Annotated in this window: 31 protein-coding genes, 1 tRNA gene and 1 CRISPR repeat array (1 of these 33 running past the window's edge); of the genes, 19 read left to right on the forward strand and 13 right to left on the reverse strand. The window is 53.3% G+C overall.

Features of this window, described 5'->3' with window-relative positions; translation table 11 throughout:
* Positions 1–706, reverse strand: partial view of a beta-galactosidase, LacZ type gene (lacZ, locus tag ACAW75_RS24545; protein ID WP_370731430.1) — the start only. 2,564 nt of this gene lie to the left of the window's left edge; 706 of the gene's 3,270 nt are visible here — the first part of the coding sequence; it begins with the start codon at positions 704–706; its stop codon lies off the left edge, out of view.
* A 234-nt stretch (positions 707–940) separates the two neighbouring features.
* On the opposite strand from lacZ, the gene dnaG reads away from it, so the two are divergent.
* From dnaG to ACAW75_RS24560, 3 genes are all read left to right on the forward strand, one after another.
* Positions 941–3,097, forward strand: a complete 2,157-nt coding sequence (gene dnaG, locus ACAW75_RS24550; RefSeq protein WP_370731431.1) for a DNA primase — start codon at positions 941–943, stop codon at positions 3,095–3,097.
* Between the two features lie 347 nt (positions 3,098–3,444).
* Positions 3,445–3,567, forward strand: a complete 123-nt coding sequence (locus tag ACAW75_RS24555; RefSeq protein WP_370731432.1) for a hypothetical protein — start codon at positions 3,445–3,447, stop codon at positions 3,565–3,567.
* A 16-nt stretch (positions 3,568–3,583) separates the two neighbouring features.
* Positions 3,584–5,722, forward strand: a complete 2,139-nt coding sequence (locus ACAW75_RS24560; protein ID WP_370731433.1) for a molybdopterin-dependent oxidoreductase — start codon at positions 3,584–3,586, stop codon at positions 5,720–5,722.
* Between the two features lie 97 nt (positions 5,723–5,819).
* Here ACAW75_RS24560 and ACAW75_RS24565 read toward each other — a convergent pair whose 3' ends face one another.
* Complete coding sequence (locus ACAW75_RS24565; protein WP_370731434.1) at positions 5,820–6,110, reverse strand: chaperone modulator CbpM; 291 nt, start codon at positions 6,108–6,110, stop codon at positions 5,820–5,822.
* Between the two features lie 11 nt (positions 6,111–6,121).
* Positions 6,122–7,045, reverse strand: a complete 924-nt coding sequence (locus tag ACAW75_RS24570; protein ID WP_370731435.1) for a DnaJ C-terminal domain-containing protein — start codon at positions 7,043–7,045, stop codon at positions 6,122–6,124.
* Positions 7,046–7,193: 148 nt separating this feature from the next.
* Here ACAW75_RS24570 and ACAW75_RS24575 point away from each other — a divergent pair, with 148 nt between their 5' ends.
* Together ACAW75_RS24575 and ACAW75_RS24580 are read left to right on the forward strand one after the other, a co-directional pair.
* On the forward strand, positions 7,194–7,694 hold the full coding sequence (locus ACAW75_RS24575; protein WP_370731436.1) for a VOC family protein: 501 nt from the start codon (positions 7,194–7,196) through the stop codon (positions 7,692–7,694).
* A gap of 137 nt (positions 7,695–7,831) precedes the next feature.
* Positions 7,832–8,959, forward strand: coding sequence for an SMP-30/gluconolactonase/LRE family protein (locus ACAW75_RS24580; protein WP_370731437.1), 1,128 nt, complete (start codon positions 7,832–7,834; stop codon positions 8,957–8,959).
* Positions 8,960–8,967: 8 nt separating this feature from the next.
* Here ACAW75_RS24580 and ACAW75_RS24585 read toward each other — a convergent pair whose 3' ends face one another.
* Positions 8,968–9,546 (reverse strand): RNA polymerase sigma factor, encoded by a 579-nt coding sequence (locus ACAW75_RS24585; protein WP_370731438.1) that lies wholly within the window; start codon positions 9,544–9,546, stop codon positions 8,968–8,970.
* A gap of 233 nt (positions 9,547–9,779) precedes the next feature.
* Between ACAW75_RS24585 and ACAW75_RS24590 the strand changes: the two genes are divergently transcribed.
* Positions 9,780–14,069, forward strand: a complete 4,290-nt coding sequence (locus tag ACAW75_RS24590; protein WP_370731439.1) for a response regulator — start codon at positions 9,780–9,782, stop codon at positions 14,067–14,069.
* 14 nt (positions 14,070–14,083) lie between these two features.
* Here ACAW75_RS24590 and ACAW75_RS24595 read toward each other — a convergent pair whose 3' ends face one another.
* The 4 genes from ACAW75_RS24595 to ACAW75_RS24610 form a co-directional block, all read right to left on the reverse strand.
* On the reverse strand, positions 14,084–14,680 hold the full coding sequence (locus tag ACAW75_RS24595) for a 3-keto-disaccharide hydrolase (protein WP_370731440.1): 597 nt from the start codon (positions 14,678–14,680) through the stop codon (positions 14,084–14,086).
* Between the two features lie 195 nt (positions 14,681–14,875).
* Positions 14,876–20,062 (reverse strand): hypothetical protein, encoded by a 5,187-nt coding sequence (locus tag ACAW75_RS24600; protein WP_370731441.1) that lies wholly within the window; start codon positions 20,060–20,062, stop codon positions 14,876–14,878.
* 45 nt (positions 20,063–20,107) lie between these two features.
* Positions 20,108–20,944, reverse strand: a complete 837-nt coding sequence (prmA, locus tag ACAW75_RS24605) for a 50S ribosomal protein L11 methyltransferase (protein WP_370731442.1) — start codon at positions 20,942–20,944, stop codon at positions 20,108–20,110.
* A 69-nt stretch (positions 20,945–21,013) separates the two neighbouring features.
* Positions 21,014–21,607: a YdeI/OmpD-associated family protein gene (locus ACAW75_RS24610; RefSeq protein WP_370731443.1), complete on the reverse strand. Its 594-nt coding sequence runs from the start codon at positions 21,605–21,607 to the stop codon at positions 21,014–21,016.
* Between the two features lie 277 nt (positions 21,608–21,884).
* On the opposite strand from ACAW75_RS24610, the gene ACAW75_RS24615 reads away from it, so the two are divergent.
* Positions 21,885–23,387, forward strand: a complete 1,503-nt coding sequence (locus ACAW75_RS24615) for a lipopolysaccharide biosynthesis protein (protein ID WP_370731444.1) — start codon at positions 21,885–21,887, stop codon at positions 23,385–23,387.
* On the opposite strand, the gene ACAW75_RS24620 is transcribed toward ACAW75_RS24615, so the two are convergent.
* The 3 genes from ACAW75_RS24620 to ACAW75_RS24630 form a co-directional block, all read right to left on the reverse strand.
* Positions 23,340–24,533, reverse strand: coding sequence for a putative sugar nucleotidyl transferase (locus ACAW75_RS24620; RefSeq protein WP_370731445.1), 1,194 nt, complete (start codon positions 24,531–24,533; stop codon positions 23,340–23,342). The two genes, ACAW75_RS24615 and ACAW75_RS24620, sit on opposite strands and share 48 nt — an antisense overlap.
* Before the next feature lie 131 nt (positions 24,534–24,664).
* Entirely contained in the window at positions 24,665–25,264 is a 600-nt protein-coding gene (locus ACAW75_RS24625; protein ID WP_370731446.1) for a cytochrome c oxidase subunit 3, read from the reverse strand.
* A 109-nt stretch (positions 25,265–25,373) separates the two neighbouring features.
* The gene (locus ACAW75_RS24630) at positions 25,374–26,201 is read right to left on the reverse strand and encodes a 4-(cytidine 5'-diphospho)-2-C-methyl-D-erythritol kinase (RefSeq protein ID WP_370731447.1); all 828 of its coding nucleotides are present in this window, start codon (positions 26,199–26,201) and stop codon (positions 25,374–25,376) included.
* Between the two features lie 77 nt (positions 26,202–26,278).
* Here ACAW75_RS24630 and ACAW75_RS24635 point away from each other — a divergent pair, with 77 nt between their 5' ends.
* Together ACAW75_RS24635 and ACAW75_RS24640 are read left to right on the forward strand one after the other, a co-directional pair.
* Entirely contained in the window at positions 26,279–26,887 is a 609-nt protein-coding gene (locus ACAW75_RS24635; protein ID WP_370731448.1) for a HupE/UreJ family protein, read from the forward strand.
* Positions 26,888–27,062: 175 nt separating this feature from the next.
* Positions 27,063–29,480: a M1 family aminopeptidase gene (locus tag ACAW75_RS24640; protein WP_370731449.1), complete on the forward strand. Its 2,418-nt coding sequence runs from the start codon at positions 27,063–27,065 to the stop codon at positions 29,478–29,480.
* A 212-nt stretch (positions 29,481–29,692) separates the two neighbouring features.
* Here ACAW75_RS24640 and ACAW75_RS24645 read toward each other — a convergent pair whose 3' ends face one another.
* Both ACAW75_RS24645 and ACAW75_RS24650 read right to left on the reverse strand, forming a co-directional pair.
* Positions 29,693–30,118 carry a hypothetical protein gene (locus ACAW75_RS24645; protein WP_370731450.1) on the reverse strand — a complete coding sequence of 142 codons (426 nt, stop codon included), beginning with the start codon at positions 30,116–30,118 and terminating at the stop codon, positions 29,693–29,695.
* Positions 30,119–30,149: 31 nt separating this feature from the next.
* Positions 30,150–30,275, reverse strand: coding sequence for a hypothetical protein (locus tag ACAW75_RS24650; RefSeq protein ID WP_370731451.1), 126 nt, complete (start codon positions 30,273–30,275; stop codon positions 30,150–30,152).
* 57 nt (positions 30,276–30,332) lie between these two features.
* On the opposite strand from ACAW75_RS24650, the gene ACAW75_RS24655 reads away from it, so the two are divergent.
* The 10 genes from ACAW75_RS24655 (at position 30,333) to ACAW75_RS24700 (ending at position 43,664) form a co-directional block, all read left to right on the forward strand.
* Positions 30,333–32,945, forward strand: coding sequence for a zinc-dependent metalloprotease (locus ACAW75_RS24655; protein WP_370731452.1), 2,613 nt, complete (start codon positions 30,333–30,335; stop codon positions 32,943–32,945).
* A gap of 104 nt (positions 32,946–33,049) precedes the next feature.
* Positions 33,050–33,126 (forward strand) — tRNA-Pro (locus tag ACAW75_RS24660).
* 451 nt (positions 33,127–33,577) lie between these two features.
* Positions 33,578–34,205: a CRISPR direct-repeat array (repeat unit 37 nt; unit sequence CTCAGAGTCTCACTTCCAGCAGAATAAGGATTAAGAC).
* Between the two features lie 208 nt (positions 34,206–34,413).
* On the forward strand, positions 34,414–35,169 hold the full coding sequence (locus ACAW75_RS24665; RefSeq protein WP_370731453.1) for a CRISPR-associated endonuclease Cas6: 756 nt from the start codon (positions 34,414–34,416) through the stop codon (positions 35,167–35,169).
* Positions 35,153–37,438 carry a type III-A CRISPR-associated protein Cas10/Csm1 gene (cas10, locus tag ACAW75_RS24670; RefSeq protein ID WP_370731454.1) on the forward strand — a complete coding sequence of 762 codons (2,286 nt, stop codon included), beginning with the start codon at positions 35,153–35,155 and terminating at the stop codon, positions 37,436–37,438. Before ACAW75_RS24665 ends, cas10 begins: the two co-directional genes overlap by 17 nt.
* Before the next feature lie 2 nt (positions 37,439–37,440).
* Positions 37,441–37,812, forward strand: a complete 372-nt coding sequence (gene csm2 / locus ACAW75_RS24675; protein WP_370731455.1) for a type III-A CRISPR-associated protein Csm2 — start codon at positions 37,441–37,443, stop codon at positions 37,810–37,812.
* Positions 37,813–37,836: 24 nt separating this feature from the next.
* Positions 37,837–38,550 (forward strand): type III-A CRISPR-associated RAMP protein Csm3, encoded by a 714-nt coding sequence (gene csm3, locus ACAW75_RS24680; RefSeq protein ID WP_370731456.1) that lies wholly within the window; start codon positions 37,837–37,839, stop codon positions 38,548–38,550.
* A gap of 4 nt (positions 38,551–38,554) precedes the next feature.
* The gene (gene csm4, locus ACAW75_RS24685) at positions 38,555–39,574 is read left to right on the forward strand and encodes a type III-A CRISPR-associated RAMP protein Csm4 (protein ID WP_370731457.1); all 1,020 of its coding nucleotides are present in this window, start codon (positions 38,555–38,557) and stop codon (positions 39,572–39,574) included.
* Positions 39,575–39,576: 2 nt separating this feature from the next.
* Positions 39,577–41,085, forward strand: coding sequence for a type III-A CRISPR-associated RAMP protein Csm5 (gene csm5 / locus ACAW75_RS24690; protein WP_370731458.1), 1,509 nt, complete (start codon positions 39,577–39,579; stop codon positions 41,083–41,085).
* A gap of 92 nt (positions 41,086–41,177) precedes the next feature.
* The gene (locus ACAW75_RS24695) at positions 41,178–42,296 is read left to right on the forward strand and encodes an ATP-binding protein (RefSeq protein ID WP_370731459.1); all 1,119 of its coding nucleotides are present in this window, start codon (positions 41,178–41,180) and stop codon (positions 42,294–42,296) included.
* 9 nt (positions 42,297–42,305) lie between these two features.
* Positions 42,306–43,664: a hypothetical protein gene (locus ACAW75_RS24700; protein ID WP_370731460.1), complete on the forward strand. Its 1,359-nt coding sequence runs from the start codon at positions 42,306–42,308 to the stop codon at positions 43,662–43,664.
* The last annotated feature ends 107 nt before the right edge of the window (positions 43,665–43,771 follow it).

Below are 43,771 nucleotides of genomic sequence, written 5' to 3' on the forward strand. Positions count from 1 at the left end.
AAATGCCCGACAGCCGCCAGAAGTCCTGATCTTCCAGATAACTCCCGTCCGACCAATTGATGACCTCTACCGCCAGCGTGTTCTCGCCAGCCTGAAGGGCATCGGTAATCCTGAATTCGGCGGGCGTCATGCTGTCTTCATGGTAGCCAACGTACCTACCGTTCAGAAAGACCCGGCAGGTAGACTGCACGCCCGCAAAGTGTAAAAACGTTTCGCGATCGGCCCAATCAGCAGGCATGGTAAAGCGTTTCCGGTAGAGGCCCACGGCGTTTGTGTCGGCCTGAATGAGCGGCGGTTTGGCCGGAAAGGGATGAATGATGTTGGTGAAAATGGGACGGTCGTAAGCGCGTCCCTCGCGGGCGCCCACCACCTGCCAGTTCGACGGCACCGGCAGGTTATCCCAATCCTGGTCGCGGGTAGTGGGCGCGCTGAAATCGGCCGTAACGAGCTTCGGATGCTTGACCCATTTGAATTTCCAAACCCCGTTCAGCGACTGAATACGCGGCGATGTCCCCCGATCGTTGGCGATGGCCTGCTGTTCCGTCGCGAACGGCCAGATTGTGGTATGGGGCGTTTCTGTGTGCTGACTAAAGACTTTCGGGTCTTCGTAAAACGGAACGCCTGCCGGTTGGGCCAGGAGTACGCCTGTTTGTAACGTTAGCCAAATTAGAGCAACACGAGTTATACGGAGAGAGATAGTACACATGAATAACTGTATAGGTTAGGCAATACGGTAACAAGGTGGGAAGATAATTGGATTCACCTCACCCCCAACCCCTCGCCTTGAAATAAGGTGGTCCGGCATTCCGGGAGGGGAGCTACTCTACAATAGCTTCGCCAATTAGCAGAGCTATGCTCAAGCGGCACCCCTCCCGGAATGCCGGACCACCTTATTTCAAGGAGAGGGGCAGGGGTGAGGTGAATCCAATTATCTTCGTCTATGCGTATTCCTGAAGAGACCGTCGAGCGAATTCGGCAGGCTGCCGATATATTGGAAGTGGTGGGCGATTTTGTGTCATTGAAGCGGCGTGGGAGTAACTACATTGCCTGTTGCCCGTTTCACAACGAGAAATCACCCTCGTTCAACGTCAATCCGGCGCGGCAGATTTACAAGTGTTTCGGCTGCGGAAAAGCGGGCGACTCCGTCCGGTTTGTGATGGACGTGGAGAACCTGGGCTATGGCGAGGCGCTGCGGTATCTGGCCAAGAAGTACAATATCGAGATAGAAGAACAGGAGGTCACGCCCGAAGAGCAACTCAAGCATACCGAGCGCGAAAGCCTGTATATCGTGCTCAACTACGCCAAGACGTTCTTTCAGGAGCACCTGCTGAAATCGGAAGAAGGGCGTGGCATCGGCCTGAGCTATTTCCGCGAACGGGGCTTTTCTGACCCCACCATTGCGGCCTTCGACCTCGGCTACAGCCCCGACCAGTGGGACGCCCTGCTCAACGATGCGCAGACCAAGGGCTACAATCCTGAACTACTGGGCAAAGCCGGTCTGACCGTGACGCGGGAAGAATCAGGAAAAGTGTTCGACCGGTTTCGGGGGCGGGTCATGTTCCCGATCCATAACGTATCGGGGCGGGTCATTGCGTTTGGTGCCCGAATTCTGAAGCCTGATCCGAAAGCGCCGAAATACCTCAACTCACCCGAAACGGAGGCCTACCACAAAAGTCAGGTGCTGTATGGCATCTTTCAGGCCAAGCAAACGATCCGGCAGGAAGACGTCTGTTACCTGACGGAAGGGTACACCGACGTGATTTCGCTGTATCAGGCGGGGATTAAAAACGTGGTGGCCTCGTCAGGTACGTCGCTGACCATCGAGCAGATCCGGCTCATCAGCCGGTTCACGCAGAACGTGACCATTCTCTACGACGGTGATGCGGCGGGCGTGAAAGCAGCTCTGCGCGGATTGGACATGGTGCTGGAAGAGGGCCTGAACGTCAGCGTGGCTACCTTTCCCAATGGCGATGATCCCGACAGCTACGTTCGGAAAGTGGGCGCCGAGGCGTTCAGAACGTACCTGAGCCAGCACACGCAGGACTTTATTGCGTTTAAAACGGCGGCCCTGCTGAAAGACGCGGGCGATAACCCGTTCAAACGGGCCGAGGTGATCACCGAAATTGTCGGAAGCATCACCCGTATTCCTGACCCGATCAAACGGCAGGTCTTTTTCCAAAGTACCGCCCGCCAGTTGAACGTCGATGAGCAGACGTTGATTTCGGAAAGTAACCGGCTGCTCCGCAAACAGCACGACACGCAGGTTAAAGACTACGAACGCCAGCAGGAACGTGATGCCCGCAACGCCGCCCGCGATGGTGGCAACGCAACCCAGCGCAGCCCTGCACCAGTTCCCAACCGCCCCGGCCCCAACGACCTCCCACCGGACGATTTCTTCAACGATTTCCTCGACGAAGCCGGTATTTCGCCCGCACCCAGGGAAGACAACGTACCTGGAGCAGGGCAAGCTGCACCTGGAACTGGCCCTGGCAGCGCAACTGAGACCGGCAAACAGCACCCTGTAAACTCAGTTCGTCCGCCGCTGTCGTATCAGGAAGAAGAATGTATTCGGCTGTTGATGAACTACGGCACCCGTGAACTGGAGCCGGGCATCACACTCTGCCATTATATCCTGAGTGAACTAAGCGACATCGATTTTCAGCATGCGCCCTACGACCTGATCCTGACGCTGTATCGCGAAGCGTTCAGCCGGGGCGAAACGCTGACCGCCGACGATTTTATGCATCAACGGCCGAATGTCAGCGAAGCCCCCATGACCAGTCAGCAATCGAACGGGCTTCAATACCAGGCTATTAGCCTGACAACCCAACGCTACGAAATCAGCAACCAGTGGCAGGATAAATTTCACATTTTCGTGCCCTCGGAAGAAGACATCGGCGTACTGGCTGAAGCGGCGTACGGCAATATTCTCCGGCTAAAAAAGCTGATCGCCGAAGAGCGGATGCACGATCTGCTGCAAAAGATTCGCACAGTAACTGACCCCGCCGAATCGGACCAGCTCATGGCCGACTACATGCATTTCAAACGCGTCGACGTAGAGATTGCGCGGTTGTTGGGCACAGTTATTTCGGGCTAGAGTTATGCTGCGCGAAGAGTGGCGCTAGCGCAAACACAGCACAACTATCGTTGTCGCTTGCCTGTGATAAGCAACAACGAATACGATTAATTACACCTTAACCGGTTCGATATGAACGAGCACGTCGTACACGGCGGGTTTAGCGTCGAGGATTGCGGCTTTTACAGCGTGGGCACGTGCAGGTGCCCTGCTTCACGGTCAGATCGCCGGGCACCTGCACGTGCAATCAATGAAGTAGTCGAAACCCGTTTTACGAACCCGTTCAGAACGCCGCCCCCTCAACGGCCGACAGTGAACCAGGTCTGTTTAGTACGCTCACCCACACCGCCCTGGCCCTAGCGGGGCTGGTGCCCATCATCGGCGAAGTGGCCGACGGAGCCAACGCCCTGTTCTCCCTGGCCGAGGGCAACAAGGTCGATGGGATGACGGGCGCTGACCTGGGTCTTTTTTTGTACCTTTTACGGGCATAACAAACCACCCTGAACCATGGCTGATCGTACCGATGAATCACTGCAAACGCATTATCGCGCCTGTAACCTGTGTGAAGCCATTTGCGGCCTGACCATTACGCACCGCGGTGGTGAGATCATCAGCATTGCCGGCGACCCGGCCGATCCGTTTAGCCGAGGGCATATTTGCCCCAAGGCGGTGGCACTCAAAGACGTATACGAAGACCCAGACAGGCTGCGGCGGCCCATAAAACGCGTGGGTGATCACTGGCAGGAAATCGGCTGGGAGCAGGCATTCGACGAAGTGGCCGACCGGTTGCGTCAGGTACGTGACGTGCATGGCCCCAACGCCATTGGCGTCTATGCGGGCAACCCAACGGTACATAACTCCGGCTCCTTTCTGAGCATGCCGGGCTTTATCAGGGCGCTGGGAACCCATACTATGTTTTCGGCCTCGTCGGTCGATCAGTTTCCGCATCACTTTGCCGCCTGGCAACTGTTTGGTCATCCGTTGCTGATGCCCGTGCCGGATATTGACCACACCGATTTCTGGCTCATCATGGGTGGAAATCCCATTGCCTCGAACGGGAGCATCATGACCTCGCCCGACGTAGCTACCCGACTACGGGCCATTCAGCAGCGTGGAGGCAAAGTTGTCGTGATCGATCCCCGCCGCACCGAAACCGCTCAACGTGCCGACGAGCACCTGTTCATCCGACCCGGTACCGACGTGTTTCTGCTGCTGGCCATGACGCAGGTGGTCATTACCGAAAACCTGGTCAGGCTGGGTCACCTGGCCAACCACATCGACAACCTGGCGGCTTTGCGCGATGCGGTGGCCGCCTACACACCCGAACGGGTAACTGCCCTGACGGGGATCGAGCCAGGTACGTTGCGCAGGCTGGCGCGCACGTTTGCCCAAACGCCCCGTGCTGTGCTCTATGGCCGCGTTGGCGTGTCGACGCAGGAGTTTGGTGGGCTGTGCCTGTGGCTGATCAACGTGCTTAACCTGCTGACCGGCCATCTAGACACAGCTGGTGGTATGATGTTCACCTCGCCGGCCGTTGATGGGCTGGCAGCTAAACCCGGTGTGCCGCGCCCGCCCTACACCAAACACAACCGATTTACGAGCCGGGTAAGCAGTAGGGCAGAATTTATGGGAGAACTGCCGGTTGCCTGTCTGGCCGAAGAGATCGACACGCCCGGCGAGGGGCAGTTGAGGGCATTGGTAACGAGCTGCGGGAATCCAGTGCTATCAACGCCCAACGGGCGCCGCCTCGACAACGCCCTGGCCAGTTTGGAAGTCATGGTGGCAGTAGATATTTATTTGAACGAAACTACGCGCCATGCCGACTACATTCTGCCACCGCTGACGGGGGTTGAAACGGCCAATTATGACCTGACATTCCATGTGCTGGCCATTCGGAATACGACCCGTTATTCCGAACCAATGGTGCCAAAACCCGCCGGTACAATGTACGACTGGGAAATCTTCGAAAACCTCCGCTTGCGCCTAAGCAACGTACCCAACGCGGAATGGACGCTGAAAGACCCAAACAAAACGATTGATCTTGGCCTGCGCACCGGCCCCTACGGCAGCACCGGCCTAAGCCTGACTTATCTGCAAGACCACCCACACGGCGTTGACCTGGGGCCGTTGCGATCGCAGCTGCCTGGCCGGTTGCAAACACCCAACGGACGTATTGATTGCGCCCCGCCTATGTTCCTGGCTGATCTGGAACGTACCCAGCAGGCGCTTGACGCCTATGCTCCCCCGGCTGACGGGCAACTACTGCTCATCAGCAGGCGGCACTTGCGCGACAACAATTCGTGGATGCACAATGCGCGTGTGCTGGTGAAAGGCCGCGACCGTTGCACGCTGCTGCTGCACCCCGACGATGCCGATCGGTTGGGCATTGCCACGGGGCAGCGCGTGCAGGTACGTTCCCGCGTGGGAACGATCGAACTGCCCGCCGACGTCACGCCCGCTATTATGCCGGGCGTTGTGTGCATGCCCCACGGCTACGGACATAACCGCCCCGGCACACGCCTCGACATCGCCCGGCAGCATGCCGGAGCCAGTATCAACGACCTCACCGACGATGCCTTTGCGGATACCCTCACGGGGAATGCTGCCCTGTCTGGCGTTCCTGTTTGGGTAGAAGGCGTTGAATGAGTAGCTGAAAGGCAGATAGCCATTACCTGGCCTTAGCAAGATAGCTTCTTGGTTGAGTATTAATTTTATGACCAGCCAACACGGTGACGTGGCGTTTCTATTCGTAGAAGCGAAGGCGATTCTGGAGCGTTGTGAGTTGCCCCTGCAAGTGTTCGACCTGCTCCAGTAAGTTGGCGACAATGTCGAGGTCGGCGGGGTGAATGGCCAGGTCACGATGCAGGCGGACAAGTTTCTCCAGGCGGGCCAGCTGGTGAGGCGGTACGTAAATAGCCTGTTCAACCCTGACAATATCAATCAGGTCGTGTTGAGCCAGCTCATGCAGCACTGTAATCTCGATCTGATGGTGTACACAGAAATCGTGGGCCGGAATAAGTGCGTCGGTTAGCATAGTCGGTTCGATTAATGGATTAACGCCTGCCGAAGCAAGTCTTTTTGTTGATCAGTCAGATTGGCAGGAAGCTTTACCTGCCATTGTACGTAGAGGTCGCCAAACGTATTTTCCTGCCGGTAGACGGGGAATCCTTTTCCCTTCAGCCGCACTTTTGTGCCGGGTTGTGTTTCAGGCTTTACCGGTACTTTCACCTGGCCGGCGAGGGTCTCCACAATTTTATCGCCACCCAGCAGCGCAGTGGCCAGTTCAATTTCTTCGGTTACGTATAAGTCATTACCCTGCCGTTTATAACGCGGGTCGTCCTCAACCGTAAACGTAATGTATAAGTCGCCGTTGGGGCCGCCGTTCACACCCGGTGCGCCATACCCCGACAGCTTGATCTTCTGCCCGTTTTCGATGCCTGCGTAAATGGTGATGCCAATGTTTTTGCCAGTTACGGTGAGCGATTGCTTGTGGGTCGTGTAGGCATCGCGCAGGCTGAGACGGACCTCCGCTTCATAATCCTGACCCCGGTAACGTGCCTGCTGCCGACTGCCCCGTGCGCCGGCTTCAGAACCGAACATCGAGGCGAAGAAATCAGAGAAGTCACTGTCGCCAAAATCGCCGGAATAGGTGTAACCACCGCTGCCACCGGCCTGGGTATCGCCATACCGGGTATCTCCATACCGGGTACGTTGCTGCTGGCGCGCCTGCTCAAACTGTTCAGCGTGTTGCCAGTCTTGGCCGTACTGATCGTATTTCTTACGTTTATCGGGGTCACTCAATACCTCATTGGCTTCGTTGAGTTGCTGAAATTTTTTGTTGGCCTCAGAATCGTTGGGGTTCAGGTCTGGATGTAGCTTTCGGGCCAGCTTACGGTAGGCTTTTTTGATTTCGTCTTCCGTGGCCGTTTTCGGTACACCCAATACGTTGTAGTAATCGATAAAGTCCATATCTATCTATGATTTTGACTGGCGCGTTTCGGCCTGGGGTTGTTGCTGACGCATAAGTAGATCAGTGCGTCAGCAACAACCCCAGGCTGAAACACCCACCCCAAAGTTTTCATAGAAACGTAAATGACCCGGCTAAGGTTACCGGGTCATGACGACTCCCTACAAAATCCCGGCCCAGACGCGTATTGGGCACATTCATTTAAAAGTGGCTGACCTGGACAGGGCGCTGGCTTTTTACCGCGACCTGCTGGGCTTCGAACTGGTCACTCTGTATGGCACTCAGGCGGCATTCATTTCGGCCGGTGGCTATCACCATCATATCGGTCTGAATACCTGGTACAGCAAGGATGCCCCACCCGCCCCGACCCGCGCCGCCGGGCTGTTTCACACGGCCATTCTGTACCCAACCCGCCGCGATCTGGCCGTAGCCCTGCAACGCCTTCTCGACGCGAACTACCCACTTACGGGGGCGTCGGATCATGGCGTGTCGGAAGCTATTTACCTGAATGACCCGGATCAGAACGGCGTGGAATTGTACTGGGATCGCCCACGCGAGCAATGGCCCCGACGTCCCGACGGGCAGATTGAGATGTACACGCATCCGCTCGATCTGCCTGGTTTACTGGCTGAACAGCACAACGGTCAGTAAAGAGAGTAACGGGTTTCGTGTCATTACCAGCGATAACGAATGAGCTGTGCAGACCAACGTAGTACACATAACGTAATGCTTTTCAACAAAGCAGCGCCGGCACTGTTTATGGTCTGATTGATAAACGCAGCGTAAACATGATCCGCTATTTTCTCTTACTGTGTATTGGCATTGGCCTGATGGCCCGCTGCCAGCAGAAAAAGACCGATTCGACCGCCAACAGTGCTACAACAGCGGCGGCCACCACTGACGATACTACGACTACGGCGACTGTTGGGAGCCCGGTGCTGATGGCCACCCTGCCCGATAAGTACAATACGCCCGATGGTCTGGCCCTGGCCCCCGATGGTACGGTGTACCTGTCGGTGCCGAATCTGGCCGATAACACGTACCCAGGTGTGCTGATGAAGATCGTGGGCGACTCGGTACAGTTTGTCAGCGACCTGCCTGCCCAGCCCGATACGAAACATGCCTGCCCTATGGATCTGGCGTTTGGACCAGATGGCAACCTGTATTACGCCGAGAACCAGTATGAAAACAGCAAAGAATACAAATCGCGGCTGATGTGTATCAGCATGAAGGGGGGTAAGGTGCAGGCCATTAAACCGGTTGTAACGGGGCTGTCGCTGGGCAATGCCGTGGTCTGGAAAGGAAACACGCTATACATGACCGACAGCCAGTGGGATATGCCGACCGATACAACCGGCAGTGCTATATTCCGCTTTACACTGGCTGAACTGGCCAAAGCGGCGGCTGGTACGCCCATTATGGTAAAGCCAAGAACAATGGATCCGCACGTGCTCACGACGTTTACCACCACGATCAACGAAACAGGGCTGGACAATGGGGCCGACGGGCTGGACTACGATAGCCAGGGTAATCTGTATACCGGCAGTTTTGGCGATGGCACGCTGTATAAAGTGACGCTCAAACCCGATGGCACATTGGCCGGTAAAGAGGTGCTAAAAGTAAGTAAGCCCATCTCCTGCGTAGATGGGCTCATCATTGACCGGGCAACCAATACGATGTATCTGTGTAATTCACGCGAGAACGCCATCCTGACGGTTGCGCTGGCCGACGGCTCGGTGAAGACGCTGGCTCAGAACGGCAATACCGACGGTCATGACGGTCGGCTCGATCAGCCGGCCGAGGTTTTGCTGAAGGGGAAGCGGTTGTATATCAGCAACTACGACAAGCCGGAAAAGAAGTTCGTGAATAAAAACGCCGATGACGTGCATACCATGTCGTACATCGATCTGAATTAATCAACTAGTCAGCGGTGGTCTTCGTCAACCTGTAGTCGTTTGTAGAGGTTACTGGCTAATTCTTTAGCCCGCTTTATGCGCATTTTAACGGCACTGGGCGTCAGGCCCTGACGAATGGCAATGTCGTTTATTGACGTACCAGCTTCGTATTTGCTGTACAACAGCTCGCGCTGCATAACCGGGAGTTGTTTGAGCATCAACTCGTAGGTGTGGCTGTTCGCTTCTTCAGCGCTGGTTATCCAGCTTGGCCCATTGGTCAGCTCAAGTTCATAGCTACACCACAGGGCCTGCTCCCGCTTTTTCTTGCGGATCTGATCCAGGCAATAATTGGCCGTGATTGACCGAAGCCATGTGGTAAACTGAGCCTCGCCCCGGTATCCTTTTAGCTTATGTATTAATCGGAGAAAAATTTCCTGTACACAATCTTCCGAATCGTCGGTGTTTCCCGTATAGGCCATACACGTCTGGTGGACCCGTTGGCGATGGCGTATATATAACTGGGTGAAATACTGTTGTTCTCCGGTCTGGAGGTAATGGCTAATTAATTCCTGATCTGAGAGATGAACAGGTACGGTTACGGTAGGCATGCTAGGGTACAAATAAAGTATAGCGAACGGTGGTACTTTTTATGGCACGTTGGGTGGGGTGATACAGCAGAAAAAATAATAGTGGATAAAGCCCTGTTATATGTCACTTGCAGTGACACAAAGAACGATACAGGCAACGTACCCATTTTGGCCATCATAGGCCCCAAATCGGCCAAAATGCTTTGTTAGTTCTGTACATTAGGTATTTTCACAGGCCTAATAGCCTTGTTACCTTGAATCGCCCCTGTATTTTTCTTCGTCAGTTCCTGATGGTCGGCTTTGTAATGGCCTGCTTACCAGCTGGCATGGCTCAACCCCGGCAGGAGAAAGTGCCAGGCCTGACAGCGACAAACCCGCCTTACATTGTTCAGGTACGTCATTTTTCCATTGAGCAGGGGCTGCCCAACCGGTCGGTAGTCGACATTGGGCAGGATGCGCAGGGTTTTATCTGGATTGGTACGCTCAACAACGCCTATCGGTTCGACGGAAACCGTTTCATGGCACTACCCAATCACGCCAGCAGCGGCAAGGGACAGTTGACCGCTTATGTGGACCGAATCAGCCAGGATCAGGCGGGTACGCTCTGGTTCTTTAAAATACGGTCAGGCTTCGACCAATGGATTGAGCGGTGGCTTCCCCATGAACAGAGATCGGTTGCTTATACCGTCCGCCCGGAAGATGCGTTGGCCGCGAAACATCATTTTTATGCGGCAGAGACCATCGATCAACGGGGGGGGCGCACTAAGCCAGGTAGTTCGCTCGTCTTTTTTCGGGAAAACGGGCGGGTCTATCGCTACCGGAGCACTACCGGACTGACCTCCGTTTATACCTCGCCAGGATCTGCTCTGGTGGGTACGGTCGCCGTTACAGCAAGCGGCAACCTGTTAGTACCGGTAAGTGATACTACAGACATCCGCTATTCACTTGTCGAGCTGGATTCGTTGGGTCGGCAGCGCCGGCAGCAGCCGCTCCCCAAACACCTGCTACCTGTTTGTACCGATGCCCAGGGAGGAATTTATCTCGCTCAGAAAGTAAATGTTCAGGAAAACGCAGGGACGTTTCCCCAACTGACCGCGCATCAGCTTACTGATTTTCTGTACCGGCTCGATGCCAATGGCAAACTGACGAGCTTACCCATCCACTTTGCGCGTAGCCCGTTTCCTGCCCTGGCCGGCCAGACATCAACGATTCCTGTGTTGATGCATACCAGGGTTGTGTATGATGCTTACCATGATCTGTTCTGGTTTTTAGGTAGGAATGTGCTGTTTGCCTGGCATCCCGAAAAGGGTGTTGTGTATGACCTGATGGCCGCCGATTCGCCAGCAGCACAAATTCCTGGCTTCAGTAGTTTGCGGGTAGACCGGACTGGCGGCGTTTGGGTAGGATCCAGTAACGGGGTGCTCCTGCTGACACTGACTCCTAACCAGTTTGTCCGCTACCTCTACTGGCTTCCAGGTACGTCTGGTTATTCGGACGCGGCCACCCGTGGACTGACGCAGGTCGGGAATTCGCTGTGGGTCAACGCGTTTGATAGCTGGCTGGTCGATCTGAAAACGGGCGCCCGCCAACTGGCTTTACCCCGGCCACGCATACAGCAAACAGATTTTCTTGGGCAAATGCCGGTAGCACCCGCCGGGAATGGTGCCCTATGGACCGCTAATTCCAAACTATCGCTTGTCTGGCCGGCTACACAAACGGTGGTGCAATATCCGTTGCTTCGTTCGGCGAGCCGGTGTAGTGCGCTGCTGCCTGATGGGCGGGGGAATCTGTGGATTGGCTACGACCAGGGAATCAGTTATTTTGATGTGGCCCTAAAGCGGAATATCCCCTTTACCCGCTACAATAACTGGCCGGAGCTAGCCGAAAATCGGGTCAATGGCTTTTTCCCGGACCGGCGGGCAGGCGGGTTGTGGGTAGCCGCTTCGTCGGGGTTGTATTTGCTGGATACCCTGCGGGGAATTGTGGCCCGCTACAGTGTAGAGCAGCCAGCACCCCGAAACTTACCCTTCAACCACATCACCTACGTGCATGCTGATCCTGACCAGCCGGGCCGCTACTGGCTGGCTACCCGGGGCGGTGGGCTGATCCGCTGGGAACGGGAGACGGGCCGGTATCGGCAATTTACCCAGGCCGACGGGTTACTGAATGCGACCCTTTACTGTGTATATACGGACCATCCCGACCCGGCAAAACGGTTCAACAGAAATCGACTCTGGTTCACCACTGACTATGGTCTGGTGAGCTTCGACAAGAAAACGGAACACGTTCAGACGTACCTGCCTAAAGACGGGCTCACCCACGAAGAGTTTAACTTCACCTCGCACTATCAGGCCCCCGACGGTCGCCTCTTTCTGGGTGGCCTGAACGGCGTAACGGCTTTTTGGCCAAAGCAGATACAGACTGGTGCCACCACGAAAGCCCCCCTTGTGCTAACCCAGTTCCAGCAACTCGATGGCCAGACGGGTATTATGGAAAATCATCTGACCGATTACCAGCTAGGGCAACCTCTTCAGATCGCCTCGTCGAGCCGGGCTTTTCTCCTGGCTTTTGCCTTGCTGGATTACCGCTATTTGGGCCAGACCAGACTGTGGTATCGTATTCGTGGATGGCAGGATGCCTGGGCTACTCAAAAACAGAATGACCTACGCATTAACGGCTTGCCATCTGGCGATTACCAGCTGGAAGTGCGCATGCAAAGCATTAGCGGGCAGTGGATTTCCAATACGTTATCGATACCGGTGGTGGTGCAGCCGCCAGTGTATAAACGGTGGTGGTTCGTGGTGCTGGGTTTACTGACCCTTTTGGGGGCTACCGCTGCCGTGTTCCGCTGGCGCAACAGCCGATTGGTGCAGGAGACGATTCGGCTGGAGGCGGAAGTGGCTAATCGAACGAATCGTATCAAGGAAGATAAAGCCATCATTGAACAGCAGGCGGCCGAATTACGGGAAAATGCAACGCTCAAGTCCCGGTTTTTTGCCAACGTGACCCACGAGTTTCGTACACCGCTGACCCTGTTGCTTGGCCCGATAACGTACCTGGCCAAACACACTGACGACGCAACGGCGCAACGGTTGGTGCGTACGATGGAGCGCAACGCCCGCCAGTTGCAGGAACTGGTTGATGACCTGCTTGGCCTGGGTAAGCTCGAAGCCGGACAGCTGCAACTCGACTCGCAACCGGCCGATCTGCTTGCCGTGGTTGCCCGAACAGTGGCTGCCTTTGCGACACAGGCTACGTTGGCCAATATCAGTCTGGAAACACAGGGGCTGGATGGCCCCATCGGTATGATGCTCGACGTACCTAAAGTCGAGACAGTACTGCGCAACCTGATTGCCAATGCGCTCCGGTTCACGCCTGGCGGCGGAACCATACATGTCCAGCTGACCGATACGCCAGATCAGGTACGTATAGCGATAGCGGATACCGGGCGGGGCATTCATCCCGACGATCTGCCGCACGTGGTTGAGCGGTATTACCAGTCTAAAAGGCCCGATACGCCCTTGCAGGGAGGAACGGGTATTGGCCTGGCGCTTTGTCAGGAATATTGTCAGCTATGGCAGGGAGAGTTGCTTATCGAGAGTACGCTGGGCGAGGGTAGCACGTTTACGTTTACGTACCCTAAAATAGCCATATCACTCCCCGAAAAAGCACGTTCTTCCGGCTCTGATGACCAGGTGCCAACAACCGAGGCAGTTTCAGAATCGACGCTGACAGCCGACTATCGGGAAGCGATATTGATTGTAGAGGATAACCCGGATATGGCCGGCTACATCCAGCTGGTACTTGCCCCGCATTATGCGCATCACTGGTGTCGTAATGGCCGTGAAGCGTTGGCGTGGCTTTCTCGCCAGCCCGCTAATAAGTTACCTCATCTCATAGTAACGGATATGATGATGCCGGAAATGGATGGCATGACGCTACTGGAAAAGCTCCAGCAACAGCCTGATTTTCGGCCTATTCCGGTGATTATGCTCACGGCTCGGTTCAGTCAGGAGGTGCGGATCAAGGCGTTACAACTGGGTATTGCCGACTATCTTACCAAGCCGTTTAATGAAGAAGAACTGGTAGCGCGCATTCAGAACCTGCTCGACCGTGCTCGTGAACGGGCCTTCTGGATAATGCCGGCAGCTACCGGCAGTGGTATACACGAGGAAACGCCTGAATCTGCTGCTACATCGGTAGACGATGACTGGTTGCAGCGGATTCAGGCGTTGATTATAGCTAATCTGACAGACAGCCGGTTTCAGGTCAATGATCTGGCCGAAGCAACGAATATGAGCCAGCGCCATTTCTACCGCCGGGTCAAAACGCTGACAGGGCTATCGCCCATTCAGTTTGTGCAGGAAGTACGGCTGCAAATGGCCCACGAATGGATCGAATCGACGCGCTACACAACAGTGAAGGAAGTGGCGCACCGCGTTGGCTTTCAGAAGGTGTCATATTTCTCCCGCTTGTACCATCAGCGGTTTGGGGTTCATCCGGGCCTGAATCTTAACCAGCACGGTGATTCGATACCTGCGTAATCGGTTTGCTGCTGTTACAACTGTTTCAGCATCAGTTTCCGCCAGCGCACCTTGATACCACCCCCATCGTGAATCTGCAAAGCAATGGATCCGTTAGCAGCGCCGATCTTGGCATCGTGCATGTCAACCATCGGCTGGCCATTCAGGTACGTTTGTACGTGATCTCCCTGCACACGTATGCGGAGCGTATTCCACTCGCCGGGTTTCAGAATCGTTTCTTTTTCGGCGGGAATCTGCTCCAGCCAGCCCCGGCCGTACGATTCGTAGATACCGCCTGTGTCGTGGTCTTTAGGCGCTACTTCAACCTGCCAGCCGCTGATCTTGGTGCCTTCAATAGACGACCGGAAAAAGACGCCGCTGTTCCCATTGGCTTCCTGCTTAAACTGCACCGAGAGGTCAAAATCTTTATAGGTCTGTTCGGTAGCCAGGTAGCCGTATTGCTTGTCGGGTCCGCTTTCACAGATCAGTTCACCATCGGCGACATACCATTTTTCGGTACCGTAGATTTTCCAGCCTGTCAGGTCTTTCCCGTTGAAGAGGGTTATTTTTTTGGCGGGCGCCATGGCCAGGAACAAGCCCGAGAGAAGAAAAGCGACGACGATTCGGATCATGAGATGAGTTTTTTATGATTAAGTGGTCGAAAGATAAGTTTAACACAGAGCCACAGAGGGCACACAGCGAAAACAGAGCTTGTTGTGAGGCAAAAATTATGGCCAGTAAATAAAACGCTGTTTTCGCTGTGTGTCCTCTGTGGTTCTGTGTTAAATATCCTTACGCGTAGAAGCATCAGACCTTAAATCGCCTACTCAGAAACCTTCCTTCTCGTCTTCTTTATCTTTCTTCGGCTCCTTCTTCACGGGCTCCTTTTTGGCGACCACCGGCGCTTTTTTGGTCGTGTCGGTTTTTGCGGTGGCCTTGCCTTTGGTTACAACCGGCTTTTTAGCGGCGGGTTCGGCGTCATCCGGGCTAACGTCTTTAGCCGGATCGGTTGCTTTCGCGGTTGCACGGGTTGAGGCTGGCTTTGTTGCTTTTACCCCTTTCGCTGGTTTAGCCGCCGGAGCCGCGTCTTCATCAGCGCCAAAACCGTCGGCTTCTTTGGCAACGGCCGTTTCTGCCGCCGTTGGTTTAGTGGCCGGTTTCGCGGCTGGTTTCTTCGCTACGGGTTTCGAGCGAACCCGGTACTGCGATTCGTACCGCTCCACAAACAGGGCTTTTTCGTCTTCCGTGGCCGGAACAATAGACAGCAGTGACTTGCCCTTGCTGTTGTTCAACAGGGCCGTCAACTTATCGTTCGTTTCCTGGTCGGAGGTGATGATGGCCAGTTGACCGGCACCGCCGTTGCCAGTAGGATGGTAGTCATAAAACGCCCAGACGTCGTCAGAAGCCGCCACGTACAGGCTTAGCTCATCACCATTACCCCCCTTCCTGATTTCGACGTACCCATCCATCTGCGCATTGATGTCTACGTTTTGCAGGTTCGAGACGCCCAGTTTGCCAATGCTATAGAAGGCGTTGAACTTCTCTGACCAGCGCAGGTTCGTATTGGCCAGCACCAGCGCTGAGTTCAGCTTCGGCGACGCCAGCGCCAGCGATACATGCTGGTTTTGCGCCTTGTTCCGGTAGTCATCAACGGCTTTCTGACCGATCAGGGGCAGTAGCTTGTCAGATAATCGATTCAGGTCGTCGTCGGCAGCATCGCTGTTCTGTTCTTCCAGATTGCCCTCTACCAGCTTCCCGGCAATAGCCGCGTTGATCTGTTCGGGCACGGCGAAGGTCAGCGCCAGCAGTGCATTGATCCGATAAGCGGCACTGTCCACATTGACCCGGGCCGATCCGCTGGCGAGCAGGTACGTGTTTGGTTTGCTGCTCATCAGGTTCATCGCGCCCCGGAAGGTCATGATGCCTTTGTCGTCGTTGAACAGAAAACTGCTCTCGAAATCGTCATTCAACCCCTCGGTACCCACTTTGGGGCCAATCACGAAGGTTTTCTCTTTCTCGTCGTAGCGCATCACACCCGTAGCCCGGAAAATATCGTCGTCGCGATTATCTTCTTTGGGCGACAGGAACGACGGGTAAATGCCGGGGCTGCCAAAACGGCTCTGGATACCGGCAACCAGCACCTGACCACCTTCGTTTTTGAGTTTATCATCAACCGGAATGTCGATCGTTTCTACCACATTGGCTTTGAACGGAATCCAGCCGCTGATGAGGTCGAGGCGTTTTTTCAGCACCGGTTTCACGAAGCCATCCAGCCCCAAATCCTTTTCGGGGGCTTTCATCGTGATATCGCCCTTGAACTGCATTTTCGAGGTCAGCATCAGCCTGTCGGTCTCGTCAATGTCGGCACGAGCCACGGTATAATACGTAGTAAGGGGCTGTGAACTGACCGATGTGGGCTTTTTCTTTCCGGTCGTTTTGGCCGATGCTCTGGTTGGCGCTGAGGCCATTTTATCGGCCTCCTTGAATTCGAAGCTACCCATTTTAATCGCCGACGTATCGCTTTTAAACGGTCCGCCGCTGCGGTTGGCAAACAGGTACGTTGCATCGCCCGAGAAGCGAGTGCGCGACACGATCTGGATATTGCCATTCCGCAGGCGGTGGAACCGCGACACGGTATCGAGCTCCAGGCGGGCATTTTTGAACGGCAGCATATCGCCGTTGCGCCGAACCGTTACCAGGCCTTTCTCGGGATAAATACGGGCATCGGCCGAGTTGACATACGAGACACCGCTGATGTTGAGGGTCATCTTGTCGACGTCGTACAGGCCCGCGCCCGCGTTGAAGGTCAGCCCTTCCTGCTCCTCGCCGGTGGCTGTAAACGTCGAGGTTTTGGGATCGCCTTTCATGGCAATCGTTTTGCCTTTCATGTTCCACTGCGCCTTGCTGATGTTGGTGCGGTAGGCAGCATACGGAAACTCCATGCTCGAACTGAGCGTGTCGTCAACAGCGCGGTTGTCGCGGTTAATGGCCAGGTCAACAACGCCTTTCACCTGGTCGAAGTCGACATCTACGCCGGTCCCCAGCAGAATAGGCTTGGGCGCAATGCCTTTCACCTCAGAAGTAGACTCGATTTTAAGCCGGGCATTGTCGGCCAGGAAGCCATCTTTCCCGAATTTGATGCTTTCCGACTGTACTTCCGAATCGGTTCGGGTGAGTAGGCCATTCCCGTAAAGGCCCGTGGCCCGAACCAGCAGATTGCCTTCCAGTTTGGTGGTGCCGCCAAAGAAGGTGAAGCTGTTTTTCTGGGTTGTGATCACCATGCTATCCGCTTTGGGCCACCATTTCATGCCAAAGTTGGTGAGTGCCACGTTGGGGTAGTAGGTCTGCGTCTGTGCGGTTTGGGGCACTACTTTCTGCCCTTTTTTGGGTTTGACAGCGGCTACTTTTGTTGCCTGCGCTTCCACGATCTGCCCCGTTTCGCCAGTGGCAATCAGCGAATCGGGCATAAAGAGAATGTCTTTGGTCGACAGCGTCGCGGCAAGATGCGCAATCTCGCCCGGCGCGTGTAGTCCTTTCTTGTCCATTACCAGCTCGCCGGTTAGTTTCACGGTCGAAGCCGGTACGCCATAGAGTGGGTACGTCATGGCCTTGTGCGTGAAGCCCAGGGTCTGATCAGGCATGGTTTTCAGCTCGGTCTGGAATGGCGGGAAAATACCGTCGGAGTGGAACGTACCCACAAACGAAATATCGCCCTTACCCACGCTGTCGTTGTCGATGGCCGGGATCTTGAAAAATACCTTCCGGTTGTAGCGCCGGTCGCCACGATCTTCCTGGTCGAAATAAACGGTCATGCCTTCGGGCATCACCAGCCGTTGCGTGGTCTTCTTGCCCTTCACTTTCCCCGACTTATTGTCGGCCGTGGCGAAGAAAACGGAGCCGGGTTTTTCGTACTTGATATCACCGCCAATCTCGTCGGTTCGCCCCTGATCGGCCAGTTTTTGCGGCGTGAAGGTGATCGACTCGATCTTGTTCATGTTCAGGGCGAACTTGTCGTAATCGAAAGCCAGGTCGATGCCGTTGTAGCGCATATTGCCCGACTTCATCTGCCCCGTAAAGACCAGTGACCGACCTTTGCCAATGCGCATCGTTTTGTTGCTGGGCATACCGTACAATTTCAGCGAATCGCTGATCGTGAACCGGTCAACGCCCCGCACGGTCAGGAATTTTTCTTTACTACCCAGATCGATAGTTGCGTTGTGAGCGGAATCGTTGCTGTTGAAAAACGACTTGATTTCAAAGTTGTCAAAATCCTTTTTCTCGTTGTAGGCCAGAATGTATAACGCCCCTTTGCGACTCAGGCGCAGCATTTTGGTGCGATCGTCCTGCTCCAGATAGCCTTCCAGAATCATTCGACCCAGTGCACCACGCAGCGCCAGTGCATTTACATTGGGCACCGACCGGGTAATGTCATCGTCGAGAAAGGTTTGCTGCTTGGTTTTGGTGATATAATTGCCAATGATCTGCAACGGATGAAACCCATAGTCGGTAGCAATGTCGGCGTAGCGCTGTGGCTGGAAATAATCGAACGATTCGAGCCGAACGGGCACTTCACGCTTGGCCCCGATCTGGTAGAAGTCGACTTTCTGCCTGGGTACGTCCCACCGAACCACTTCGGGCTGAATGAAAAACTTGTGGTACGTATCGGAGAACGGCACCCGCCCATAGCCCGTCCGGTCGATGCGGCTGAGCGAAGCTACGCGCATTGTTTTATCGAATTTGAACTGAATGGCTGGGTGGGTCAGCGAATCGGCGGTATCAATGTAGCCTGTAAACTGTGCGACCGGGGCGGTGATGAGCGAATCGCGAAACTCGAATTTACGGCTGACAGCTTTGAAAACGACCTTGCCCGCCCGATCGGCTACCGTTAGTGTGGCGGGTTGGCCGTCTGCCGAAGCACCAACGAGCTGCAAGCCAGCCAGCGCCAGCCCGCCCTTGTAGGTGATGCCCGAACCGAGGCCGGGAATGACTTCATTGTTTCGATAGGACGCAAAACGCGGGTACTGGTCAGGAATGTTGCTAAACCGTTTCTTGCTGAGGTACTCAAACACACCCAGAATGGGTTTAGCCCCTTTTTCCATGGTCAGGGTTACTTCATCGGCGATCAGGCGCGGATTCATCACCACCATGCTGTAGGTGGTGAGGGTCACGTACCGGTCTTCGCGCTTCTGCAAGGCCCAGGTAAACGTACCGCCTTTGCCGACCCAGACGCCATCTTTCAGCATGAAATCACCCGATGTATTGCTTACCAGGGCCGAATCTCCATTGGCTACAATGGCCAGAAAGGCGTTGTTCAGGGTCACTACCGCACCTGTCACGGCCGGAATGGGCCGCTTCTGGATAGGCCTGTATATGACGCCAATTTCACGTGGTTTGGTCGTGTCCAGGCCCACAGGTGCATCCCAGCCATCGAAATTCGACGAGGCCGCTACTGTTGCCGTTTCCGAGGTTGCCGCCGACGTACCTGTGATAGCATCGGGCGAGGTCGCGCCTGCCTTGTCGATGAAGCGGAAGGCAAACGTGCCGCCAAGCAGATAGGTCTGGTTGAATTTAGCGGTATAGGCGGAGCGGTGCTGCAGAAAATCGCGGGCGGCATCCATGACCCTGGCAAAGGCTTTGGGATCGTTGAGGGCGAACTGCTTTTCGGCGACCGTGATCAGGTTATCAATGTCGGGGGCGTTCACGGCGGGTTTGGCCGTGTAAACGATGTGATACAGTGACGCGAGAAGCGGCGCGAAATGCGTGGCCGCCTGGTATCGTTTCTGGTTCATCTGCCGACAAAGCGCCATCAGCCGGTCGCGCTGCGAGGCTGTCAGCGTCTGTTCGCCCCAAAGCGATTCAAATTCTTTGTCGACCTGCATGGCTGCGGGGCCGCCCGTGGCCATCAGTTTCTGCAAATCAGGTAGAAACTGATCGGCTTTATCCGACAGCTTTACGTTCTGTGCCTGAACTAGAACTGAGAAGAAGAGACAGGTAATGAGTGCTATACGCTTCATTATTCGTTAACTAGGTCATTGCCATCACGCTACGCAGCCTGATGACTACTTTTTAAACAGCACCGACGCCCATTGGTTGCGCGTCAGTTGGGTAACAACCGAAAGGCCCGATTCGTCGGCTTTCTGGATAATATCGGGGGCATCATATTCGTAAAAACCACTCACCAGCAAATGCCCGTCTGGTTGCAGGTGCGTCACGTAGGCCGGGATTTCGGCCAGCAGTACGTTCCGGTTAATATTGGCCAGCACAATGTTGAACCGTTCGTCGGCTGCTACACCGTCAATCGTTCCGCCGAAGACACGTACCTGCGGGCAATTGTTCAGCGCGGCGTTCTCAATCGCGTTGTTCACAGCCCACTCCTCAATGTCGAACGCCAGCGCATCGGTTGCCCCGAGTTTCACGGCCAGAATGGCCAGAATGCCCGTTCCGCTCCCCACATCGAGTACCGCTTTGCCCGAATGAGTCAGGCCAAGCTGGTGTTGCATCATCATGTGGGTCGTTTCGTGATGCCCTGTTCCAAACGACATTTTGGGGTTAATCAGCAGGTCGTAGGTAAAGGCGCTGTCTGGTTCGTGGAAAGACGCCCGAACCCGAACCGATGCTGCTTCGGTAACGACCTCAATGGGCTGGTAATTCTGTTCCCATTCGGCGTTCCAATTCTTCTTTTCTAACGAAGTAACTGTGTAGGCTATTGCCGTTTGCGCCTGATAACGGGCAATCAATTGGGCTACTTCATCCGCGTCGAAATCGGCTTCAGGTATATAGGCATTCAGGCCCTCATCGGTCTCGGTAAATGACTCAAAACCAAGTTCGGCAAGCTCAGCGGTGAGGATATCGGCAAAGTCGGGCGAAAGGGTAAGCTGTAGTTCGATGTAGTTCATGCAGCAAAGGTACGCTGAGCAACAGCACCAAGCGATTCAACGCGCACCCGGGCAATCGGATGGTATCGTTTACTGCTTTGGCTGAAACTGATTGGCGCGGATATTCTGTGCCGCCAGCGTGGCTGTGTCAAGGATGCGTTTGGCGCGGGTCTCGGGGCGTTTGGCGTTCAGGATCCATTGCAGTATGCCCTGTTTTATCGATTTCGGAAACGCGGCGAAATAGGCTTCCGCGGAAGGTGTAGCGGCCAGTACTGCCTGTAAATCGGCCGGAATGACCACCGCTTCTACGTCGTCGAGGGCTGTCCAGGTGCCGGTTGCTTTAGCCAGGTCGATCATGCGCTGCCCGGCGGGCGTCATCAGCCCCTGTTCGATCAGTTGCGACACGCGGGTTTTGTTCAGCCCACTCCAGTTACTGCGGGGTTTGCGGGGACAGTAGTAGAGGAGTGAGCGTTCGTTGTCGAATTTGTTTCCCTTGCTATCGATCCAGCCGAAACAGAGCGCTTCCATCACCCCTTCGGCATACGAGATGGTCGGTTTGCCCGTAGCGGCTTTGTAGCTCATCAGCCATACGCCTTTTGAGCTGGCGTGGTTTGCCATCAGCCAGTTGCGCCACTCGGCCCGGCTATGCATGGCAACGATCGGAAACCCGTCGGTGTGGACCATTGGTGTAGGTACGTTGTTTTGCCGTTAATTTACAGAAAGGAAAGGAGGAAAGGGAGGAAGGGGAGGAAAGGAGAATGGAGGAAAGGAAAATGGAGGAAAGGGAGGAAGGGGAGGAGGGAAGAATGGAGGAAGGGGAAATGCTTCGCATAATCATATAGTCGCATCAGGCAGAGCATTCTCCCTCTCCTCCCTTCTCCCTTCTCCCTTCCTTCCTCCCTTCTTCCCCTTCCTCCCTTCCTCCCTTCCTCCCTCCCTTCCTCCTTTCCTCCCTCTTTTAATGGGCTCAATTCAACGCCAGACTTTACTCGGAACCGGATTCTCCTATGCGGGTATCCTCGTGGGCTTTTTAACGACCGGCCTGTTGCTACCCAATGTGCTGGAAACGGACCAGAATGGTCTTATTCAGGTGTTGATGAGCTATGCCATCATCCTGACACAGTTTGCCAACCTGGGTATTAACGGAGCGGGTGGCCGGTATTTTCCGTATTTCCGAAACTACGAACGCGGGCACGGTGGCTTTTTGCTGCTGTCGCTGAGTTTGTCTATCATTGGCTTTTCCGTAGCAACCGTAGCTGTACTAGCGTTTAAAGACCAGATACAGGCGGCCAATCAGGCCAGGTCGGCGCTGTTTTCGGCCTATTACCTGCTGCTACTACCGCTGACGTTCGCGACCCTGTTTTTCAACCTGTTCGACAATTATGCCCGTTTGCTCTATGACAGCGTGACGGGTACGTTCCTGAAAGATTTCTTGCAGCGGTTTATCTTTCTGGGCGTCGTCATTGCCTACTGGCAGGGGCTGATCAGCTTTCCCATGATGTTGGCGGGCTGGTTGAGTTCGTATATGGTTTCGTTGCTGCTCATGATGGCCAGTCTGATCCGGGACGGGCATTTCACGTTGTCGTTCCACCACCTTGATCTTCCGCCCGATCTGCGCCGGTCGCTGTTCCGCTACGCCGGCCTCACCCTGATGACGGGGTTATCCACACAACTGATTCTGCAAGTGGATAAAATCCTGATCAATGATATGCAGGGACTTAGCAGCACCGGCATATACGGTATCAGTGCTGCCTTCGGGTCGGTCATTGCGGCGCCCGCCACGATGCTGTACAAGGTGTCGGGCGTGGTCATTGCCGATGCGTGGAAAGCAAATAACCTGAACAGTATCCGGTCGGTTTATCAGAAAAGCTGCCTGAGCCAGCTGGTCATTGGCTGTCTGGCGTTTGTGGCCATTGCTGCCAACCTGCCCAATATCTTCCAGTTTCTGAAACCGGCTTATGAAGCGGGCTATTTTGTCATTCTCTGGCTTGGCTTCGGCAAACTGGTCGACATGGCAACGGGCGTGAATGGGCAGATTCTGGGTACGTCGCGCCGGTATGCCTGGGACTCGGTGTTCAACATTGCCATGGTGATCATCACCCTTGCCATTACACCGGCGCTGATACGTACCTACGGCATTGAAGGCGCGGCCATCGGGGCGGTTGTCGCCACGGTTTTATTCAACGCTGCCCGGACGGGATTTGTCTGGTATTCCTTTGGTCTACAGCCGTTTAGCTGGCGTAATGGGGCCGTTGTGTTGCTCGGTGCCGTGGTTTGGCTACTGGCTTCGTTACCGCCTTATGTATCGGGCAGTACGTTGCTGGTCATTATGGACATGGCCCTGCGATCGGCCGGGATCGTGGTGCTCTACCTGGGTACGTTGCTGGCGCTGCGCCTTTACCCCGACCTGAATGCGCTACTGGTCCGTTTGTGGTCGGCGCGTGGCTTCATGAACCGCCGTTAACAGCGCTTCTTCCGGTAGTCCAAAGGGCAACCCGCGTCGGCCAACGGTTTCGCGGGCTACGTACAGGGCTTTGTCGAGCCGATAATCCGAAAAACCTTCGGCCGCTCCGCCCCACGAAAACGACGGAATATGCTTTGGCTGGAACCCTGCGCCAAACACGTTCACGTTGACCCCTACGACCGTACCCGTATTGAACAGCGTACTGATGCCCGCTTTGGTGAAATCGCCCATCATCAGCCCGCAAAACAGCCGTCCCGTGTCTTCCAATTGACCGGTAGCGTAGCTGTGCAGCTTCACGTTGGTATAGTCGTTCTTCAGGTTTGAATTGTTCACGTTGGCCCCCAGGTTGCACCATTCGCCGATGACTGAGTTGCCCAGAAAACCGTCGTGCGCTTTGTTGCTGTAGCCAAAGAAAACGGAGTTGCCCACTTCGCCGCCCACCTTGCAAAACGGGCCAATGGTGGTGTTGCTACGCATTTTTCCGCCCCAGTTCACCGTCGAACTGTCGCACAGGGCAAACGGGCCAATCATGCTGGTCCCCTCGCTGATAGTCGCGTTTTTGCCGATGTAGATCGGACCCCCTTCGGCGTTCAGGACCGATGCCCGAATGGTAGCTCCTTCTTCGATGAACAGATTTTCGGCGCCGTAAACTGCCGTATGCGGATCGGTCAGTGGGGCAGACGTGCGGCCGATGGTGATTTTGGTGAAATCGGCCCGAATCTGATCACCGTTCAAGGCGAAAATGTCGGGTAGTTGCCGCAGGATGACGGGCGTTTCGGTTGTTTGAACGGGAAAGAAGCCGCTGGCGTCCGGTGCTTTATCGAGTCGATAAGTGGTTCGAACAGCAATCAGGGTTTGGTCAGCCGTTACCAGGGTTTGCCCGTCGGCTAAGCGGTGAACAGCGTCTACGAGCGCGTCGGTCGGGCAAACGGCCCCGTTGATGTATAGGTTATCAACGCCTGAAAGGTGCGGAAACTTCGGCTGTAGATAGGGCTCAGTCAGGTGAGAAACTGGATTTTCCAGCCAATGTTGCCACTTTTCGGTGATTGTCCAGATACCCATACGGATATCGGCAACGGGCCGGGTAAACGTAAACGGCAACAAAGCCATCCGAACGGTCGGCTCATCGAAGAGAATATAATTCATGCGGCAAAGATAAGGTATGTTTGATGTGCTGGCCGTTGGTTGATGTGTAGGGGCAACCGGAAGGCCGGACCACCCTCGTGGTTGCCCCTACACATCAACCAGCTGCAATCGGGCCAACCAACAGCCAATCATCACAGCCGCCAGTCGACGCGGTGGTGGAAGAGGAGGAAAACGAAGAGGATGACCCACAGCACATCGACGAAATGCCAGTAGAGCGTAATAAGCCTGATTTTAAGCTGGTTGGGTGGGTTAACGCTGTAGACGAACGACTCAACGTAGGCGCGTCGGCGCAGGGCTTCAAGCAGGGTGATGGTGATGAAGATCAGGCCAACCAGAATATGCAGCAGGTGAAGCCCCGAAATGATATAAACGAAGCCGCCAGCGGGGTTACCTTCCAAGCCAACACCAGCCCTGACCATCTGACGCCAGCCCCAGCCCTGGAGCAGAATAAATAACGTACCCAGCACCAGCGTAGTGGCTATGTTGATCCGATACACCGAAAACTGTTCATGCTTAAAAGCCCGGTTGGCATTGTGTAATGTGAGGCTGCTCAACAGAATGACCAGCGTACTCATCACAAAAACATTGGGCAGGGCCACGTCAGACCAGCCGGGACCAGTTTGCCGAACAATGTATATGCCCAACAGGACCGTGAACAGCAATACGCTACCCCCGATACCCAACCAAACCATAAACCGGAACGGCTCCCGCCGTCGTGTCAGTCGACTCATATTCTCTGTTTGCTGTTTACTGTTTGCTGTTTTCCGTTGCTCGGCTCCATATAACACTTGTGTCTTTAGCAAAGCAACGGAAAACAGCAAACAGCAAACCGTAAACTATTTATAATTGATCACTCCAGACCGTATAACGCGAAAAAAGGGTACTTCTCTCCGGTGGGGCCGAAAAAATCCCGTAGACTGTTGAGCCGCTGCCGCTCATGCTGGCATAAATGGCCCCCGTATCGTACAGACGCTGCTTTATGTCGGCCAGTACGGGGTATTTTGGAAATAAGCTATCCTCAAAATCATTATGGACCGTGCGTCGCCACGTGTCAATGGGCGCTTCCAGTAAGGTGCGGAGCGGGATCTCCGGCTTGCGTGGCGTTACACCGGCGTAGGCTTCTGCCGTTGAGATAGCCAGATTCGGATACACAAGCACAATCGAATAGCCCGTCAGATCAAGCGCAATTTCTTCGAATACATCCCCCTTCGCAACGCAGTATTGCGGTCGGTTCTGGATGAAAAAAGCACAGTCGCTACCCAGTTTTCGGGCGTAGGCTTCGCGTTGGTCGACCGTCAGATCCAGGCTGAACTGCGTGTTGAGCAGGTTGATCGTTGCCGCTGCATCGGCCGATCCCCCGCCCAGCCCCGCGCCGATAGGCACAACCTTGTGCAGATGCATCTGCACAGGCGGCAACTCATAGTCGGTCCGAAGCAGTTCGTAGGCCCGAACACACAAATTGCGCCCCGGATCATCGCCCGAAGCGCCGGCCCGGCCCGGTATGGGCAGGCCGCTGGTACTGAAGTTGAACGTGGAGGCCGGTATGATTTCCAGTGCATCGGACCAGCCAACGGGGTAAAAGGCCGACAGCAGGTTATGAAACCCGTCGGGGCGACGGTCGGTCAGTTGCAGACCAATATTGATTTTACAGGCGGGAAAGGCAATCATAGGGCGAATATAAGTCAGGAACGCGGGTCTTTTGGGGGCAGTTTGGCCCTGTGCCGCTCGTGTATACCTTTGCTTTTATGAGCGACTTCTTTATTTACCTGCGTCTCGGTTTCGATCACATCACCGATCCGAACGGTTACGATCATATTCTGTTCGTTATTGCGCTCTGCGCCGTGTATACGCTCGGGCAATGGCGGCAGGTGCTCACCCTGATTACGGCCTTCACCATTGGCCACTCGATCACGCTGGCGCTGGCCACGCTGAACCTGATCACCTACAGTACGGCCCTGATCGAACTGCTCATTCCGGTCACTATTCTGATCACGGCCATTACCAATTTTTTCTATCAGGAACCAAAGTCGCGTTCGCTGATGATGAATCGGAAACAGAAACAGCCGTGGCGTTACGGGCTGGCCCTGGCCTTCGGCCTGATTCACGGCATGGGTTTCTCAAACTACCTGCGGAGCCTGCTTGGGCGCGAGGCCGACATTGTGAAGCCGTTGCTGGCATTTAATATTGGCCTTGAACTGGGGCAGCTGCTCATCGTCGGCCTGGTGCTGACCGTGACGTACCTGGTGCTAAACATTATACAAAGCAGCCGCCTTCGCTGGACGCTGATCGTCTCGGGCCTGGTGGCTGGTATGGCCATTTCATTAATCATTACTAACCCGCTCCTTGCGAAGTAGCGCACTGCTACCTAAATAGATCAATGTGCTGCCCAATTTTTTACTTCGATTAAGCGATTTGGCGACTAATTAATTGGCCTTTTTTCATTTGTGATGAGCGGTTAAGGCGTTTAAATGCGCTTTATCCGCTTTTTCTGTATTTTTAAGGCTGTATTTCATGAACAAACCTACTTTTATGCGACACACAATCGGGTCAGTGTTGGCCATTGCCCTGGCTCTGCTGGTTGGCGAACGGGCTGTAGCTCAATCGGCTCCGTCCAGTTTCAGTGCCAATGACAAGTTTGAGCAGCTCGGCCCCGTGCTGCCCACGCCCAATACCTTCCGTACAGCTGCCGGTGCACCCGGTAAAGATTACTTTCAGAACCGCGCCGACTACGACATCAAGGTCACGCTCGACGATGCCCAGCAGAAAATCATTGGCACCGAGACGGTCACGTACTTCAACAACTCGACCGACGAGCTGCGTTACATCTGGCTACAACTCGATCAGAACCTGTTTGCCAAAGGCTCAACCAGCAGCATCACCCGCACCGGAAGCGTACCGGAGACGGGCATGACGTTTGCTCAACTGCAGAACCTGACGTCGGTGCGGGAGCGCAGCCAGCAGCAGGCCAGTGATAAGTATGGGTACCGAATCACGAAAGTGACGACCAAAACAGGGCAGACATTACCCTACACGATCAACCAGACCATGATGCGCATTGACCTGCCTACGCCCCTCAAGCCAGGTACGTCCTTCGCCTTCAACGTCGACTGGAACTACTTCGTGACGGAATACTACGGCCGGAGCGGTCTGGAGAAATTTAAAGACGGCAACAGCAACTACTTCATCGCCCACTGGTTTCCCCGCCTTTGCGCCTACAACGATGTAAATGGCTGGCAGAACAAGCAGTTCCTGGGCACCGGCGAATTCACGCTGATCTTCGGAAATTATAAAGTGGCCATCACCGTACCCAGCGACCACGTGGTTGGCTCAACCGGCGAATGCCTGAATTACAAGCAGGTATTGTCGGCTACGCAGCAGCAGCGGCTGGCCAAGGCCGCTACCAGCAAAGCGCCCGTGGTGATTGTCACCCAGGCCGAAGCGGAAGAAGCCAGCAAATCAAAGCCGGAAGACGTGAAATCGACCAAAACGTGGGTCTACAAAGCCGATAACGTTCGTGACTTTGCATTCGCCAGCAGCCGCCGGTTCATCTGGGATGCCATGCAAACCGATGTGTATGGCGATGGCAAGAAGATCTGGAGCATGTCATTCTACGCGAAAGAGGGAAACCCACTGTGGGGTCAGTACTCGACCCGCGTGGTTGAGCATACGCTGAAATCGTATGGCAACCGTACCATCAAGTACCCGTATCCGGTCGCGATCTCGTGCCACGCCACGGCCGGCGGCGGTATGGAATATCCGATGATCTCGTTCAACGGTGGTCGCCCGGAAGCCGATGGTACCTATTCTGAGCAAACCAAAGCGGGCATGATCGGGGTAATCATTCACGAAGTAGGGCACAACTTCTTCCCCATGATCGTGAACTCCGACGAACGCCAGTGGACCTGGATGGACGAAGGCCTGAACACGTTCTGTCAATATCTGGCCGAAAAAGAGTGGGATTATAACTTCCCAAGCCGCCGGGGTGAGCCTCAGTATATCGTCGATTACATGAAAGCCGACAAGGCTGTGTTATCGCCGATCATGACCTCGTCCGATAACGTCATCAACCTGGGAGCCAACGCCTACGCCAAGCCAGCTACCGCCCTGAACATCCTGCGCGAGACCGTGATGGGCCGTGAACTGTTCGATTACGCCTTCAAGGAATATGCGCGGCGCTGGGCCTTCAAATCACCCGAGCCTGCCGACTTCTTCCGTACCCTGGAAGACGCCTCAGGCGTTGACCTCGACTGGTTCTGGAAGGGGTGGTTCTTCGGTGTCGACGCCGTTGACCAGGATCTGGTGGAAGTAGACTGGTATCAGCCTAGCTCACAGAACCCGGAGGTGGTAAAAGCCGAAGCGAAGGAAGCGTACAACCGTCGGATGAATACCGTGGCCAAACAGCGCGATGCCGCCACGCAGAAAGAAACCGTGGTTGCCCAGGATACCACCATGATGGACTTCTACAACCGCTACGACCAGTTTGCCGTAACCGACGCCGACAAAAAGAAATATCAGGATTATCTGGCCACGCTGACGCCCGATGAGCGCGCCCTGCTGGAATCGAAGCAGAACTTTTACACGCTGACGCTGAAAAACAAAGGCGGTATTCCGATGCCGGTCATCATCCGCATGCAGTTTGAAGATGGAACTGACTCGGTAGCTCGCCTCCCAGCCGAAATCTGGCGGTACAATACCAACCAGATCAACAAAGTGTTTGCCACCAGCAAAAAGGTAACGCAGTGGACGCTGGACCCATATCAGGAGATTGCTGATATCGACACGGAAAACAACTCGTATCCGCGTGTGTCGAAGCCAACACGTCTGCAATTGTTCAAGCAGCGTCCCGGTGGGTTCGGCCCAGGTGCACAGGGCCCGAACCCAATGCAGCAACAACGGCAAGCTAGCGGTACGCCTCCTGCCCAACAAGGCACTGGCCCACGCCGGTAGGTACGTTCGCTTTCACAAAAAGTCCCCTGGCCGCTCGTCAGGGGACTTCTTGTGCCTCAGAAGGTGACACAGGTTTGAGTGTTGCCTTCGCGCTGATGTGCATTGCTGACGCCTAGTCGAAGGGCCAGGCGTCAGCAATGCACATCAGCACGAAGCAGCAGCTTTTTGTATCTCATAGGTTAGGTAAAGAAAAACAACGTACCCAGCGCACATCACCTGTTCAGAGAGTAATCCCGGAAGAGCAGTAGCTCTTCTTGTTCGTGGGCCACGTACCTGGCGAATATCTTGTCGCCAACCTGGTGCTTTACCGCCGAGATACCCGCGTCGATCAGGCGTAAACCGCGATTGGTCAGGAGGATATTGTCGAAGGCCAGACCGTCCAGATCGGAGGGGCGTTTCAGGCCACGGTGTACGAAACCACTGGTATGCAACTGCGCCAGTTTGTCGGCAAATACATCGAACCACAGTCCCCGACGTTCCACTTCATGAGCCCGATAATCGATCGGATAGATGCGCTCCATGATCAGCATCGTGGCTTTCCCTGCCTCGTTATAATCGAGTCGGCTGAATCGGACTACCAGTTCATGGCTGGCATTGGCAAACCGCCTTTTCTCCGCTTCTGAGCGGTTCGTCGTCACGGCCGATGTCTGAGCGGGTATCACCCGAAAATTAGTTGGCTACTTCTGTGTCTGACAGCACAATGACCGTGTTATTGGCACCTGATGAAAGCCGGCGGGGGTATTTCATATCTGTAGCGGCTAAATACGGGTAACAACCACTAAATAGTCGCTTCATATATAGTAATTTTAAGAGCGCATGCTCATGCGCCATCTCGTAAATAGATCTCTTTACATGCATCAACATCTATCGACTGTCCTGCGTGGCGTGCTGCTACTGGGACTTGCTGTGCCTACGCTGGCACAGAACCGTCGGCCAGACGTACCCACCTCTACGTCAGCTACCTCCGCTACCGTTACACCAAACACGGCTTCGCCAACAGCCGCTGGGCCGCCTCGCGTTGCCATCAAACCTTACCGTGAAGTGATCACCAGAGCGGCCAAGACCAGCCGGGGTCTGTTCACATCGCACCAGGTCGACGACAAGTACTATTTCGAGATTGCCGACTCGCTGCTGGGTCGCGAGTTTATGGCCATCACCCGGATTGCCAAAGCCCCAACTGGCGCCGGTTATGGCGGTGAGCTGGCCAACCGTCAGGTGTTGCGCTGGGAACGTGGCCCGGATCGTCGGTTGCTGTTGCGGGTGGTCAGCTACATCAACGTTGGTATGGCTGGCGGTGATACATTGCCAATCTCGCAGGCGGTGCGCAACTCAAACGTAGAACCGATTGCGGCCGCGTTCGATGTGCGGGCCATTCGTAAGGACTCGTCAACGGTGATCGACGTAACGGATTTCTTCCGAAACGACAACCAGGTTGTGTCGCTCACACCAGCCACCAAAGCCCGCTACCGGATCTTGACCGCTGCGGCGGATCGGTCATTTATCCAGACCATCAAATCGTACCCGATCAACACGGAGGTGCGGGTGACGAAGACGTTTACCGTGAACACCACGCCAACGCCACCTTCGCCAATTCCATCACCACAACAGACCGTGACGCTGCCGGGTGGTAATGATGCCGGGGCTGTCACGATGGAGATCAACACGTCGATGATTCTGCTGCCGAAAGAACCCATGCGCAAACGCCTGTTCGATAGCCGTGTTGGTTTCTTCGCCAACAACTACACCGTTTACGATGATAATTCGCAACGGACGGAAGACGAAACATTTGCCGTCCGGTGGCGGCTGGAAGCCAAAAATGATGCCGATGCCCAGCGTCAGAAAAAAGGCGAACTAATCGAGCCAAAGAAACAGATCGTGTATTACATCGATCCGGCCACACCAACCAAATGGCGGCCTTTCCTGAAAGCAGGTGTAGCCGACTGGCAGAAGGCTTTTGAAAAAGCAGGCTGGAAAAACGCCATCATTGCCAAAGACTGGAACAGTACCGATACGACGCTGAGTCTGGAAGATGCCCGTTATTCGGTGATTCGCTACTTCGCGTCCGACATCGAAAATGCCTACGGGCCAAACGTGAATGACCCCCGGTCGGGTGAGATCATCGAGAGCCATATCGGCTGGTATCATAACGTGATGAATTTACTTCGGAAATGGTATGTAGTGCAGGGAGCTGCCGTCGATGCGCGTGCCCGCAAGCCTAAATTCGATGATGACCTGATGGGCCAGTTGGTTCGGTTCGTATCGAGCCACGAGGTAGGTCACACGCTGGGTCTACGCCATAACTTCGGATCGAGCCACGCCACACCGGTTGAAAAACTACGCGACAAAGCATTCATTGAGCAGAACGGCCACACCGCATCGATCATGGATTATGCCCGTTTCAACTACGTAGCGCAGCCTGAAGATGGCATCACAGACCTGTTTCCCCGCATTGGTACCTACGATATCTGGGCGATCGAATGGGGGTACAAACCCGTTTACGATACCAAAGATGCCACGGCTGATAAGCTGGTGCTGAATACCTGGGTGAAAAGCCACGAGAAAGATCCCCGCTACTGGTTCGGTACGGAGATCAACCCGATGGACCCCCGGTCGCAGAGTGAAGATTTAGGGGATAACGCCATGAAAGCCAGTACGTATGGCATTAAGAACCTGAAGCGGATCATGCCAAACCTAACCGAATGGACGAAGGAAGAGGCGGAAGATTATGATAAGCTGCGTGAAATGTACGGGGAAGTGGTTGGTCAGTTCCGCCGGTATATGGGTCACGTAACCAAATACGTAGGCGGTATCTACGAAACACCACGTACCTACGATCAAACTGGTTTGACGGTCTACGAACCAACGCCGAAAGCATTGCAGAAAGAAGCCGTAGATTTCCTGAATACGCAGCTGTTCCAGACACCAACCTGGATCCTTGACCCGAAAATCATGCCGCTGGTACGCGCCGATCAGGGTATCGATTATATTCGGACGCTGCAGGAAACGACGCTCAACAGCCTGACCGATGTAGGCCGGTTGTCGCGCCTGATCGAAACGGGGTCGGGTTCGTTGGCCAAGCCAGGTGTGCCAAGCTACACCCTCATCGAGTTCATGGCTGATTTGCAGAACGGTATCTACAAGGAGCTGTCGACCGGTAAGGCAATTGATATTTATCGGCGTAACCTGCAGAAAGCCTACGCGGAAAAGCTGATTGCCGTTCTGAATACACCGGCGTCGACGGGAGCTGGCGCTGCGCCGTTCGCTGGTGCTGGCTTCCGGTTCAATCCAGGTCCGGTTACCGATGTCCGCAAGTCGGATATCATGTCGGTCGTTCGGGGTCAGCTGGTTAGTCTGCAACGGAGCATCGCTTCGGCTATACCGCGCCAAACAGATACCATGAGCAAATACCACCTGGCCGATATTCAGGCCCGTATCCAAAATGCCCTGGATCCGAAGAAAGGATAGACGCTAACTGGGAAATAAATAATGGCGCTGCGGGTAAAATTTAGCCCGGCAGCGCCATTATTTATTGTACATTATTCATTATTCGCTACTTTTGCAATCCAATTCGGGATGTAGCGCAGTCCGGTAGCGTGCTTGCATGGGGTGCAAGAGGTCGTGGGTTCGAATCCCGCCTTCCCGACCACACAAAGAGTGAAAAACCGCCTAAAACTAGTTTTTAGGCGGTTTTTCTGTTTTAGCACATCAGTGATATAATGCTTTGTTCTGGCTATGGTTGTGTTGCTCTTATTCGACACACAACTGAGCCTTCAGGATGGTCACGTCTACTATAAACCAACCTATTCAAGGACGGTCAGTTTTCGATTTATCTTGCTATCTATCAAATGGCTGGGAGTACCGGTCGACAGTAGGCTGTCAGTAGGTCTGATGGATAAATTAACTTAAAGGTTAAGAAACAATGGCCTGGCAACGTACCTGAGAATATGCACTTTTGAACATGAAAAGGAATTACTAATTTGACGCCTTAATCTGAAATACGCTCCTTTTTTGCTTTAAAATAAGCATGATTGGATTGAACTTTTTCAATAAACGCGTTCTTTACTTCTTGATTTACAGGTCTGTCACCGATGTAGCCCCTCAGAGTCTCACTTCCAGCAGAATAAGGATTAAGACTAGAATAGAAAAAGTAACTGTTTCTAAAACATTACCAACTCAGAGTCTCACTTCCAGCAGAATAAGGATTAAGACTAATACAGCACCGTATTTTTCTTTCAATTTCTCTTTAACTCAGAGTCTCACTTCCAGCAGAATAAGGATTAAGACGGCAATAAGGACTCGCATATTATTTGGGATTAGTTATCTCAGAGTCTCACTTCCAGCAGAATAAGGATTAAGACTTTAAAGTAAAAGCCCCTCTCACGCATGAGTAGGGGCCTCAGAGTCTCACTTCCAGCAGAATAAGGATTAAGACGTGATATTCCAACGCATTCCTTCAAACGTAAAGCTCAGAGTCTCACTTCCAGCAGAATAAGGATTAAGACATATGTACTCAATTCAATCCAATCAGAACGCTCCTACTCAGAGTCTCACTTCCAGCAGAATAAGGATTAAGACCCAATAAAACTAACATTACGAGTATTCATAATTACCAATCTCAGAGTCTCACTTCCAGCAGAATAAGGATTAAGACCTGATAGTACGTGTTCTTCTGTGGGCAATGGGCGCTGCTCAGAGTCTCATTTTCAGCAGAATAAGGATTGGAGGCTACCGGTAAGGTATATACGTTAGACTGTTTATTACCAGTCTTTTGTCAGGAATCCTGTCGAAAGGCTGCCAGGTTGAGTGAGTAGTAGGAAGGATAACGCTGATTGGGTGAACAGGGCGATTTATTGTACGGTCAGGAATTGGCTTGGTAGTAGTCATAATAAATTGATAATTGCACACCCTAATCTACCCAATAGCCTAATTCGTTTTGAAACGCATTCGTTACCTCACCGTTCGCTTCGACGCAGCGATTCAGCACATTGAGATTCCTGCCTTCCGGGGCGCAATCATCGATAAGATCGGTACAGCCTATACCAGCTTTCATAACCATCTGGCCGAAGGTCAGTTTCTGTATCGCTATCCGGTTATTCAGTATAAGCAGATTGGTTGCAACCCGGCCATTGTTTGCCTCGAAGAAGGTACCGATGATATTCAACATTTTTTCCAGCAACGTACCTGGGATATCCGCATCGGCGAACGTCCACTCACGCTGACAGTCAAGGACCTCCGCCTGCATCAGTATACGTTGCAGGCCTGGGAACATACATTCCGGGTCAGGATTCACAACTGGCTGGCTCTCAACGAAACTAATTACGCCCGCTACCAGAGCACATCCGACGACCTTGATCGGCTCGAACTGCTCGAGAAGATTCTGACGGGCAATATCCTCAGTATGGCCAAAGGCCTCGACTGGCGTATCGAGCGCGAAGTGCGTGTCCGAATTTTACGTTGCTCGCCCCTGCGGTGGCTGCGTTTCAAAGGGCAACTACTGGCAGGCTTCGACCTCGACTTCGCCACCAACGTTTTTCTGCCCGACTGGATCGGCCTGGGCAAGGGCGTCAGTGTAGGCTTCGGCGTGGTCATGCGCGAACGACAGGACCAGAAACGAACCGGCGGGCCTAACCCACAAAACCACCCCAACGAACAGCCCGAAACCAGTCTATCAGATGACGACGAATACTGAGCCAACCACCCGCGAGCTTGTCTACCTGGCGGGGCTGCTGCACGATATTGGTAAGTTTTTGCCCGATTTTGACACGTTCTGGAAAAGCCATCCACTATATGCCGATCTACAGCAGATTGAACCCCTATTTGTGGAGAGGGCGGATAGTTGGGCAACAGCTATCGACGCGCAAAGCGACGGTGCTGGGCTAGCTGTCCAGCCGCTTCGTAATCTGTTTGCCGACATAGAAATCGACCATAAAATAGGGGTGAATCTGGGTGATTCTCAACTAATCGGAGCGCATAAACTTAGCCTCGACCGGGCACTCTTTACCGATCCCAAAGGCGACATAGAAGAACTACGGCAGGCCTTCAGAGTCGATTTTGGTAAACTACCTATAGGTAGCGTCGGCGTATTTGCGGAGTCGCTGACGCACCTACTTAGGCGGTATACGTGGTGCCTGCCCGCGTCGGGTTCACCTGCGTTCCGATCAATCAGCCTCTTTCACCACCTTAAACTCACGGCGGCATTTGCCCATTGCTTTTCAGCGCAAAACCTTGATACCACGTATCCAGTACAATTGCTCTGCGTCGACTTGTCGGGTATTCAGTCGTTTATCTACAATATCGGTTCGCGCTATGCAGCACGGAGCCTGAAAGGGAGATCGTTTTCGCTACAACTGCTGCTTGACAGCATCGCCCGCCGTATCCGGCAGGAGACGAGTACGTATTCAGGGCATATCGTTTATAGCAGCGGTGGCAAGTTTTTTATGCTCCTACCTAACACACCAACTCTGAACAGCAAGTTGGGTATGTTGCAACGTGAGATTGCCGATACCGTTTGGGACGAATACGCCGGACAACTCTTTGTATGTTTCGGACAGGTAGCTTTCGATTACCAACCCGGTAACAAGCAGGTATCTATGGAGGGAAAGCCCGAAGCCAGTAACCTCAGCGACCTGTGGCGGGCCGTGGCTGACAAGGCTGCCGAACAAAAGGTCCGTAAGAATAGCGCGTTGCTACTCGATGCCAACAAGTTTGGAGACCTGTTTACCGCAGCGGGCGAAGGTGGTGATGCTGATGTCTGCGTCGTTACGGGGCAGGAAGGAAAGTTGGTCTTGACCAAAGACAAACAGTCGAAAGTACATCCAGCCGTTTTACAGCAAATCGAGATTGGGGCGCAACTCAACGGAGCGCACTACATCACATTTGGTACAGGCACGTTTAGCCTCTTGCCAAACGTTGTCGGCACGTTCAGTCTGGCCGACACCACCAATTTTTCCCCTGACGCTGAGTATTGCCAGTTGGTACAACCCGGTCAACCTACATCGTTTGTTGCAAGTACATCGCATCGTAACGTGGTGCGAAGTTTTCGGTTTTTTGGCGGAAGCCAACAGGCCAAGTCCTGCGTCGACGACCGGAAGCCCAAAACCTTTGAGGAACTGGCAGGTATTGTGCGCGATAATCCTGAAAAGGACGAGAGCCCCGTACTGGACAATAAATCGGAAGGAAAATTCAGGCAGTTGGCCGTACTACGCATGGACGTTGACGGGCTGGGCAAGCTCTTCACGCACGGCTTTCGGGCCGACCGTGCCACGTTTTCGGCCTACGCCACACTGTCGGGGCAACTCGACTGGTTTTTTAGCGGCTACCTCAATACCATTCGCGACCAGGATGCCTTCCGCGATTGGGTCAATATTATCTATTCCGGTGGCGACGATGTGTTTGCTATAGGGCGCTGGGATCGCATTATCGCCTTTGCCAGTACCGTACAAACAGATTTTAAGCAGTTTACGGGCCGCCCCGACCTGACTATCTCGGCGGGTATCGAGTTGATGCGCCCGCGCTATCCGATTGGTAAAGCGGCCCTCGCGGCAGGAGAAGCCGAAGACCGGGCGAAAGAGTATGAGGCAGCAAACGGGCAATCTAAAAACGCCATTTGCCTATTTGGTCTCACCGCCAATTGGGACACCGAATTTCCGCAGATAAAAGGCTTGAAAGACAAGATAGTAAGCTGGCTGGAGACAGGTCAGCTCTCAATGGGCGTACTACGAAAGCTGTTTGAGTATTACGATATCCACAGGCAAAACCCCGACGACCTATCGTGGAAGTGGAACGCCGCCTACAGCCTGGCCCGTCACCGAACCGACAAAAACGCTACGGCTATCGACGCATTAAAAACCATGCTGTTTATCGAGATCAACGATAACCGACTGCGGTTCGATGCTTTCGCTATGGCCCTGCGTTGGGCTGAACTTTCACATCGCGATTACCCTAAAACCGATAATTGATTATGGCACAAACCATTGAACAGATGCTTGATGAGGGCATTAAAGAGTTGGATGCTTTGCAACAGATGGGGATACGACTCAAAGAAACGGACGTAAAAACGTCTCAAATCCGAAAGTTTTTCGGGGCCTTGAAGCGTATTCAGGTCGATTTCGATAACCTGAAAAGCGAAATCATTCTGTTGGAGCCGCGCCTTGCCTACGCCTACGGAAAAGCAAAAGGTGGTGATGGTGGGAAAGAAGGCTTGAAGCACATGTATGATACCCTGGGGCCACTCATTAAGAAAATTGATATCAATCCCGAAAAATTTAACCGTTTTGTACAAATCACCGAGGCTGTTGTGGCGTACCACAAAGCCGAAGGCGGTAAAGAATAACAAAGATTAAATCACACATTTACAATGGCTTATATCAAACTTTATAAAAAAGTACGTCTCAGCTATAGCATGGAGCTAAAGACTGGTCTGCGGGTTGGAGCCAGCAAAGACAACGTAGATATCGGTGGGGTTGATTTGCCCGTAGTACGGCGCAAGGACAACAACCAGCCTTATATTCCAGGTAGTTCTATCAAAGGCAAAATTCGTAGCCTACTTGAGATTGTCACGGGGTCAAATGCCAATAGCAAATTCAATCAGTATAGCACGGAAGGCGAACCCATTGCCGCTCTGTTTGGCTGGTTTGGCATTAAAGACCAAAAAACGGGAAACCCTTCGCGGTTGATCGTGCGCGATGCATATCTGACAGATGAATGGGCCGCTAAATTGAAAGCTTCTACGTTCACCGATATGCCCTATACTGAAATTAAATTTGAGAATGCCATTGACCGAATCAAGGGGGTAACCGTCAACGGGGCAATTCGGCAGGTCGAGCGGATTCCGGCGGGTGCGGTTTTCACGGTCGAGTTCGTGATTAACATCATGCAGGAACGTGCCGATGAGACCGCTGCTGAACTGCAGCGAAAAGAGCAAACATACATGGATTATCTCAAGGCGGGCATTCGGCTGCTCGAAGATGATTACCTCGGCGGGTCGGGGTCACGGGGGTATGGGCAGGTCCAGTTTTCGGCTCCTGCTATAACCTCAAAAACAGCAGAAACGTACCTGAACCCCGCCTGACGGTATGCGCTTCGACATCATCCGGCTACATTTTACGGCTCCATTGCACCTGAGCAACGCTCGCCCCGACGACTACGGCAGCAGCGAACGAACCATTCACTCCGATACATTTACAGCAGCGATCTTCCAGGCGTGGGCTACACTTGGCCAAACCAACTGGATTCCTAAAACTAAAACCGATGCGCCGGGCTTTGCGGTGTCGAGCCTGTTTCCGTTTCGTGGCGGGGCTACGCCAATTTACTTTCTGCCTAAACCCTATTTCCGCAACGAACATACCAACACGTTTACCCTCGAACCCGGTGAGGCTAAAAAAATCAAGAAACTTCAGTTCCTAGACGTACCCCACTTCGAGGCATACCTGCATCAGCGGGAGACCCCGTCGGTAGGTACGTCGGCCATTTGCGGAAGTTTCCAAAGCTCACAATTAGCTGATATTCAAGCAGAAGATGGCCGTAATTTTCTGACTAGTAGCGTACAGACGCGCCTAATGCGTCCTCGCCTCGAAACCGAAGATCCCACGCCCTATTACGTTGAACGGGTGTTTTTTCGGCACGATTCGGGACTTTGGTGTCTTGTTCGGTACGACTCAGCCGAGGCGCGCCGACGTGTGCGGGCGGCAGTGGAATGGCTGGGCGACAGCGGTATCGGCACCGACCGAGCAGTGGGCAACGGGCAGTTTCGGGCGGAATGCGACCACACCCTCGACATCGATGTACCCACGGCGGGTGCATTTGCTGTAAACCTCTCGCTATTCTGCCCCGAAAGCCATCCCCAACTCACAGCACTGCTGGCCGACGAACGCACCCGATATGATCTGGTCCGGCGCGGGGGTTGGCTCTCGGAACCCTATAATACCCTTCGCAAACGCTCGGTCTGGATGCTCCGCGAAGGGGCTTTGTTGCATCAGGCCGGAGCAGATAAACCTGTCGGCAAATTGGTCGATCTGCGCCCCGAGGTGCTGCCCGAAAGCCACCCCATCTGGCGCGATGGCCGGACCATTCTTTTACCCGTAAACATCGCATAGCCATGCCTATAGAACTCGCCTCGGTGCTCACCACCTATCGGTTCGATGTCGATATCGTCAGCCCATTGCATGTGGGTATGGCACAGGAGAAGCACTACGTCAGAGGGTTAGATTACCTACTCGACGACAAAACAGTGCAACTCATCAACGCCGATGCGCTGCTGCGGGCGATGAATCCTCAGGAGCGCAACAACCTGACCGCCCAACTGGCAGCGGGAAAAACAGAGGGCCTCGAACCGACCATCAGGCAGTTGTTGCCCAAATACCCTGCCATGAAGGGACTTCAGTTGCCACTTGCCAAAGGCGAGCCCGCCGAAATCCGCCGGATGTATCAAACCGGGCTTGGGCAGTATGCCATTCCAGGAACATCAGTCAAAGGTGCGCTTCGGTCAGTGCTATTGGCAACCCGCAAAACCGAACCGGGGCAACAACGTAACAGCGAGAATGATTTGCTGGGTATGTTCGAGAAGAGTGTGATGCGGTTCGTACATGTGGGCGACATGGCCGTACCCGCCGCGCAGATGGCCGTGTGGGGTACTAAAATTTATAGTGCCGACAGCAAAGCGCATAATATAGAGACGCGTGGCGAGTGGAAACATGGCAGAACGAGCTCACACAGCTCCAAGTTTGATGATACCAATCCACGCTATGAAAAAGATGCGTTTATGACTTTCTACGAATTGGCCATACCTGACTCAATACAGGCTAACCCATTGGAACTGACCATCCGGCTGGGGCAGCAACTACCCCACGCGTTGAAACAATACGCCGAGGCCAACATACCCGGTTACCAAAAACTGCTCGATGGTAAACCGGGCGACTGGCTGGTGCAAACCATCCGGGCGCATACGAAACGCTTTCTGGAGCGTGAGCGGCAATATTTCGAGAAGTTCGACAACAAAGATCTCAATGACCGTCAATCAATTCTAGATTATATCGACGCAATATTAGCCGAAAACAACCATACCGATGCCTGCCTGCTACGGGTAGGGGCGGGTGTAGGCTTCCACAGCATCACCGGCGACTGGCAGTTCAACGACCACACGGCCCAATGGAACACCGACAAAAACGCTATACGTCATAAGACCCGCAAGTTCGCTGTTGACCGTCGCGAAGGTAAACCACGCTTTGAGCTGATGGGATTTCTGAAGCTCACCCGCCAAACTGAAGCTAGTAAAATCGCCCGCCAACAGCGACAATATGGTTTGCTGCAACAGGCACAAGCGGCTGCTGAAGCCGAAGCAAAACGACTGGAAGACGATCGACTGGCTGCCGAAGAAGCCCGTAAACCAAAAGTCCACCCCGGCCCTGTCACTAAAGGAATGGAAGTAGATGCCGAAGTGGTAATAAGCGCAAAACCCAATCGTGTTAAAATCTTTGTGGCTGGCTACGAAGATAAACAGTTTGAGATGATAGACTCAGCGCAACAACTAAAGGGATACACCTGCCGCGTTGCCTTAGTCATCGAAAAAGGTAAAATATTGAGAGTGAGGCACCTGACTAAGAAATAGCCTTTTTTCTGACAATTTAGGAATTTAATTCCTAAATTGTCAGAAAAAAGGCTATTTTGATTTCTCGTCAGTTAACCGAGCGAGCATCAGAGATGCTCCGGAAATACCCGATCATCACCATTACCGGACCCAGACAGTCAGGGAAAACGACACTGGCCAAGCTGCTTCGCCCGACATTCAGATACGTTAGTCTGGAAAGTTTGACCGAGCGGGAATTCGCCCGGCAAGACCCCAAAGGTTTTCTGGAAACCTACCGGAACGGGGTAATTCTGGATGAAGTGCAGTACGTACCTGAGTTGTTTTCGTACCTACAAGTCGTGACCGACGAGCGGCAACGGACGGGTGAGTATATTCTGACTGGTTCGCAGAATTTTCTGTTGATGGAACAGATTACGCAATCATTGGCCGGGCGGGTAGCCGTGTTTAACCTGCTGCCCCTGTCTTGGTCCGAACTGCGTGAAACTTCCTACGCGCCCGTTTCCTGGGAGGCCTATCTGGTAGGCGGTAGTTACCCGCGTAAATTGGTACAGGATATCGACGCCGTGAGCTTTTATGACAGTTACCTGCAAACCTATGTAGAGCGGGATGTACGGCAGGTAAAGAATATCCTGAATCTGGGCCTGTTCCAACGGTTTATTCAACTGCTAGCTGGCCGCATCGGACAGTTGTTTAATCAACAAAGTTTAGCCGTTGAACTGGGGGTTGATAATAAGACGGTAAACGCGTGGCTGACGGTGCTCGAAACGTCGTTTATCGCCTATCGACTGCAACCGTATTACCAGAATTTCAGCAAGCGGATTGTGAAAACACCGAAGGTTTATTTCTACGATACGGGTTTGGCTGCCTACCTGCTGGGCATCCGTTCGGAGGCCGATCTAAGCGTCCATTTTGCGAAGGGATCCCTATTCGAGAATCTGATAATTAATGAATTGACCAAAAACTGGCTGAATCAGGGTAAACGCCCTGCCTTTTATTTCTGGTCTGACCAATCGACCCACGAGATCGATCTACTCATTGACCAGGGCACAAAACTGACAGCGATTGAAATCAAATCAGGCAAAACTATCCAGCCCGATTTTTTTAAGGGCTTACGCTATTTTGGCGAGCTAGCCCCACAAACAGAATCAACGCTGGTATACGGCGGAGACAGCCCGCAACAACGAACCGGCATTCAGGTACTGACAATAAAGGAGTTGAACGAATTAAACTGATAAATGTAGATGAAAAATTACTTCGTCATTACGCTTGGTACAAGGGAAATACAGCTTTTTAAATCGGCTATCGAGCCAAACGGATTTGAGGTAATTACCGAGATTCGAAAGGAAACTCCGTTTACTTATGTTCAACCGATTGGCCAACCTACTTTACGAATTTCGGCGCGTGGCTCTGATGATTTCCCCGATTTTTTTACCATTAGCCCGCGTATAGATGGAGAGATAATTCTCAAGAAATGGCCACTTTTCAGGCCTATACTCGACTACCCGCTTATTCGTCCGGCCCTTGAATACCTAAAAACAAAAAGCATTGGTATCGACATTATCATGCTGGTCTTCACCGATCAGGAGCAAGCATTTATAGATGGCAGGGTAAAAAAACGATCGTACATCAACAACGATACGGTTTATTTTGCTGATATGATTGAGCGGTTCGTTCGGGAAGATACCTATTTTAATGAAGCCTACATTGACCACTTCGGACGTTATGAATCAGTAGCTGACATGGCTATTCAGTATACTGAGTTCGGTAAAATAAAGGACGAATTAATTTCTGACGATGAAGTTAGTAAAGTTTATCTCTTCCCACAAGGCGGTATTGATCAGATTAATCAGGCATTGACTTTAAGGCTTATAGAGACGTTTGAAGGGCGGGTAGTGTACTTGCAAAATGCTGAGGGTAAAGAAGTTCAGGAATTAGATTTTCCACGCCGGTTTGTAAATGTGCTTCAAAAACAAAAATTACTTAAGCACTTGGCTGATTATGACTTCGGGTACATTGATAAAACTCTTTATCAGGATAAATTAGTGTGTCACCTTGCTCAGTATGCTGTCCGTCGCCTAAGCTTACAACATAATCAACTGAAAGCTAACGTAGATATTCTGCTCAAAGAAGACAAGGTCAAGAACCTTTGGGCAGAGTTCTCTAAAAATTTGACTACCGATGAAGCAAAGCTGTCAGACCTTTATTTATCAGCAAAAATTAGTTGCAAGCAGGGTCGGTATAATGAGTTTTTGTGGAAAGCTTTTACTCTAAATGAATCTCTGTTTAAAATTAAAGCTGAATCACTGATTGGTAGTACAGATTCGTGTAGAGTTATTGGCTTAGGCCATTCAGACAATAATCAGTTATGGTTAGATAAGCTCAATCAAACTGACAGTCGGCTGGTTCCATACCTACAACAGCATGGAATAGGTTTAAGCAACCCATATCGTAAAGCTTATGTGGGAATTGTTGCCTGCCTCAGTCCAGCTACAGATTCATTAACATTATTAACACGTGTTGCGGATAAACTCGAAAGTTTAGCAAGCAAACGACATGGACTGGCCCACAAATTAGGCACAACATCACTTATTGATGCGTGAATTAGTCTGTAAAGAAACCTACCTCCTTCTTGCGAAAGAAAGCAGTAATGAGTTTGGGATTAGCTCGCAACTGAGCTAACAGATCAATCACCGATTTAGCCAATTGC

The organism is Fibrella arboris (assembly GCF_041321095.1).
GTDB classification, from domain to species: domain Bacteria; phylum Bacteroidota; class Bacteroidia; order Cytophagales; family Spirosomataceae; genus Fibrella; species Fibrella arboris.

What these genes read in the sequence shown, in the direction of transcription:
- ACAW75_RS24570 (WP_370731435.1), bottom strand. Translation starts at nt 7,045, where the DNA reads ATGGACTTTATCGATTACTACAACGTATTGGGTGTACCGAAAACGGCC.
- ACAW75_RS24615 (WP_370731444.1), top strand. Translation starts at nt 21,885, where the DNA reads ATGGGCTCAATTCAACGCCAGACTTTACTCGGAACCGGATTCTCCTAT.
- ACAW75_RS24595 (WP_370731440.1), bottom strand. Translation starts at nt 14,680, where the DNA reads ATGATCCGAATCGTCGTCGCTTTTCTTCTCTCGGGCTTGTTCCTGGCC.
- dnaG (WP_370731431.1), top strand. Translation starts at nt 941, where the DNA reads ATGCGTATTCCTGAAGAGACCGTCGAGCGAATTCGGCAGGCTGCCGAT.
- ACAW75_RS24585 (WP_370731438.1), bottom strand. Translation starts at nt 9,546, where the DNA reads ATGCCTACCGTAACCGTACCTGTTCATCTCTCAGATCAGGAATTAATT.
- csm2 (WP_370731455.1), top strand. Translation starts at nt 37,441, where the DNA reads ATGGCACAAACCATTGAACAGATGCTTGATGAGGGCATTAAAGAGTTG.
- prmA (WP_370731442.1), bottom strand. Translation starts at nt 20,944, where the DNA reads ATGAACTACATCGAACTACAGCTTACCCTTTCGCCCGACTTTGCCGAT.
- ACAW75_RS24640 (WP_370731449.1), top strand. Translation starts at nt 27,063, where the DNA reads ATGCGACACACAATCGGGTCAGTGTTGGCCATTGCCCTGGCTCTGCTG.
- ACAW75_RS24620 (WP_370731445.1), bottom strand. Translation starts at nt 24,533, where the DNA reads ATGAATTATATTCTCTTCGATGAGCCGACCGTTCGGATGGCTTTGTTG.
- ACAW75_RS24575 (WP_370731436.1), top strand. Translation starts at nt 7,194, where the DNA reads ATGACGACTCCCTACAAAATCCCGGCCCAGACGCGTATTGGGCACATT.
- ACAW75_RS24610 (WP_370731443.1), bottom strand. Translation starts at nt 21,607, where the DNA reads ATGGTCCACACCGACGGGTTTCCGATCGTTGCCATGCATAGCCGGGCC.
- ACAW75_RS24625 (WP_370731446.1), bottom strand. Translation starts at nt 25,264, where the DNA reads ATGAGTCGACTGACACGACGGCGGGAGCCGTTCCGGTTTATGGTTTGG.
- ACAW75_RS24695 (WP_370731459.1), top strand. Translation starts at nt 41,178, where the DNA reads ATGCTCCGGAAATACCCGATCATCACCATTACCGGACCCAGACAGTCA.
- ACAW75_RS24600 (WP_370731441.1), bottom strand. Translation starts at nt 20,062, where the DNA reads ATGAAGCGTATAGCACTCATTACCTGTCTCTTCTTCTCAGTTCTAGTT.
- csm5 (WP_370731458.1), top strand. Translation starts at nt 39,577, where the DNA reads ATGCCTATAGAACTCGCCTCGGTGCTCACCACCTATCGGTTCGATGTC.
- csm4 (WP_370731457.1), top strand. Translation starts at nt 38,555, where the DNA reads ATGCGCTTCGACATCATCCGGCTACATTTTACGGCTCCATTGCACCTG.
- cas10 (WP_370731454.1), top strand. Translation starts at nt 35,153, where the DNA reads ATGACGACGAATACTGAGCCAACCACCCGCGAGCTTGTCTACCTGGCG.
- ACAW75_RS24700 (WP_370731460.1), top strand. Translation starts at nt 42,306, where the DNA reads ATGAAAAATTACTTCGTCATTACGCTTGGTACAAGGGAAATACAGCTT.
- csm3 (WP_370731456.1), top strand. Translation starts at nt 37,837, where the DNA reads ATGGCTTATATCAAACTTTATAAAAAAGTACGTCTCAGCTATAGCATG.
- ACAW75_RS24560 (WP_370731433.1), top strand. Translation starts at nt 3,584, where the DNA reads ATGGCTGATCGTACCGATGAATCACTGCAAACGCATTATCGCGCCTGT.
- ACAW75_RS24650 (WP_370731451.1), bottom strand. Translation starts at nt 30,275, where the DNA reads ATGAAGCGACTATTTAGTGGTTGTTACCCGTATTTAGCCGCTACAGAT.
- ACAW75_RS24630 (WP_370731447.1), bottom strand. Translation starts at nt 26,201, where the DNA reads ATGATTGCCTTTCCCGCCTGTAAAATCAATATTGGTCTGCAACTGACC.
- ACAW75_RS24580 (WP_370731437.1), top strand. Translation starts at nt 7,832, where the DNA reads ATGATCCGCTATTTTCTCTTACTGTGTATTGGCATTGGCCTGATGGCC.
- ACAW75_RS24655 (WP_370731452.1), top strand. Translation starts at nt 30,333, where the DNA reads ATGCATCAACATCTATCGACTGTCCTGCGTGGCGTGCTGCTACTGGGA.
- ACAW75_RS24635 (WP_370731448.1), top strand. Translation starts at nt 26,279, where the DNA reads ATGAGCGACTTCTTTATTTACCTGCGTCTCGGTTTCGATCACATCACC.
- ACAW75_RS24565 (WP_370731434.1), bottom strand. Translation starts at nt 6,110, where the DNA reads ATGCTAACCGACGCACTTATTCCGGCCCACGATTTCTGTGTACACCAT.